Below are 56,149 nucleotides of genomic sequence, written 5' to 3' on the forward strand. Positions count from 1 at the left end.
CCTGATGGAAACCCGGCAGAACCACGTGCACGTGGTCAACGCCGGCGATGGCCGCCACGCGCATCCGACCCAGGGTCTGCTGGACATGTACACCATCCGCCACTACAAGAAGGACTTCACCAACCTGCGGGTGGCGATTGTCGGCGATATCCTGCACAGCCGCGTGGCCCGTTCGGACATCCACGCGCTGACCACGCTGGGCGTGCCGGAAGTGCGCGCCATCGGCCCGCACACGCTGCTGCCGGGCGGTCTGGAGCAGATGGGCGTGCGCACCTTCACCAACATGGATGAAGGCCTGAAGGACGTCGACGTGATCATCATGCTGCGTCTGCAGAACGAGCGCATGAGCGGCGCGCTGCTGCCGTCGGCCGGCGAATACTTCCATAGCTACGGGCTGACGCCGGAACGCCTGGCGCTGGCCAAGCCGGACGCCATCGTCATGCACCCCGGCCCGATGAACCGCGGCGTGGAAATCGATTCGGCCGTGGCCGATGGCGCGCAGGCGGTGATTCTGCCGCAGGTCACCTTTGGGATCGCAGTCCGCATGGCTGTCATGAGTATCGTCGCAGGAACGCAAGCATGAACGCATTGAATAAAACTATTCACATTAAAAATGGTCACGTCATCGATCCCGCCAACGGCATCGACGGCCTCAACGATCTTTACCTCGCCGACGGCAAAGTGCTGGCGATCGGCGCCGCGCCGGCCGGCTTCAGCGCCGATCAGACCATCGACGCCATCGGCCTGATCGTGGCGCCGGGCTTGGTCGACCTGTCGGCGCGCCTGCGCGAGCCGGGCTTTGAATACAAGGCCACGCTGGAATCGGAAATGCAGGCGGCGATGCAGGGCGGCGTCACCTCGCTGGTGTGCCCGCCGGACACCGATCCGGTGCTCGACGAGCCGGGCCTGGTGGAAATGCTGAAACACCGCGCGCACAAGCTGAACCAGGCGCATGTGCACCCGCTGGGCGCGCTGACCGTGGGCCTGAAAGGCCAGTCGCTGACCGAGATGTCGGCGCTGACCGCGTCCGGCTGCATCGGCTTCTCGCACGCCGAACAAGCGGTCGAAGACACCAACGTGCTGCTGCGCGCCATGCAGTACGCCAAGACCTTCGGCTACACCGTGTGGCTGCGTCCGCAGGACGCGCACATCGGCCGTGGCGGTGTGGCCGCTTCCGGGCCGCTGGCCTCGCGCCTCGGTTTGTCGGGCGTGCCGGTGATGTCGGAAACCATCGCCCTGCACACCATCTTTGAACTGATGCGCGCCAGTGGCGCGCGCGTCCACCTGTGCCGCATTTCGGCCGCCGCCAGCCTGGAGCTGATCCGCAAGGCCAAGCAAGAGGGCTTGCCGGTCACTTGCGACGTCGGCGCGCACCACGTGCACCTGATCGACGCCGACATCGGCTTCTTCGATTCGAACGCGCGCATGGACCCGCCATTCCGCAGCCAGCGCGACCGCGACGCGATCCGCCTCGGCCTGCTGGACGGCACCATCGACGCGCTGTGCTCGGATCACACGCCGGTCGATGACGACGAGAAGCTGCTGCCGTTCGGCGAGGCCTCGCCGGGCGCGACCGGCCTGGAACTGCTGCTGTCGCTGACGCTGAAGTGGGCCGAGGATTATGCCGCGCAACAGGACACCGGCGCCCAGCGTCCGCTGTCGCGCGCGCTGGCCCGCATCACCTCGGAAGCGGCGCGCGTGGCCGGTCTCAACGCCGGCACGCTGTCGGTGGGCGCGGTGGCGGACGTGGTGCTGTTCGACGCCGGTGCGCACTGGACGGTGGAAGCGTCGGCGCTGGCCAGCCAGGGCAAGCACACGCCGTTCCTCGGCTACAACCTGGCGGGACAAGTGACCACCACCATCGTGGCCGGCCACGTTGCTTATCAACGCTGATTCCGCTGCATGAAACTGTCGACGATATTCCGCCTGGTGCGGGTGCTGCTGCACGTGTTGAAGGGCATGGCGATCTGCGCCACGGTGTTTCCATGGATCGGCTGGGATCGGCGCAACGCGCATATCCGCCGCTGGTCCACGCGCTTGCTGGGACTGTGCAATGTGACGGTGTCGCTGGCGCCAGGCAGCGCGCCGGTGCTGGCGCGCTCCATGGTGGTGGCCAATCACGTGTCGTGGCTGGACATCTTTGTGGTGCACAGCCTGTATCCCAGCCATTTCGTGGCCAAGGCGGAGATCCGGTCGTGGCCGCTGGCTGGCTGGCTGGCGGAGAAGGCCGGCACGGTGTTCATCGCGCGCGGCAACCGGCGGGATTTGCGGCATATCTTCAAGGGGCTGGTGACCAGCCTGGAGCAGGGCGAGCGGGTGGCGTTCTTCCCGGAGGGGACCACGGCGGCGCAGGGCAAGCTGTTGCCGTTCCATGCCAATCTGTTCGAGGCGGCGATTGACGCCAAGGTGCCGGTGCAGCCGTTCGCGTTGACTTATCAGGACGCGGCGGGCGGTGCGCATCCGTCGGTGGATTTTATTGGCGAGACCAGCTTTGCCGAGAGTATCGTGCTGATTCTGAACGGACCGCCGGTCAAGGCGCAACTGGCGATTCTGCCGCCGCTGGCCACCGAAGGCGCGCACCGCCGCGAGCTGGCGGAAGCGTCGCACAAGGCGGTGGCCGCGGCGCTAGGCGTCAGCTAACCGCGCCGCTATTTCTTTCCGGGTTCCTTGAATTGCGGGCACTGCTCTTGCAGCAGTATCCGGTCCTCCAGGCAGACGGCGGATAGCTGCCCACCCCACACGCAGCCGCTGTCCAGCGCGATCAGATTCTTTTCCATCTTCAGTCCCAGCGCCGACCAGTGGCCGAACACCACCGTCTCGCGCGCGCTGCGGCGCCCCGGCACGTCAAACCACGGCATTAGTCCGGTGGACGGATCGGCGGTGCCGCTTTCCTTCATCTTGAAATCCATTACGCCATCAGCGCTGCAGAAGCGCAACCGCGTCATGGCGTTGATGATGCAGCGCAGCCGGTCGGCGCCGGCCAAATCATCCGACCATTGCGCCGGCGCGTTGCCATACATCTCGGCCAGAAACTCTTCGATGCCGTCGCCGCGCAGCATCGCCTGCACCTCGGCCGCCAGCGTCATCGCCTGCGCGCCGGTCCATTGCGGCAGCAGACCCGCATGCACCAGAATATGTTCCCCTGAACGGATCGCCAGCGGACGGCGCCGCAACCAGTCGATCAGCTCATCCCGATCAGGTGCGTGCAGGATCTCGGCCAGTGTGTCCGACTTGTGCTCGGGACGGAGGCCATACGCCACCGCCAGCAGATGCAGATCATGGTTGCCCAGCACGCTGTCGATGAGGCCGCCACTGGCCATGGCCAGCTTGCGCACATGGCGCAGCGTGGACAGTGAATCCGGTCCGCGATTGATCAGGTCGCCTGCAAACAGCATGGCGGGCTCGGCCACGCCATCGGCGGCCGCGTGTTCGCGTATGCGGTCGAGGAGGGCCAGTGCCTGCTCGTGGCAGCCCTGCAGGTCCCCGATAACATAGGTTTTCATAGGTGTTCTCGCTGGTTTCACATAAAATCATGCATATGACTAATTTGACGCTTGCTGCGGGATACTAAATGATTTTTGTTACGGGTGGTGCTGGTTTTATCGGCTCTAATTTTGTCCTGGATTGGCTGGCGCAGTCCGACGAGCCGGTTCTCAACTACGACAAGCTGACCTATGCAGGCAATCTGAACAATCTGGCGTCGCTGAAGCAGGATGCGCGTCACACCTTCGTGCGCGGCGACATCTGCGACCAGGCGCAAGTGCTGGCGCTGTTCCAGCAACACAAACCGCGCGCCGTCGTGCACTTCGCGGCCGAAAGCCACGTCGACCGTTCGATCGTCGGACCTGGCGAGTTCATCAACACCAACATCAACGGCACCTTCAGCCTGCTCGAAGCGGCGCGCGCCTACTGGTCGGCGCTGCCGGAGGACGAAAAGGCGGCGTTCCGCTTCCTGCACGTCTCGACCGACGAGGTGTACGGCACGCTCGGACCGAACGATCCACCGTTCAGCGAAACCACCGCGTTTGCGCCGAACAGCCCGTATTCGGCATCGAAAGCCGCGTCGGACCACCTGGTGCGCTCGTATTTCCACACCTACGGCCTGCCGGTGCTGACCACCAACTGCTCGAACAACTACGGTCCGTACCACTTCCCCGAGAAGCTGATCCCGCTGATCATCGCCAACGCACAGGCCGGCAAGCCGCTGCCGATCTACGGCGACGGCCAGCAGGTGCGCGACTGGCTGTACGTCACCGACCACGCGGCCGCCATCCGCCGCGTGCTGGAAGCGGGCCGCCTGGGCGAGACCTACAACGTCGGCGGTTGGAACGAGATGGCCAATCTGGATGTCGTGCATACGCTGTGCGACATGCTGGACAAACTGAAACCCAAGGCCGAGGGCAGCTACCGCGACCAGATCACCTTCGTCAAAGACCGTCCGGGCCACGACCGCCGCTACGCCATCGACGCGCGCAAGCTGGAACGTGAGCTGGGCTGGAAACCGGCCGAGACCTTCCAGTCAGGCATCGCCAAGACCGTGCAGTGGTATCTGGACCATCAGGAATGGGTGGCCGACGTGCAGTCCGGCAGCTACGCCAAGTGGGTGGAAACCAACTACTTCAATCGCGAGGGGCAGTCATGAGCCAGCGTAAAGGCATTATTCTCGCCGGCGGTTCGGGCACGCGGCTGTATCCGGTGACGATGAGCGTCTCCAAACAACTGCTGCCGATCTACGACAAGCCGATGATCTACCACCCGCTGACGGTGCTGATGCTGGCCGGCATCACCGAAATTCTGCTGATCTCGACGCCGCAGGACACGCCGCGCTTCAAAGACCTGCTGGGCGACGGCAGCCAGTGGGGCATCAGTATCAGCTATGCGGTGCAGCCGTCGCCGGACGGTCTGGCGCAGGCGTTCATCATCGGCCGCGAATTCGTCGGCGATGCGCCGTCGGCGCTGATCCTGGGCGACAACATCTACTACGGCAACGACCTCGACGCCCTGCTGCGCAGCGCCACCGAGCGCACCGACGGCGCCACCGTGTTCGCTTACCACGTGCAGGACCCGGAACGCTACGGCGTGGTCGAGTTCAACGACCAGCGCACCGCCGTGTCGATCGAAGAGAAACCGCAACAGCCGAAATCCAACTATGCCGTCACCGGCCTGTACTTCTACGACAACCAGGTATGCGACATCGCCGCCAACATCAAGCCATCGGCGCGCGGCGAGCTGGAAATCACCGACGTCAACAAGGTGTATCTGGATAAGGGCGAGCTGAACGTGGAAGTGATGGGGCGCGGCATGGCGTGGCTGGACACCGGCACCCACGAGTCGCTGCTGGAGGCCGGCCAGTTCATCGCCACCATCGAGAAGCGCCAGGGCCTGAAAGTGGCGTGCCCGGAAGAGATCGCCTACCGCAAGGGCTACATCGACGCCGCGCAGCTGCGCACGCTGGCCGAGCCGCTGAAGAAAAACAATTATGGGCAATATTTGCTGCAAATTCTGGAAGATAAAGTCGTCCAACGCTAAATGAACTTTGGGGAAATTCCCCAAGTTTGTATCGATTGGTAAGCACGCTCTGCGCGGCGGGGCGTGGCTGGTATGATGCCGGCGGTCCGCTAACAGCGGGTTGGCGCACGCTATCCTGTACAATCAGATATTGGTAGCTTGATAATAACGCGTGTTGCGATACAACGCCGATAATAAAATAATATGTTTTCCTTCCTCCTGAGCTTTATCGTTTCCGCGCTGCTGACTTTGCTGGTCATTAAAGACGTGAAATTGCATGGCCCGGCATTGGATAAGAATTTCAACGGCGTGCAAAAAGTCCACCTGCATAATGTGGCGCGGATCGGCGGCCTGCCTATTTTTGTGGCGGTCGCCCTCAGCTCGGCCATCTCCATCTGGCGCGTGCCGGTGCTCAGCGATTTGCTGCTGGCGCTGCTCGCCTGTGCCGCCGTCGCCTTCGCCGGCGGCATCGTCGAGGATTACACCGGCCGCGTCAGCCCGGCGCGCCGCCTGCTGTTGACCATGGCCGCCGCCACCTTCGGCTATTTCCTGCTCGATGCCCGTATCGACCGCCTCGACTGGGCGTTTTCCGCCTGGGCCTTGCCGTATATGTGGCTCACTCTGCCGCTGACCGTGCTGGCGGTGGCCGGCATCGCCAATGCCGTCAACATCATCGACGGCTTTAATGGCCTGGCCAGCGTGGTTTGTATCTGCATGCTGCTGTCGCTCGGTTATGTGGCGCTGCAGGTCAATGATATGTTTGTGCTGATCGCCGCGCTGATGGTGGCTGGCGCCACCGCCGGTTTCCTGATCTGGAATTATCCGGTCGGGCTGATTTTCCTCGGCGACGGCGGCGCTTATTTCATCGGCTTTATGCTGGGCGAGCTGGCTTTGCTGCTGGTGATGCGCAATCCGCAGGTATCGACCTGGTATGCCGCCTTGCTGCTGATTTATCCGGCCTTTGAAACCTTATTCTCTGTATATCGCCGCATGTTCGTGCGCGGTAAATCGCCGGCCATGCCGGACGGCATCCACCTGCATAGCCTGATTTTCCGCCGCATCGTGCAGTGGGCGGTCGGCCGCAAGGATGCGCGCGCGCTGATCCGCCGTAATTCGCTGACGTCGCCATATCTGTGGCTGTTCTCGCTGACAGCGGTGATTCCGGCCACGGTATTCTGGCGCCATACCTGGATATTAATGCTGTTTTGTTTGCTGTTTGTCTTCAGCTATATCTGGATTTATGCGCGCATCGTGCGCTTTAAATCGCCGCGCTGGATGATACGCCATAAGAAACACTGATTTTTTAAGCTTGTTGTAGACTATTCCCGCAGTGGTTTTAGCCTCAATAACATAAAGGGAATTGCAATGGATTTGACCCATATGTCTTCCGCTGAATTGCGCCAACTGCAGGTGCGCGTGCAGCAGGAATTGAAAAAACGTGAAAGCCAGGATCTGGCCAAGGCGCGTGAAGAAATCCAGGCCATCGCCAGGAGCGTTGGCCTGTCGGTGCAGGAATTGCTTGGAAGCGGCGTATCCGTGCGCGCCAAGAGCGGCCCGGTGGCGCCACGCTACCGCAATCCGGCCGACGCCAGCCAGCAATGGACCGGCCGTGGCCGCCAGCCGCAGTGGGTCAAGGAATGGGTGGACGCCGGCAAAAATCTGGACGCGCTGAAGATTTAAGCGGCGCGACACCGGCGGCACGTTTGCTCACGCTTGCGTGCCGCCGTTATCACAATTACTATATGTAAGCCTGTGCCAGCCGCTGGCTAGCCGCATTCCACTAATCCCGCGCACTGATCTCTGCACGCTCACTGGCGGCGCCGTCTTGCGCATTCAAGCACATTCCTTATGGTCACCTTATCCAAAACCATCTTCAAAGCCTACGATATTCGCGGCATCATCGATAAAACCCTGGACGCCGGCGTGGCGCACCAGATCGGCGCCGCCTTCGGCCGCGCCGCGCTGGCCAAGGGCGAGAAAAAAGTGGTCATCGGTCGCGATGGCCGCCTGTCCGGTCCCTTCCTGGCCAAGGCGCTGGCCGAAGGCCTGCAATCGGCCGGCGTCGATGTGATCGACCTGGGCGTGGTGGCCACGCCAATGGTCTACTTCGGCACCAACGTGCTGGGCGCCGCCTCGGGCATCATGGTCACCGGCAGCCACAATCCGCCGGACTACAACGGCTTCAAGATGGTGCTGGCGGGCGAGGCCATCCACGGCGAGGCGATCACCGGCCTGTACGACAGCATCCTGGCGCACGACGGACAGCCGTCGGCCACGCCGGGCGCCTACAGCACCCACGATATCCGCGCGCAGTACCTGCAACGCATCATCGGCGACGTGAAGATTGCACGCCCGATCAAGATCGCGGTGGACTGCGGCAACGGCGTGGCCGGCGCGTTCGCCGGTGACCTGTATCGCGGCATGGGCTGTGAAGTGATCGAGCTGTTCTGCGAAGTGGACGGCAACTTCCCGAACCACCATCCGGACCCGGCGCACCCGGAAAACCTGCAGGACCTGATCCGCGCGCTGCAACAGACCGACGCCGAGATCGGCCTGGCCTTCGACGGCGATGGCGACCGCCTGGGCCTGGTCACCAAGGATGGCCAGATCATCTACCCGGACCGCCAGATGATGCTGTTTGCCGGCGACGTGCTGTCGCGCAACCCCGGCGCGGAAATCCTGTACGACGTCAAGTGCACCCGCCACCTGGCGCCGTACATCGAGAACGCCGGCGGCAAGCCGCTGATGTACAAGACCGGCCACTCGCTGGTCAAGGCCAAGCTGAAGGAAACCGGTTCGCCGCTGGGCGGCGAGATGAGCGGCCACATCTTCTTCAAGGATCGCTGGTACGGCTTCGACGACGGCCTGTACGCCGGCGCGCGCATGCTGGAAATCCTGACCAGGGAAAAAGACCCGTCGGCGCTGCTGAACGCGTTGCCGCAGTCGGACAGCACCCCCGAGCTGCACCTGCATCTCAAGGAAGGCGAGAACTTCATCGTGATGGACAAGCTGCGCGCCGACGCCAAGTTCCCGGGCAACAAGCAGATCATCACCATCGACGGCCTGCGCGTGGAATATGAAGACGGTTTCGGCCTGGCGCGTTCGTCCAACACCACGCCGGTGATCGTGATGCGCTTCGAGGCGGAAACGCCGGCCGCGTTGGCACGCATCCAGGGCCAGTTCAAGAGCGTGATCCTGGCCGCCAAGCCGGACGCGGAGCTGCCTTTCTAAGCGCCTGCTGTGAAGCAAAAGCCGCTGAATATTCTGCTGGTGCGCGTGTCGTCCATGGGCGACGTGCTGCACAACATGCCGATGGTGGCCGACATCGCCCGCCATTATCCGGACGCCAATATCGACTGGGTGGTGGAGGAGGGCTTTGTCAGCCTGGTGCGGATGAACGCGCGCGTGCGCAATGTGATGCCGTTCGCGTTGCGGCGCTGGCGCAAGAGTCTCGGCAAGGCGGAGACGCGCGCCGAGATCAAGCAGTTCTTCCGCGCGCTGCGCCAGCAGGAGTACGACTTTGTGTTCGATACGCAGGGCTTGCTGAAGACCGGCATCATCATGGGCGCCGCGCGCGTGGTCAAGGGCGGCCGCAAGGTCGGCCTGGCCAATGGCAGCGAGGGCTCGGGCTATGAAGGCATCTCGCGCATCTTCCATAACCTGAGTATTCCGACCGATCCGCGCACGCACGCGGTGGCGCGCGGGCGCATCGTCGCCGGCGCGGCGCTGGGCTATGCGGTCGACACGCCGGCCGATTTCGGTCTGCCGGAAGTGCCGGACGATACGCCGCGTCCGGCGTGGATGCCGGCGTCGTATGCGGTCTACTTCCACGGCACCGCGCGCGACGCCAAGAAGTGGTCGATTGAAAACTGGATCGCGCTGGGACGCGAACTGGCGCCGATGCCTGTCCTGCTGCCCTGGGGCTCGCCGAAGGAGAAGGCGGAGGCGGAGCTGATTGCCGCCGGCCTGCCGAACGCGCGCGTGCTGCCCAAGCTGTCGATGGCCGATGCGATCATGGTGGCGCGCCGCGCGTCGCTGGTGATCGGCGTCGATACGGGACTGGTGCACATCGCCGCCGCTTTTGTGCGGCCGACGGTGGAGATTTATGCCGATTCGCCGCGCTGGAAGACCGAGGGTAACTGGTCGCCGCGCATTATCAATCTGGGCGATCAGGGCACGCCGCCATCGGTGGCGGACGTGCTGGCTGCGGCCCGGAGTCTGCTGGGCTGATTTATGCGTTTGTTTTATTCCCTGATGTGGTGGATGGCCTTGCCGCTGGTGCTCACGCGACTGTGGCTGCGTGGCCGCCGGGAGCCGGGCTATCGCCAGCATTGGTCCGAGCGGCTCGGCTTCTATGGCCGCGCCGCCACGCCGGCCGCCGGTCCGGTGCTGTGGGTGCATGCCGTTTCGGTCGGCGAAACGCGCGCCGCCGAGCCGCTGGTGGATGCGTTGCTGGCCGAGTATCCGGCCAGCCGCATCATCCTCACGCACATGACGCCGACCGGGCGCGCCACTGGCAATGCGCTATTCGCCAGGCATGGCGAGCGGCTGGTGCAATCGTATCTGCCGTATGACACCGGCAGCATGGTGTCGCGCTTCATCCGCCATTTCAAGCCGAGCGTCTGCATTCTGATGGAGACCGAAGTCTGGCCGAACCTGATCGCGGTGTGCGGCGCCAAGGGCGTGCCGGTGGTGCTGGCCAACGCCCGCCTGTCGGAACGCTCGCTGCGCAAGGCCGGCCGCTTTGGATCGCTGATGACCGACGCCGCGCGCGGCATCTCGCTGGTGGCCGCGCAGACCGAGGCCGACGCGCGGCGTATCCGCTCGTTGGGCGTGCGGCGCGTCGAAGTCACCGGCAGCATCAAGTTCGACGTGGTGGTGCCGGAAGCCGCGCTGCTGACCGGCGCCGCGCTGCGCGCCGCCATCGGCGCCCGCCCGGTGCTGCTGTGCGCCTCCACCCGCGAGGGCGAGGAAGAACTGATCCTGCAAGCGTATGTGAGCGCCCGCTCCGCGCTGCCGCCAGAGGTGCTGCTGCTGATCGTGCCGCGTCACCCGCAGCGCTTCGACGAAGTGGAAAACATGATCGCCGCGCATGGCTTGAATGTACAGCGCCGCAGCAAGCTAGCACTGAACGACAGCGTATTGGAATCCGACATACTGCTGGGCGACTCTATGGGGGAAATGTTCGCCTACTACGCCGCCTGCGACATCGCCTTCGTCGGCGGCAGCCTGATGCCGCTGGGTGGCCAAAACCTGATCGAACCGGCAGCGCTAGGGAAGCCGGTCCTCATCGGCCAACACACTTTCAACTTCGAGCTAGTAACGGAAGACGCATTGGCCGCCGGCGGCGCCCAGCGCATTGTGAACGCGGCCGACCTAATGTCCACCGCCGCCCGCCTGCTGAACGACACCAGCGCCCGTGAAACCATGGGCCTCAACGCCCAGTCCTTCGCCAACCAGCACCGAGGCGCCACCCGCCGCACGCTGGCGCTGCTGAAAGACCTAGTTTAACGCCGCAAATCGCTTGCGGTCGCTTAGCCGCCTCCTATCCCCTCGACAACCACGCCGGTCCCTCCGCAGTTAGGGCAGGCCTGGCCGTCGCCATCGTCCTCGTCAACCAGGTGTCCCGTGCCTTGGCAGACAGGACAAACATCTTCGCCAGTCCCGGGCGTGCCGGGTTGATCTTCATCACCAGGATTCATAGCAACCTTGCAAGGTAGAAAGGAGTAGCCATTCTGACACGAGAAAATCATCGGCTCGCACGCGTTACGACACAGAATGAGTTGCCTAAAGATAGTGGTACCAGGTCCGGACGCGGTTCTTCAGCAGGTTTTCGCTGGTGCCGGGTAGTAAGATAGCGCTGTGTTGATGTGGATCGACCTAGCATTTTCCTAGTCTTTGATATACTTGGCCTCCCACGCTGATAGCACTTGGAGGCACCATGAACTCCGCACCTCAACCGATAAGCCACATTGCGCTGACGGGGCTAGTTGCCGCAGGTAAGATTGAATCCTGCAGCGCAGTCGGACAGCGTGCCGGTTGGTATTTGAAGGTCAAACAAGGGCCAGCATTGTTGGCGCTTGCTTCTGAAGATGACCTGAAAATCTTCCCGACCTTATCTGCGCTGGGGGATTATCTTCGTGGATTAGGTATTACGAGTTTTCTAAGTGATACCAGTGAACTTGACCAAGACGCGCTCGATCCCGAAACGAAAGAACGATTGAATGAGGCAAAGCAGGCCGCCGAGTACGGCGCGTGGTTTCGGCAGCAAGTGCAAGAAGCTTTGAATGATCGCCGTCCAACTACTTCCCACTCCGTAGTCCAAGAAAAATTTGCAAAGCGACGGGCAGCATCATTAAAAAAATTGGCCAAGGCATGAACGATGGATGCCCGCTGGACGCGCCGTGCAGAGCGTGACAGGCAGAATTTATTCGACTACATCGAGCCGCGCAGCATTGATGGCGCAATCGCGACAGATAGGGAAATTGAGAGGGTAACGACTTTGATTGCAGACTTTCCGCACTTGGGTCACCAAGGCCGGGTCAGTGGCACGCTGGAGTTCGACATTACAAGGCAGATCATCCTCGTGTACCGGACTCGACCGAAATTGCGGGTTGTGGAGTTTCTCCGACTGATCCACACCCGCCGAGATTTTCCGTAGAGCGGATGCGTTTACCTTTGAAGTAGCGCCACTGAATCATCAGCTCAGCCCTATCTCAATTAAGCCTGAGTGCTCGTTAAGCGGGGCACATCATCGAAAGTCGGCACTCGACCTTCGCAATCATAAGTGAGGAATGAGACGGACGCCTTATTCGACAAAGATTTGACTTCGAAACCGATAACACGCTCCGTTTCTGTTTTAAGCGCAGTATGCAGGTTGAACATTTCGATGTTGGTTTCCTCGATCGTTTTCCTCAGCGCCTCAAGCATTGGGCCAACTATCGTAAGCTTTGAGAGTTCACCCCACATATAGTTTTGCAGGAAGTTGACCAAAAAGTCCCATGCGCTGTTGAGCGAAAAATAGGAACCATCCTTGCATCTCTTAATTGTGGCGATTACTTTGCTGAGGCTGCTTAACAAGTTGACGCTATCGACATGACCGCTGTCTTTGATCTGCTCAAGAATCCGAATGATCTCATCAAATAATTCGGGAAGCCGGCTTTGACTTTTATAGTGTTCAAAAATCGCATCGAAATTGATGGCATCTTCTTCACTTTGATCAAACTGCCATACATGCTTATCAAGAGCTTGCTGGGTGCTGATGAAGTTCAGCAAAAGATCTTTTGAACTCCATGCCCCAGTAACGAAATTTGAAGTCTGCGTAATTGAACTGTGAAGCCATGAAGGCACATCGTTCTGTGAAAGCATTCCCTTCAGTGAAGTAGCGTCTGATAAGGTATTCTCAGCAGCCCTTATCTTTAGAGCCGCATCCTCTCCTGCGATGGCTTTTAATAGTTCTTGCGCTGATACTTTTAAGGTCGCATGCTTTTCGTTGATTACTCTGGTAACGAGTTCGACGCTCTTGTTTAGGGGCACCAAATATCTCCGTAGAGTTGACTACTTTAGGGGAACAGTACCAGCAGTTCCTGCGAGCGTTTGCGGAGCAGGTTTTTGGCGTCTTCGTATTCGGGGTAGATCAGGCCGACGGTGTCCCAGAATTGCTGGCTGTGGTTCATTTCGAGGATGTGCGACAGTTCATGCGCCACCACGTAGTCGATCAGCGGCAGCGAGAAGTGGATCAGTTTCCAGTTCAGCCGGATCTTGCGGTCGGCCGTGCAGGAACCCCAGCGCGTGCCGGCCGACGATAAGCCGAACGAGTGGTACTGCACGCCCAGCCGTCCCGCGTACAGGTCGAGACGCTGCCCGAACAGCTCCTTGGCCTGCTGTTGATACCACGTCTTCACGCGCTCCTTCAGCAGGTTCTCGCCGGCGCCCGGCATCAATGTTATCCACAGCTCGCGCGTGTGCGGATTGTAGATGCTGCGGTTGCGCCCACCCATCAGCAAGCGCAACGTGATGTCGGCGCCCAGATACGGCAGCTGCGCGCCGTCGATCCACTCCACCGGCGGCTTTTGCAGCCGCGCCGCGCGCCGTTCGCGCCGTTCTTTCAGCTTGCTCAGTATCCAGTGCTGCTTGGTGCGGATCGCTTCGTCGATTTCGGCGATGCTGACGCGCTTGGGCGCGGTCACGCGCAAGCCGTCGTCGTCGATCATGAAGCCGATCGAGCGCCGCGTCGAGCGCCGCAATTCGTATTCGAGGATGAATTCACCCACCAGCAGCTGGCGGCGTGGCGGTTGATCGGAAGGTGGGGCGACCAGCGGCCGGGTTTTGACCGGGACTGCCGTTTCCGGCGGCGAGACGTAAGGCGAGGCGGGAGGCGGTTTTTGTGAAGGTGGAACGGACCAAACCGGTGCTGTGTACACCGGCTTGGGCCCCTCCCGACTAAACAGGTCCGGTTGATTCGGATCGGGCGACGCGGGTTTGACCGCGGTCGCCAGATCGTCTAACCAGCGCTGTAGGCGTGGGGCGAAATGACGCGCATTTCTGATTCGATCCAAGTTTCCACCTGTTGCATCATGCCGTCCGGCGTCTGGCCTTCGGGCGAAATTGGCTTGCCTATCGATACTGTAACAAGACCGGGGCGCTTGATGAAAGAGTTTTTTGGCCAGCATTCACCCGAATTGTGGGCAATCGGCACCACCAGCGCGCCGGTGTCGATGGCCAGCCGTGTGCCGCCGCTCTTGTACTTGCCCGCCTGGCCGACCGGAATCCGCGTCCCTTCCGGGAACATGATGATCCACAGGCCCTGCGCCAGCCGGCGCTTGCCGTGATTGACCACGTGCTTGAAGGCGTGCTTGCCCTGCTTGCGGTCGATCGGGATCATGCGCAGCAGCGCCATCGCCCAGCCGAAGAAGGGAATATACAGGATCTCTTTTTTAAACACGAACACCAGTGGACGCGGCATGTTCGGCAGCAGGAAGATGGTTTCCCACGCCGACTGGTGCTTCGACAACAGAATCACCTGCGCGTCCGGCAGGTTTTCCTGGCCGCGGATTTCGTAGCGAATCCCGCAGATCACCCTCAGGCACCAGATGATGAACACATTCCAGCGCGAGGTGATGTAGAAGCGCTGGCGGTAAGGCAGCGGTGCCGCCACAAAGCACACCAGCGACCAGATAACGGTCGATATCACCATGACGATGGTGAAGATCAGGGAACGCAAAAACAAGACGGGATGACCCAAGAGCAGACTCCAAATACTGTTTAACTGACGACGTGCAGCGTCGGCGGCGTGCTGGTTTTCAGCAGGTGCGTGACCATCGCCGCCAGGTCGGGGAACACCATCGTGCCGGGCGGCAGGCCGCCGGTGGCCTGGGTCTTCTCGCCTTTGCCGGTGAGCACCAGATAGGGTACGCAGCCGGTGACATAGCCGGCCTGCAGGTCGCGCAGCGAATCGCCGACCACCGGCACGCCTTTCAGGCTGATTTTATAGCGCTGCGAGATTTCGGTGAACATGCCGGGCTTGGGCTTGCGGCAGTCGCAGTTGTCGGCTGCGGCGTGTGGGCAGAAGAACACCGCGTCGATGTCCGCGCCCACTTGCTGCGCCAGGTTGTGCATCTTCTGGTGGATGGCGTTGAGGATGGTCATGTCGAAGAACTCGCGGGCGATGCCCGACTGGTTCGACGCCACCACCACCCGGTAGCCCGCCTGATTCAACTTGGCGATCGCCTCCATCGAGCCGGGGATCGGAATCCACTCGGCTGGCGATTTGATGAAGTCGGGCGAATCGTGGTTGATAACGCCGTCGCGATCGAGAATGATCAGTTTCATGGACGGCGCACCCATTTACGCCGCCAGCTTGGAGATGTCGGCCACGCGGTTCATCATCCCGTGCAGGGAGGACAGCAGCGCCAGACGGTTGTTACGCAGGGCGACATCTTCCGCCATGACCATGACGTCGTTGAAGAAGGCGTCGACTTCGTTCTTCAGCTGCGCCAGCGTTTTCAGCGTGCCGGCGAAGTCGCCCTGGTTGAAGGCGTGGTCGATTTCCGGCAGCACGCGTACCACGGCGGCGTTCAGGTTCACTTCCGCCAGGTCCTTCAGCAGCGCGACGTTGACGCCATGCTCGCCGACGGCGGCCAGCGCTTCTTCGTTCTTCTTCAGGATGTTGGTGATGCGCTTGTTGGCGGCGGCCAGCGAGCTAGACTCCGGCAGCGCGGCGAAGGCTTGCACCGCTTCCAGGCGCTGCACGATGTCGTCCAGGCGGTCCGGATTCTGGGCGACCACGGCTTCGATTTCGTTGACCGAGAAGCCGCGCTCACGCAGGATGCCGCGCAGGCGGTCGAACATGAAGCTGGCGACGTCGGCGCTCGGGTCCTTGAAGCCGGCGATGGTGGTGAACTGCTTCGCGGCGTCCGCCAGCAGGGCGCTGATCGACAACGGCAGGCGCTTTTCGATCAGCATGCGCAGCACGCCCAGCGCGTGGCGGCGCAGCGCGAACGGGTCTTTGTCGCCGGTCGGCTGCAGGCCGATGGCCCAGATCCCGACCAGGGTTTCCAGCTTGTCGGCCAGCGCGACGGCGGTGCCGGTCACGGTCGATGGCAGGGCGTCGCCGGCGAAGCGCGGCTGGTAGTGTTCCGATGCGGCCAGCGCCACGTCTTCTGGTTCGCCGTCGTTGCGGGCGTAGTAGGTGCCCATGATGCCTTGCAGCTCAGGGAATTCGCCCACCATGTCGGTCAGCAGGTCGGCTTTCGACAGGCGCGCTGCGCGTTCGGTCAGGGCCACGTCGGCGTTCAGCTTGGCGGCGATGGCGCCGGCCAATGCGGTCACGCGTTCGCTGCGTTCGGCCTGGGTGCCCAGCTTGTTGTGGTAGACCACGTTCTTCAGCAGCGGCAGGCGCGATTCCAGCGTTTTCTTCTTGTCTTGCTCGAAGAAGAACTTGGCGTCGGACAGGCGCGGACGCACCACGCGCTCGTTGCCGCCGATGATGGCGGCCGGCGTGTCGGTGGCGATGTTGGAGACGATCAGGAAGCGCGAACGCAGCTTGCCGTTGGTGTCGGTCAGCGCGAAGTATTTCTGGTTGGTTTGCATGGTCAGGATCAGGCATTCCTGCGGCACGGCCAGGAATTCGTCCTCGAATTTGCATTCGTAGACCACCGGCCATTCGACCAGCGCCGACACTTCGTCCAGCAGCGATTCGGGCATCAGCACCTTGTCGGCGCCGGCCTTGGCCAGCAGTTCGGCGCGGATCTGTTCCTTGCGCTCTTCAACCGAGGCCAGGACCTTGCCTTGCTGTTTCAGCGTGGTGGCGTAGGCGTCGGCGTTGGCGATGGTGACGGCGCGTTGGCCCGGCGCGGTCAGGAAGCGGTGGCCTTCGGTGACGTTGGAGCCGGTCAGGCCGAGCAGGGTCAGTGGCAGCACGGCGTCGCCATGCAGCGCGACCAGCGCGTGCGCGGGACGCACAAACTGCACGGTGGCGCCGTCCGGACGCTGGTAGCTCATCACCTTCGGAATCGGCAGCTTGGCGACCGCGTCTTCCAGTGCCGCTTGCAGGCCGCCTTGCAGCGCGCTGCCGGCGGCGGTGTAGGTGTAGAAGAAGCTTTCGGCCTTGCCGTCCTGCGCGCGTTCCAGATCGGCCACGGTCAGGTAAGGGAAGCCCAGCGCGGCCAGTTTCTTGGCCAGCGGCGGGGTGCCGTTACCGTTGGCGTCCAGCGCCACGGACACCGGCAGCACTTTTTCGCGGATCGATTTGTCCGGCGACACGGCGCGCACTTTGGTGATGGAGACGGCCAGGCGGCGCGGCGTGGCGTAGGCGGTGGCGACGCTGTCGGCTTCCAGAAAGTCGCGCGATTTCAGGCCGTTGACGATGCCGTCCGCGAAAGCCTTGCCCAGTTTGGCGAGCGCCTTCGGCGGCAGTTCTTCGGTCAGCAGTTCGATGAGCAGAGTTTGAGTCATATCGTTTATATCGTTTTATTCAGCGGCGGCGGTCTTCGGGGCCATCGGGAAACCGAGGCGCTCACGCGAATCGTAATAGGCTTGGGCGACCAGGCGGGACAGCGCGCGCACACGGCCGATGTAGGCGGCGCGTTCGGTCACGGAGATGGCGCCGCGCGCGTCCAGCAGGTTGAAGCTGTGCGAGGCCTTCATGATCTGCTCATAGGCCGGCAGCGTCAGTTGCGCTTCGATCAGGCGCTTGGCTTCCGATTCGTGGTTGTTAAACTGCGCGAACAGCAGCTCGGTGTTCGAGTGCTCGAAGTTGTAGGCCGATTGTTCCACTTCGTTCTGGTGGAACACGTCGCCGTACTTCAGCGTCTTCGTTTCCGGTTCGCCGGCCGCCCCATTTTCTTCCCAGGTGGTCCACACCAGGTCATACATGTTTTCCACGCCCTGCAGGTACATGGCCAGACGCTCGACGCCGTAGGTGATCTCGCCCAGCACCGGTTTGCAATCGAGGCCGCCGACTTGCTGGAAGTAGGTGAACTGCGTCACCTCCATGCCGTTCAGCCAGACTTCCCAACCCAGGCCCCAGGCGCCCAGCGTTGGCGATTCCCAGTCGTCTTCGACGAAGCGGACGTCGTTCTGCTTCAGGTCCAGGCCCAGCGCTTCCAGCGAACCCAGATACAGGTCGAGGATGTTTTCCGGCGCCGGCTTCATCACCACCTGATACTGGTAGTAGTGCTGGCCGCGGTTCGGGTTCTCGCCATAGCGGCCATCTTTCGGGCGGCGCGACGGCTGGACGTAGGCGGCGCGCCAAGGCTCGGGGCCGATCGCGCGCAGGAAGGTGCCGGTGTGGAAGGTGCCGGCGCCGACTTCCATGTCGTAGGGCTGGAGCAGGGCGCAGCCTTGCTTGTCCCAGTAGGTTTGCAAGGTCAGGATAATTTGTTGAAATGTCAGCATCTTGTAGTGTCGGTGGCGCGCCCTGGCAGAGGGCCGGCGGGCGCGCGGTTGCAGTTTCGCTAAAGCGATGATTTTAGCGGGTTAAGCGGCTTTTGGCTGATTTTTCGCGCGCTTTGCCCAAAACCAGGCCCCCAGCAGGGACAGCGCGGCCAACGCCAGGAACAGCTTGTTGCCCCAGATGATATAGGGAGTGCTGCCGCCCATGCCCTGGACCGTGGCGGCCAGCGTGCCGACGGTGTTGACCGGCAGTTGCTGTACCACTTTGCCGCCGCCGTTGATGATGGCGGTGGCGCCGGTGTTGGTCGCCCGCAGCATCGGCCGGCCGGTCTCCAGGCTGCGCATCTGCGAGATCTGCAAATGCTGCGGGATGGCGATGGTCTCGCCAAACCAGGCCAGGTTGGAGGTGTTGAGCAGCATGGTGGCCGGCTTCTGGCCCTGCGCCGGATGATTCAGCTGGGCGGCGATTTCCTCGCCAAACAAGTCTTCATAGCAGATGTTCGGCAGCACGCGCTGGTCCTTGATCGGGAACGCCGGCTGGACATCCTGGCCGCTGGTCTGGTCGCCGAGCGGGATCGACATCAGATTGACGAACCAGCGGAAGCCGTAGGGCACGAACTCGCCGAACGGCACCAGGTGATGCTTGTCGTAGCGATAGAAGCTGCCGCCCAGCTTGGCCGGGATGCCGATCACGCTGTTGTGATACACCGTTTCGCTGTCGGCGGTGAAAATGCCGAGGATCAGGTTGCTGTTGGTCCGGTTCAGATACTGGGCGATGCCGGACAGGTAATCCGGCGGCAGCGCCTGCGGCAGGGCGGCGATCGCGGTTTCCGGCGTGGCGATCAGGTCGGCCGGGGCCGCCATGATGGCTTGCTGGTACTGCCGCATGATGGCGACCACTTTGGCGCCGTTGAATTTCTCGTCCTGCGGCACGTTGCCCTGCAGCAGGCGCACCGAGATCGGCTTGCCTTCCGGGTAAGTCCACTGAATGAAGCCGAGGCCGACGCCGGCCACCGAGATGGTGACGATCAGTCCGGCCGCGCGCAGGCGGCTGCGGTGCAGCAGCAACAGCAGGGCGCCGGCGATCACCGCCGCCAGCCAGCCGAGGCCGTACATGCCAATGATCGGCGCGAAGCCGGCCAGCGGGCCGTGGTTGTGGGCGTAGCCGGCCGACAGCCACGGGAAACCGGTGAACAGCCAGCCGCGCACCCATTCGAACAGCGCCCACATGGCCGGCAACACCAGCAGGTTGGCGGCCGGCAGCGGCAGCGCCCAGCGCTGGCGCAGCCAGGCGGCGCCCGCCATCGCGGCGGCGCCGTACAGGCCCATGGCGGCGCCCAGCAGCAGCACCGCGATGGCCGCCAGTGGCGCCGGCATGGCGCCGTAGTCGTGCATCGAGACGTACAGCCAGTGCACGCCGGCGACCGTCCAGCCGGTAACGAAGGCCCAGCCGATCAGCGCCGCGGCCTTGACGCCGCTGCTGCGCAGCACCTGGTAGAACAGCGTGGCCAGGCCGAGGATTTCGATCGGCCACCAGCCGAACGGCTCGAACGCGAACACGCACAGCGCGCCGGCGAGACCGGTGATGATCATCCGGCCTTGGGTCGAGCGTTGCGGCTTGGGGGGATCGTTGGGGTTGGCGCGGCGAAAGCGCATTATGCGGCGTCGTGGTGGACCGGCGCGGGCGGCAGCTTTTCGACCGTCAGCACGTGGATCTGGCGGGCGTCGGCGCGCAGCACCTCAAAGCGCAGGCCCTCGAAGTCGAAGGTGTCGCCCTTGTGCGGCATGCGGCCCAGGTGCTTGGCGACCAGGCCGCCGATGGTGTCGACGTCGTCGTCCGGCAGCGCGGTGTCCAGCTCGTCGTTGAACTGTTCGATCTCGGTCAGCGCCTTGACGCGCCAGCGCGGGCCGTGCTGGCCTTCGCGGATGGAGAGGATGTTGTCCTCTTCCTCGTCGAAATCGTATTCGTCCTCGATATCGCCGACGATCTGTTCCAGCACGTCCTCGATGGTGATCAGGCCGGCGACGCCGCTGTATTCATCGACGACGATGGCCATGTGATTGTGATTGGCGCGGAAATCGCGCAGCAGCACGTTCAGGCGTTTCGATTCCGGGATGAAGATGGCCGGGCGCAGCATGTCGCGCACGTCGAAGCTTTCTTCGGCGTAGTAGCGCAGCAGGTCCTTGGCCAGCAGGATGCCGATCACCTTGTCGCGTTCGCCCTCGATGGCGGGGAAGCGCGAGTGGGCGGTTTGCAGCACCAGCGGCATCCATTCCTCGATCGGCTTGGAGATGTCGATGACGTCCATCTGCGAGCGCGGGATCATGATGTCGCGGGCGGACAGATCGGACACCTGGAACACGCCTTCGATCATCGACAGGGCGTCGGCGTCGATCAGGTTGCGTCCGTGGGCGTCGTGCAGAACTTCGAGGAGCTCCGATCGGTTCTCGGGCTCGGGGGAGATCAGGGCGGTCAGCCGTTCAAACAGCGACCTGTGAGGTTTAGCGTCAGTCTTGACGCTACTAGAGTGCTCTTGCATAGGAGGCGTGAGCCGGTTGTTGCGAAGGGGTATAGGATACACCAAATGGGAAGTCAGGACCGCTTTTGTCAAAAAGACAGCCCTATCATACCTCAATCGGCGTAAGGATCGGCGTAGCCGAGTTGCGCCAGGATTTCGGTTTCGATGCCTTCCATCTCGGCGGCTTCCTCGTCGTCCATGTGGTCGTAGCCCTGGGCGTGCAGCACGCCGTGGACGATCAGATGAGCGGTGTGTTCCTCCACCGTTTTCTTTTGCTCGGCCGCCTCCTGCTCCAGCACGTCGGTGCAGAGGATGATGTCGGCCTGGGTCGGCGCGTCTTCCGGCAATTCTTCCTCGCCTTCGTTGTAGGCGAAGGTCAGCACATTGGTGGCGTAGTCCTTGCCGCGGTATTCGCGGTTCAGCGCCTGGCCTTCCCCGGCGTCGACGAAACGGATGGTCAGCTCGGCCGGGGCGAACAGCGCGGCTTGTACCCACTTGCGGATGTTGGGACGGGTAATGCTTTCCTGCAGACGCGGGTCGGCGTACTGCACCGTCAGCGTCAGTTTATTTTTTGCGGACATTTTTAAGCGCCGTGGCTTTGAGAAGGGGAGCGATTTCCGCTTCGTGGTTATGGGCGGTTTCGTAGGCGTCGACGATGCGCGCCACCAGCGGGTGACGCACCACGTCTTCGCTGTTGAAGTGGCTGAAGGCGATGCCGCGCACTTCCTTGAGCACCTGGATGGCGTCCACCAGGCCGCTCTTCTGGCTCTTGTGCAGGTCGACCTGGGTGACGTCGCCGGTCACCACCGCCTTGCTGCCGAAGCCGATGCGGGTCAGGAACATCTTCATCTGCTCGACCGTGGTGTTCTGCGCCTCGTCGAGAATAACGAAGGCGTGGTTCAGGGTGCGGCCGCGCATATACGCCAGCGGGGCGATTTCAATCACCTGCTTTTCAAACATTTTCTGCGTGCGGTCGAAGCCCAGCAGGTCGTACAGCGCGTCGTACAGCGGACGCAGGTAGGGATCGACCTTCTGCGACAGATCGCCCGGCAGGAAGCCGAGGCGCTCGCCGGCTTCCACCGCCGGACGGGTCAGGATGATGCGCTTGACGGCATCGCGCTCGAGCGCATCGACCGCGCAGGCCACCGCCAGATAGGTCTTGCCGGTGCCGGCCGGGCCGACGCCGAAGCTGATGTCGTGTTCCAGAATGTTGCGCAGGTAGCGGATCTGGTGTGGCGTGCGGCCGCGCAGGTCGGCGCGGCGAGTCTTCAGCACCGGGCTGTTGATGTCGATCTCGATGGCCGGCACCGGCGCCACCTGGCGCGGACTGGCGGCGCGCGCGGTGGCGGGCGAGGCTGTGGCGGACGCCTCAGGCGTCTCCGGCGCCAGCGCGGCGGCGTTGCCCGCGTGCATGCTGGCGCGCTGTTCGACCAGCGCCAGTTGCACCTCCTCGATCGGCACGATCTTGTTGGCGATGGCGTAGAAGTGATCGAGGATCGCGACCGCGCGCTCGGCGTTGTGGCCGCTGACGATGAATTTCTCGCCGCGACGGAAAATGGTGACGTCCAGCGCCGAGGAAATCTGGCGCAGGTTTTCGTCGAGCGGGCCGCACAGATGGGCCAGGCGCGCGTTATCGAGCGGCTCCGGGACGAAGTAGTGCGGCTGGACTGGAGTTTTGGTTTTCAATGGATGCTTTGTCGAGAGAGGGGCCGCGGTGGCGGCACAGGCGGTAGTTTATCGTATTTGCCGCAAGGGGAACTTGATTTTGCTTGCCTTCGCGTCACAGCGGCGCCGACGCCGAACTTGCTTTATGTAACAATTGCCTACAAGTTCTTGCGTGCGACACCCTCTGGGCCCATGTGATGAAATAACATTGTTGCTAAGGTTTCTAGCCACTGATTGATGTCAAACAATCTTAGCGCGGTGTGCACTGGTATCTTGCTTGAAAGGCAATCACGCCGATGCAGAACTATGTTGAAAGTTTCTAAGTTTTGCTTAAGTTCGAACCAGCACTATTTGATCACCCCAACCAACGAGGAAATTTATCATGGCACATCATGCTCTCGCATCCCAGGAAAGCTACAACCCTAACCACCTGCTGGATATCTTGCTCGGCAAGATGCAGCTGAAAAACGACGCCGCGCTGTCGCGCCTGCTGGAAGTCGCGCCGCCGGTGATCAGCAAAATCCGTCACCACCGTCTGCCGGTCGGCGCCTCGCTGCTGATCCGCATGCACGAAGTGACCGGCATGAGCATCCGCGACCTGCGCGACCTGATGGGCGACCGCCGCACCAAGTACCGCCTGTCCGACGCGCAAGGCCGTCCGAAACCAGAAGATCGTCCAACCGCCGACAAGGTCCAGGCCGGAAGCGCGGCGCACCATTGATGCGCGCGTTGCGCGCCATCCCGCCGGTTCGAGCCTGAGCCCGTTCCGGCGGGAGCCTCGCTTCAGCTCAGCAGCACCATCGAGATTTCTTCATACTGCAACTCCGTCTCGCGGAAGATCTGCAGATACACTTCCTCATCGAGGCCCAGCGCGGTCCAGGCCACGGTGGACACGGGCGGCACCAGGTCGTCCTCGACCTGCGCCAGATCGAGCGCGTGCACGATGGCGTCGGCCACATGAATGATGGTCGCCAGAAAACCCGCGCCCGGCGCCTCCGGCGTGTGGTGGCCGCCGATGGCCAGCCGCATCGTGTCGGAAAAATTCCAGTGTTCGGCCAGCGCCATGCCGGCGTCGACATGGGTCACGCCCAGCACCGTGCGCTCGGCGTCCAGCAGGTAGCCGTCGTGTTGCTCGCGGTAATGAATGGCTTCCGAATATTGGTTCGGGAAGCATGACACCAGCACCAGCCGGCCTATGTCGTGCAGCAAGCCGGCCGTGAACGCGTAATCCTGATTAAACCGCATCTGCCGCGCCAGCACCTTGGCGCAGGCCGCCGTGGCGATCGAATGGCGCCAGAAGGCCTTGTGGTCGAAACCGGGGCAATGGCCCTCGGCGAAACAGCCGGTCACGGCGGCGGCGGTGATCAGGTTGCGCGTGGTCTGGAAGCCCAGGTAGGTGATCGCCTGCTGAATGGTGGTCACCTTGACTTGCAAGCCGTACAGCGAGGAGTTGGCCAGCCGCAGTGTCTTGGCCGTCAGCGCCTGGTCGTGGCTGACCTTCTTGGCCAGCACGGTGATGTCGACGTCTTCCTGGTCGATGCTGTTCAACAGTTCCATCACCACCGCCGGCAGCGACGGCAGATCGTCCAGCGTGCGCACCACGTCGTCGTAGCTCAGCGTATTACTCATGTTCCGGCGTCTCCTCTACACCCAGGCGGAAGTCGGTGACGAAGCGGCGCAGGGTGGCGGTGGCCCAGTCGCTGTCGCTGTCGGCGTCGTTCTTGCGGAACAGATGGGCGATGCGTTCCTCGTGGTGCCGCAGCGTGGCCGCCGCCATGGCCGGCGTCACCTCGTCCTTCAGGACCGGCAGCACCTCGATGCCGTGGCGCGGCATCAGCGCCAGCATGGCCTCGGTCAGCACCGTGCCCTGCGGCAGCAGCACATGGCCTTGCACATCGAGCAGCTCGTCCGACAGGACCATGCCCGGGCGCACCTCCGCCAGTGTCAATTGGTGATAATTGCCAGTCATGACGTCTCCCTCGTTGCTTCTGCACTATATTTTCTGATCTTACCATTGTCTTGCCAAGATGCAGCCCATACCGTACATTGGGACGTTGCCTTCAAATACGTGTTGTCGGGAGATTGCTAGATGTTTGGGATTCAAGGCCGCTTGACGTTGCTTTTTGTGGTCATCGTGACGCTGGTGCTGGGCATCTCCGGCACCTATGCCCAGTACAGCCTCGGCCATGAACTGGAGATCAGCAGCCAGCGTTTGCGCCAGGGCGTGCTGACGCGTTTGCAGACCAGCTTGCCGTCGGCGCTGTGGGACCTGGACAAGGCCAAGGTCGACAACATCGTCGCCGCCGAGATGATGCCGCCCGAGTTGGTGTCGATCCGCGTCTACGACACCTCGGTCGGCCTGTTCTCCGGCAAGCTGCGCAACGAGAACGGCAGCGTCACCTCGATCGAGAACGACGCCGCCGTCGGTGGCTCGGCGGTGGTGGCCGACCTGGCCTACCGCGATTCCGGCGCGGCCGGGGCGGCGCTCAAGCCGGTCATCGTCGGTCGCGTGGTGGTCAATTTCAGCCGCGCCCAAATCGACGCCACGCTGGCGGCCGAGGTGCGGCGCAAGGTCATCGAGGTGCTGCTGCTGGACCTGATTCTGGTGGCGGCGCTGGCGCTGTCGCTGCGCATCGTGTTCGATCCGCTGAAGCGGCTGCGCGACGGCCTGTTCGACCTGGCCACGCGCGGCAGCGACGAGGTGGAGGAACTGCCGGACAACCGCCAGGACGAACTGGGCGAGGTGATCCGCGGCTTCAACGCCATCCAGCGCAAGATCAAATCCAACATCCTGCGCATCCGCGAGGCCGAGGACGAGGCGCGCCAGTCGGCCGCCGCCACCGCCAAGGCGATGGATGATTTGCGCCGCACGCAGGAGTCGCTGCTGCAGGCCGAGCGGCTGGCCTCTCTGGGCGGGCTGGTGGCCGGCGTCGCGCACGAGATCAACACGCCGGTCGGCATCGCGCTGACCAGCGCCTCGGTGCTGCTGGAGGCCACCGAGAAAGTGCAGGCGTCGGTCGAGGGCGGCAACATCAAGAAATCCGACATCACCCGCTATCTGGAAACGGCGTCGGAAAGCACGCGCCTGATCATGAACAACGCCTACCGGGCGGCGCACCTGATCCACAGCTTCAAACAGATCGCGGTCGACCAGGTAAGCGAGGCGCGCCGTCGCTTCGAGCTGCGCGACTACATCAACGAGGTGGTGTCCAGCCTGCAGCCCAAGCTGAAGAAGACCCAGATCGAGGTCAGCATTGTCTGCCCGCCGGACATCATGCTCGACAGCTATCCCGGCGCGCTGGCGCAGGTCATCACCAACCTGACGCTCAACTGCGTCGAGCACGCGTTCGAGCCGGACGCCGAGGGCCGCATCGTCATCGGCGTGACGCAACAGGGCGACTGGATCGAAATGAAGGTCACCGACAACGGCAAGGGCATCGCGCCGGACATGCTGGACAAGGTGTTCGACCCGTTCGTCACCACGCGGCGCGGCCAGGGCGGCACCGGCCTCGGCCTGAATATCGTGTTCAACCTGATGGCCAAGCAGTTCGGCGGCAGCGTTACCGTCTGCAGCGTGCTGGGCCAGGGCGCCAGCTTCGTGTTGCGCATGCCGTGTGTGACGCCGGTGGACGAGACGGCGCTGCACGCGGATAGCCGTTTGCCCGCCTAACGACTAAAATGTCCGCATCGACAGGGAGCACGGCGCTCCGTCAACTCTTGATTATGATTTATGCGCGTTCAACCGACGAAATTCAATTACAAAGGCCTGCTGCCGCTGGCGGCGGCGGTGCTGCTGGCCGCGTGCGCCAGTGGCGGCGGCCAGCCGGCATCGGCGCCGGCGGCGGACTTGCTGGGACCGACCAATCCGCAGGTGCTACTGCTGGGCGAGGTGCATGACAACGTCCAGGGCCACAAGCTGCGCTACGAACTGCTGCGCCAGCGGGTGGAGGCCGGCTGGCGCCCGGCCATCGTCATGGAACAGTTCGACCGCGAGAACCAGGACCTGCTGGACAAGGCGCAGAAAAACTGCCTGGACGCGCAGTGCGTGATTCAGGTGGCCGGCGGTGCGCGCTGGGAATGGCAATTGTATTATCCTGTGATTCAGCTGGCGCTGACCTACCATCTGCCGCTGGTGGCCGGCAACCTGTCGCGCGCCGACGCCTCGCGCGTGGTGCGCGATGGCGTGAAGTCGAGCTTCGATCCGCGGAGCGTCAAGGATTACCGGCTGGAGCAGCCCTTGCCCGAGGTGGTGCGTGCCGGGCAGCAGCAGGAAATCGAGGTCGGCCACTGTAATATGCTGCCGGAGATGATGATCGGTGGCTTGGTCAACGCCCAGGTGGCGCGCGATATCTGGATGGCCAAGATCGTGCGCGATCAGCAGCCCAAGGATGTGGTGCTCATCGCCGGCAACGGCCATGTGCGCAAGGACATCGGCGTGGGCTACTGGCTGCACCAGGTGACGCCGGCGCTGACGGTGCGCAGCGTCGGGTTTGTCGAGAGCGCCGACAACGGCGGCCGCTACGACAGCATCCAGCGTCTGGCGCCGCAGCAACGCGACGACCCGTGCAAACAACTGAAGAAAGGGAAATGAAGATCCCAATGAAAACCAGCTACATTCCCGAGGCGCCGCAGCGCGCCGACATCGATGGCCAGGCCGGCCCCGTGCTGCTGGAATTCGGCACCAACGGCTGCCCCCACTGCATGGCCGCGCAAGCGCCGTTGCAGCAAGCGTTCGCCGGCAGCGAGGGCGTGACCCATTACAAGGTCGAGGACGGCCCCGGCCGGCCACTGGGCCGCTCGTTCCGTGTCAAACTGTGGCCGACTTTTATCTTCCTGCTGGACGGCGAGGAAAAGGCGCGCGTGGTCAGGCCGCTACGCGCCGACGATTTATCGGTGGGCTTTGCGCAAATAGACCCCTGACTAAGCTTGGCAATCCTGCAAGGGGCTGTGTATGATGGCCCGCACACCCCACTGCAGGAGCGCCCAGCATGAGTCAGCATAAGACCAATTCGGCCGGCACCGTATTGTTTGCCAGCCTGATCGGCACCACCATCGAGTTCTTCGATTTCTACATCTATGCCACCGCCGCGGTGCTGGTGTTCCCCAAGCTGTTCTTCCCGGCCAGCGATCCCGCCGCCGCGACGCTGCAATCGCTGGCGACGTTCGCCATCGCCTTCTTCGCGCGGCCGGTCGGCTCGGCCGTGTTCGGCCACTTCGGCGACCGCGTCGGCCGCAAGGCGACGCTGGTGGCGGCGCTGCTGACCATGGGCATCTCCACCATCGTCATCGGCCTGCTGCCGACCTACGCCAGCATCGGCACGCTGGCGCCGGCGCTGCTGGCGCTGTGCCGCTTCGGCCAGGGGCTGGGCCTGGGCGGCGAGTGGGGCGGCGCGGTGCTGCTGGCCACCGAGAACGCGCCACCGGGCAAGCGCGCCTGGTACGGCATGTTCCCGCAGTTGGGCGCGCCGATCGGCTTCTTCCTGTCGGGCGGCATCTTCCTGCTGCTGAGCGAGACGCTGAGCGACGCCGAGTTCTTCAGCTACGGCTGGCGCATTCCCTTCCTGGCCAGCTCGCTGCTGGTGATCGTCGGCCTGTACATCCGTCTGAAAATCCATGAGACGCCGGATTTCCAGAAGGTGCTGGACAAGAACGAGCGCGTCAAGGTGCCGGTGCTGGCGGTGTGGCGGCAGCACCGCGGGCCGCTGGTGCTGGGCACGCTGATCGCGCTGGCCACCTTCGTGCTGTTCTACCTGATGACGGTGTTCGCGCTGAGCTGGGGCACCACCGCGCTGCACTTCTCGCGCCAGCACTTCCTGATCCTGCAACTGATCGCGGTGGTGTTCTTCGCGCTGACGATTCCGTTCTCGGCGATCTGGGCCGACCGCAAGGGCCGCCGCGGCACGCTGCTCTGGGTCTCGGCCGCCATCACCGTGTTCGGCCTGGCGCTGGGGCCGCTGTTCGGCTCCGGCAGCAGCGTGCAGGTGACGGTGTTCCTGTCGCTGGGCCTGGGGCTGATGGGGCTGACCTATGGCCCGCTGGGCACGATGTTGTCCGAACTGTTCCCGGCCGAGGTGCGCTACACCGGCGCCTCGCTGACCTTCAACCTGGCTGGCATCCTGGGCGCGTCGCTGGCGCCGTATGCGGCCACCTGGCTGGCGACCCATTATGGCTTGCAGTACGTCGGCTACTATCTGTCGGCCGCCGCGCTGATCAGCCTGATCGCCTTGCTGAGGACCAAAGCCGATTGAGTTGTCATACAACATTCTGCTTGCCTAACGTATTCTATGGTTGTACGATGACATACGACTAAGCATGATCTCGTGGAGACCGAGAGATCATCACCATAAACACCACAATAAGTGATGCCATGAACCTGAGCGAGCCTGTAAATGCGCAAGCGGTGGGACGATCCGTCGGTAAATACCGCTGGACCATCTGCGCCCTGTTGTTTTTTGCCACCACCGTCAACTACCTGGACCGCCAGGTATTGAGCCTGCTGGCGCCTTCCTTATCGGCGGAGTTCGGCTGGAGTAATACCGACTACGCCAACATCGCCGCCGCCTTCCAGTTTGTGTACGCCGTGTCGATGCTGTTCGCCGGCCGCGTGGTCGACAAGATCGGCACCAAGGCCGCCTACGTGGTGGCGATCGTCATCTGGTCGTTGGGCGCGCTGCTGCACGCCTTCTCGGTGCCGATGGGCGAGATGGCGGTGTCCTTCCTGGCCATCTTTGGCGTGATGGCGGTGCCGTCGATTGTCGGCTTCATGATTTCCCGCGCGGTGCTGGCGGTGGGCGAGGCCGGCAACTTCCCGGCCGCGATCAAGGCCACCGCCGAATACTTCCCGAAAAAGGAACGCGCCTTCGCCACCGGCATCTTCAATTCCGGCGCCAACGTCGGCGCCATCCTGGCGCCGATCACCGTGCCGCTGCTGGCGGCCGCCTGGGGCTGGCAGGCCGCCTTCGTCGTCATCGGCGCGATCGGCTTCCTGTGGATGGGTTTCTGGCTGTGGCTGTACGACAAGCCGGAACAGCAGAAGCGCCTGTCGGCCGCCGAACTGAGCTACATCCGCAGCGACTCGGCCGCGCCTGTGGCACCGAGCGCGGCGGCGCCGGCCAACAAGGTCTCCTGGTTCCAGCTGCTGAAGTATCGTCAGACCTGGGCCTTCGCCATCGGCAAATTCATGACCGACGGCGTGTGGTGGTTCTTCCTGTTCTGGCTGCCAACCTATCTGTCGGCGCAGTACGGCATGAAGGGCGAAGCCATCGTGTTGCCATTGGCCGTGCTGTACAGCATGACGATGATCGGTTCGATCGGTGGCGGCTGGTTCCCGAGCTACTTCATGGCGCGCGGCTATGCGCCGTATGATGGCCGCATGAAAGCCATGTTGGTGATCGCCTTCTTCCCGCTGGTGGTGCTGCTGGCGCAGCCGCTGGGGGCGATCAGCTACTGGGTGCCGGTGCTGCTGATCGGTATCGGCGCCTCGGCGCACCAGGCCTGGTCGGCGAATATCTTCACCACCGTGTCCGACATGTTCCCGCAAAAATCGGTGGCCTCGGTGGTCGGCATCGGTGGCATGGCCGGCGGCCTCGGCGGCGTCGCGCTGACCAAGCTCGGTGGCTGGGTGTTCGACTACTACAAGACCATCAACGATATCCACACCGGCTACATGATCATGTTCGGCATCTGCGCCGTGGCCTATCTGGCGGCGTGGTCGGTGATGAAGGCGCTGGTTCCGCGCCACAAGGAAATCACCGACCTGTGATGCGCTGGCCCCTCCTGGCCGCGTCGCTCGCGGCCTGCGCCTCCGCACTGGCTGCTCCCGGCATCCAGGTGGAGGCGTATGGCGTCACGCAGGCCGGCCAGAAGGTCGACAAGGTGACGCTGGAGAATGCGCGCGGCATGAAGCTGGCGTATATCGACTACGGCGCCACGCTGATCCAGGCCGAGGTGGCCGACGCGGCGGGCCAGCGCCGCAACGTCATTCTCAGCCTGCCGGACCTCGCCGCGTTTGAACGCACGCGCGGCCGCTATGGCGCCATCATCGGCCGCTATGCCGGCCGCATCGCCAACGCGCGCTACACGCTGGATGGCAAGACCGTGCAGCTGGTCGCCAACAGCAAGGGCATGGCCATCCACGGCGACCCGCTGCCCTACGACAAGCGCGTATGGCGGCGCGCCGATTTCAGCGACCAGGAATCGATCGGCTCCGTCTACCGCCTGCATAGCCCGGACGGCGACCAGAACTTCCCCGGCGCGATGGACATCAGCGTCACCTATCGCCTGCTGCGCGACAGCGACGAATTCCGCATCGAATATCAGGCCACGACCAGCGCGCCGACGGTGCACAACCTGACCAATCACCTGTACCTCAATCTGGCCGGCGCGGCGGCCAACACGCTGGAAGGCCATCAGTTCCAGATCGCCGCCGACCGCTATCTGGAAACCGACGCGGTGCGCATTCCCTCCGGTGCGCTGCTCGATGTGACGGGCACGCCGTTCGACTTCCGCAGCGCGGCCAGCGTGCACGCGCGGTTGCCGTCGGTCCCCGGCGGCTACGACCATAGCCTGGTGTTTGCCAAGCCGGTGGGCGAGTACGCGCGGGTGGCGGTGATCACCGGTGGCGGGCGTCGCATGGAAGTCAGCACCAGCGAGCCGTCGGTGCAGCTGTACACCGTCAACGGCTTCAATGGCACGGAGATCGGCAGCGAGGGCGTGGGCTACCAGCGCTACGGCGCGTTCGCGTTTGAAACCCAGCATCTGCCGGATAGCCCCAACCACGCCGCCTTCCCCAGCACGGTCTTGTATCCTGGCCAGGTATTCCGTTCCCGGACCAGCTTCCGCTTCAGCGCCGACTGAGGCATGATGCCGCCATGATAAGATTGTCGCTTTGGCGCGCCATGCGCCAAGCATTCCGACCGTCTTGACATGAAAAAAAATGTAGCCACCATCCGTGACGTTGCCGCCGCCGCCGGCGTCTCAACGGCGACCGTCTCCAAGTTTGTCAACGGTGCGCAGCGCTTCTCGCCAGCGGTGGAAGCGACCATCACGGCAGTGATTGCGAAGCTGGGCTACCGCTCCAATCCACTGGCCGCCTCCATGATCACCGGCCGCACCAAGAGCATTGGCCTGTCGGTGCTGGACATCGGCAATCCGCACTTCGCCAGCATCGTCAAGGGCGCCAACCGCGTGGCGCAGGCGCACGGCTACACGCTGCTGCTGGTGGACACGGAGGAAAACCCCGACCGCGAGCGCCAGTCGCTGGAAGCGCTGAGCCGCCGCGTGGACGGCATGCTCGTCTTCTCGCGCATGGCGGAGCAGGACATGGACTGGATGACGGAGCTGGGCAAGCCGCTGGTGTTCTTCGGCCGCCTGGCGCGGCTGCCGATTCCATGGGTGATCAGCGACGACCACCAGGGCGCCGGTCTGCTGGCGCACCATCTGCTAGTGCAGGGACATACGCGCATTGCTTACCTGAGTTTTCCACGCTCGCGGCGCGATGAGGAGCGCATCGGCGGCATCCGTGAATGCCTGGCCGCGCATGGGCTGGAACTGAGCATCCACCAAGGCGGGGCGCCGACGGCGGCGGAAGGGGAGCGCATGTGCTCCGCGATCATGCGCGGCGCGGCGCATCCGGATGCGCTGATCTGCTACAACGACCTGATGGCGTTGGGCTTCATGAAGGCGGCGCAGGCACTGGGCTTCACGCTGCCGCGGGACTTGTCGGTGGCCAGCTTCGATAATATTGAATACGGTTTATACACTTCGCCGGCGCTGACCACGGTCGATCTGCAAAGTGAACGCATGGGGACCGACGCGATGGAGAAACTGATCGATACGCTGGCCGGTAAAGCGCCGCCCAACACCACCACGATCGCGCCGCGACTGATCGTGCGCGGCTCGACCATCGAGCGCCATTAACGCTGGGCGGTTTGCTTAATCGATGATGCTGGAAATGCGTGTGGGCGAGATCGGCAGGCGCACCGCGTCCGGCCGCCAGCCGTATAGCACTTCGGTGGCGCCGCCGCAGATGCGTCCCTGGCATGGCCCCATGCCGCAGCGCGTCTGCAGCTTGGCGCTGCGCCACGAAGTCTGCGTGCGCAGGTCGCCGTGGCAGACGTCTTCGCAACGGCAGACGATGGTATCGTCGCTGGCCAGCGTGCGCAACTCCGGACGCAGCGCAAATGAACGCCCCAGCCGCTCGGCGAATTTACGCCAACGCGTGCGCGCTGCAAACACGCCGCGCGCCTGTTCCTTGAGACCACTGGCGGACAGCCCGGCAATGTGCCCCTCGGCCAACGCCAGATCGACACCACCCACGCCCGTGCCTTCGCCGGCGCAGTAGACGCCGGGCACCGAGGTCTGTTGCCATTCATCGACCTGCACCACCGTCTGCGTATCGCGCGCGACGGTGGCGCAGCCCAGCGCCTGCGCCAGTTCCACGTTGGGCAGCAAGCCGTAGCCGCACGCCAGATAGTCGCACTGCAGGATGTCCAGTTCCTGCTCAAAGCCGCGCTTTACCTGCACCGATTGCAGCGCGCGCTCGCCCTGTGCCGAATGCACGTAGCTGTTGCGCCAGTAAGGCACACCGCGCAGCTGCGCATTCAGTTGCAGCGCTTGCGCGATCTTCGACGGCGTCGCCAGCAGGCCCAGGCCGAAGCGCAGCAGCGCCGGCGTGGCGGCCTGCTCGATGATGGCGACAATGTGCGCGCCCTTGCCCTTCAGCGTGGCGGCGGCGGCCAGCAGCAGCGGGCCGCTGCCCGCCACCACCACGCGCTTGCCTTCCAGCGGATAACCGCCCTTGGACAGCGCTTGCAGGCCGCCGGCGCCGGTCACGCCGGGCAACGTCCAGCCGGGGAAGGGCAGCAGGCGCTCGCGCGCGCCGGTGGCGATGATCAACTGTTTGTATTGCAGCGTGTTCGATGTGCTGGGCGTCTGCACCAGCAGGTGCTGCGGCTGCGGCGCGTACATCACGCGCGTCTGCGGCAGGAATTCGACGTTCTCGAAGCCGCGCAGTTCTCCCAGCAGTTGCGGCGCGCGCGGATCCGACTGCGTGTCGGGCGCGCCGCGCCAGATCTGACCGCCCGGATAAGGATTGTCGTCGATGATGCCGACGTGCGCGCCCTGCGCCGCCGCCGCATGCGCCGCCGCCAAGCCGGCCGGACCGGCGCCCACCACCACAATGTCGAAGTACTTCATATCGTTCCCTCGATTGCGGTGACGACGCGCATGCCGTCGGCGCATAGAGTCTGGCACGACAACTGGTGCGGAACGCCATCGATGCTGACGCGGCACTCCTGGCAAACGCCCATGCCGCACAAGGGCGCGCGCATGGCGCCGCCGACCGAGCGGCGGGTGACGAGGTGGCCGGCCATGGCGATGGCCGCGGCCACGGTGACGCCGGGTGCCACGCTAATACGGTTGGCGTTGATGCTGATGGTGATCTGGTCAGGCATGGAAGCGTCCCGGTAGATACGGCGCAAGCGGGATGCGCGTTTTTTGATTCTGGATCTGGGCGGCCAGCAGTTGCGCCGTCGCCAGCGAGGTGGTGATGCCCAGACCTTCGTGGCCGGTGGCCAGCCACAACCCGCGCCGCGTGGCGCCAGGGCCGATCAGCGGCAGGCCGTCCGGCGTGGCGGCGCGGAAGCCGGTCCAGGTACGCAGCACGTTCAGATCCGCCAGACGTGGCGTGAATGTGGCGGCGTGCTGCAGCATGCGTTGCAACATGGCCGGCTCCACCGCCGGATCGACGGTGTCGAACTGGCGCGAGGAGCCGATCAGAATTTGTCCGGTAGGCCGCGGCTGCAGATTGAACGCCACCGAGTCGCCACTAGCGGCGTGCGCGCTCTTGATGTAGCCCAGCTCCACCAACTGGTGCTTGACGAAACCGGGATAGCGGTCGGTGATGGCCAGGTGGCCTTTCTTCGGTTGCAGCGGCAGCTCGGGCAGCAGGGCGCCGGAACGGACACCGGCGGCCAGCACGATGTGCTGCGCTTGATGGCGCGTGCCGTCACTCAGCACCACGCCGTGATCTTCAATCGCCGTGACCGTGGCGCGTTTGGTGACGGCGCCGCGCCGTATGGCGCGGTCCAGCAGAATGCGCGCGGTCTTGGGCGGATATACCAGACCGTCGCCCTTGACCAGCAAGCCACCGGCCAGGCCGGCGCGCAATTGCGGCTCGCGCGCATACAACGTGGCGGGCGTCAGCATCTCGCACTGCACGCCATGGCCGGCCAGCGTGTGCGCCTTGGCCAGCGCCGCCTCCATTTCCTCTTCATCGGCGGCCACCCAGATGGTGCCGCAGCCGCTGTATTCGTGACGCTGCGGACGATCGCCCACCAGATCCTTCCACAGCGCGACCGAGTAGGCCGACAGCGCCAGTTCGGCCGGGTTGTCGTCCATGACCACCAGGTGGCCCATGCCGGCCGCCGTGGCGCCGCCGCCGGCGATGTCCTGCTCGACGATCGCCACGCGCATCCCGCGCTCGCTGAGCACGTCCGCACACGCGGCGCCGACGATGCCGGCGCCAATGACGATCACTTCGGCATTATTCACCGTATGCCCCAGACGAAGGGATCGGTCGGATCGAGGATCAGCTGCGCCTGCGCATTGACCCAGGCCTTGCCGCGAATGCTCGGCAGCAGCTGGCCGTCGCGCACGCGGTACGAACCTTCGAACACGCTGCCGATGACGCTTTCCTGCTTCCAGGTCGCGCCTTCGGCCAGCTTGCCATCGGCCGCCAGGCAGGCCAGCTTGGCGCTGGTGCCGGTGCCACAGGGCGAGCGGTCGTAGGCTTTGCCGGGGCATAGCACGAAGCTCTGGCTGTCGGCGCCGGTGCGCGAATCGGCAAACAGTTCGATATGATCGATCACCGCGCCGTTGTCGCCGGTGATGCCCTGCTCGGCCAGCGCCTGCGCCACCGCCACCGTGTAGCTGGTCAGCGCCTCCACATTGCGCACGCCCAGTTCCAGACCGTGATTCGCCACCAGGAAGAACCAGTTGCCGCCGTAGGCGATATCGCCAGTCACCGGGCCGATGCCCTGCACCTCGACGGTGACGGCGGCGCGGCTGCGGTAGGAGGCGACGTTGTCCACGGTGACGCTGCCGTCTTCGTGCAGTTCCGCCTCCACCACGCCCACCGGCGTGTCGATGCGGTGGCGACCCGGCCCGATGCGGCCCATGAAGGCCAGCGAAGCCACCAGGCCGATGGTGCCGTGGCCGCACATGCCCAGATAGCCGACGTTGTTAAAGAAGATCACGCCCGCCACGCAATCCGGCGCGTGCGGCTCGCACAGCAGGGCGCCCACCAATACGTCCGAGCCGCGCGGCTCGCAGACTACGGCGGAGCGGAAGTGGTCATGGTCGGCGCGCAGCCGTGTCACGCGCTCGCTGAGTGGACCGGCGCCGAGGTCAGGACCGCCTTCGGTGACCAGACGGGTAGGTTCGCCGCCGGTATGAGAATCGATGATGGAGATGTTTTTCATGCTATAAATCTTAGGCCGGGCGCCCCGCGCTGTCTTGCACGGGCTACGCACAATGGGTGACGAAATCTGCACAGTAGTGCACAATGAACCGTATGCATACCGAATCCGACAACAATCACGCCGCGCGCCGTGGCATGGGCGCAAATATTGCCGATCCCTTTTTCGCGGAGGGCCTGTTCGACGCGCTGCCGGACGTCGTGTTCTTCGTCAAGGATGTCGAGGGGCGCTATGTAGTGGTCAATCAGACGCTGGTCCAGCGTTGCGGCCAGCGGCACAAATCGGCGCTGATCGGGCGCACGCCGGCCGAAGTGTTCGCCCATCCCTTCGGCCAGACCTATCAGGCGCAGGACTTGCAGGTGCTGGCCGGCGAGGCGGAGATTGAAGACCAGCTGGAGCTGCACCTGTATCCCAACCGCGATCCCGGCTGGTGCCTGACGCGCAAGCACGCGCTGCGCGATGCGCAGGGTCGCATCGTCGGCCTGACCGGCATCTCGCGCGACCTGGCGATGGCGGACAAGAAGAACCCTGCCTACCGCAAGGTGGCGGCGGCGGTGCATGTGATCCATGAGCAGTATGGCCAGCCCTTGCAGTTGCCGGAGCTGGCGCGCATCGCGAATATGTCGGTGGCGCAGATCGAACGCTACTTCCTGCGCATCTTCCACCTGACGCCGCGCCAGATGATCATCCAGACGCGCGTGGACGCCGCCTCGCGCATGCTGAACGGCGCCGCCAGTGTGGCGGAAATCGCCCAGGCCTGCGGCTACGGCGATCACTCGGCATTCACACGGCAGTTCAAGGCGACCACCGGCTTGACGCCGACGCAGTATCGGCAACTGCGACCGTCACGTGACTGTGCTTAGGATTGCGCAAGCTCAAAAAATGCTTTAAACCGTCGTGACATCATCCCAGACTTGCGTGGCTCGTCATTGCCGCGTGGCGAACGGGAGATACTGTGGAGAGCGATGAGGACTTCTTCAGCTTCATGACACTGGCCAAGGAACTGGTGACCGACAACCGCCCGCTGCGGCTGCGGCTCGACCTGGCCGGCGGCGCCAACGACGACATGCTGCTGCCGCAACGCGTCTACGGCGCCGAGACGATCTGCGGCGGTATTGAATACCGCGTGCTGTGCGTGTCCGGCAACGCCCAGCTACCGCTGAAGCAACTGATCGCCGTGTCGGCGGTGCTGGAACTCGTTACCGACCAGGGAGACTTGCGCAGCGTGTGCGGCATCGTCACCGAAGCCAGCTCGGGCGACAGCGACGGCGGCCTGGCCAGCTATCAGTTGGTGCTGCGCGACGCGCTGGCGATCCTGGAAAAGCGCAGCAACACGCGCGTGTTCCGCAACATGGACGAAATCGAAATCGTCCAGCGCATCCTCAACGAATGGCGGCACAAAAGCCCGGTGCTCGGCATCTGCTTCAAGCACGAGACCGACGACGCCTTCCACGTGCGCACTTACCCCAAGCGCGAATTCACCATGCAGCACAACGAATCGGAGGCCGCCTTCATCCGCCGCCTGCTGAAGCGGCGCGGCATCGGCTGGTACATTCGCGCCGACGGCGATGCCCACACGCTGGTGCTGTTCAACAACGCCGACAGTCTGCGCCGGAACGCCGCCGGCACCATCCGCTATCACCGCGACAGCGGGACGGAGGAACGCGACACCATCACCGCCTGGAGCGCCGTGCGCAGCCTGCAGCCCGGAACGGTAACGCGCCACAGCTGGGACTACATGAACCCGCAGGGCAGGGACTTCATGCTGGTGGACGCCCGCAGCGGCATCAACCAGGGCGTGAACGGCAACGAGTTGGCCGCCACGCTGGACGACTACCAGATCCTGCCGCCGCACGCCGGCGACGACCACGAAGACTTGTTCCGCTTCGGACAGTTGCGCATGAGCCGGCACGACTACGAATCGAAATGCTTCCATGGCGAAGGCAGCGTGCGCGACCTGTGCGCCGGCGAATACTTCACGCTGGCCGAGCACCCGGAGGTGGACCAGCACCCACCGGAGGAGCGCGACTTCGTCGTCACCGCTTTGCAGGTAATGGCGCAGAACAACCTGCCCAAGGCGCTGGCCGCGCGCGTGGATGGCCTGTTCGCCCGCAGCCGCTGGATGCATGGCGCCGCCGAACAGCAGATGCAGCGCGAGGTGGCGGACAAGGTGGCCCGCGGCCCCAGGCTTCCACTGGTATTGAGTAATGATCAAATCGCTTTATTAGGGCGCGCAATGAAGACAGATCAAATTCTTGCAAATTTGCGCAAAATGCGACCAGGAAAACACGCTGACTATTCAACAGCGACGGCATTCGAGTATGCCCATCGTGCGCGGGAAATGTGGATCGCTGCGGGGCACGTTGAAGACACCGAGTTGGTGCTATTGGTTCGCGCCGTTTTTGATACTGATGGTCGTCTGTTACATCACGTAGCGCTAGATAACGTGCTGGCACAGACAGATCCCGTTTTGCGCCGCAAGGACCTGCATCGCATAGCAAGCACCTTGTTGGCAGAGCGCTGAACCATGAAAAAATATTTGATCCTGTCGATACTCTCCGCAGTATTCGGAACCGCGCTGTGGTTTGGATACGCAGAGATTTCATCCCGATCCCGCAACGATGATTTTTCTCCAGTGTCGATCACCGGTGTACAGCATCTTGGACGTGGCTACATGATTTCGGAGTTCTATGTCGATAAATACGGAGGAGACACCGTTGGGAGAGAGGGCGGTGGTGGTTCGATACTTTGCTGCGCAATGCTGCCAGTAAAATGGCGACCTGGGCTCACTGTTGAAATCAGATGGGGAGTCGAAGATTGGACCCACGCGAACGATGCTGAGATCGCAAAGGGAAACTATGAAAGCGTTAGTGATGCAAGGTTGTATATAGCCAAGGTACCAGTAGAAAAGTATGACGAACCATATGATTTAATTGTCCACTTCTTTCCACGCGGAAGAGTACGGGTGGTAGGCGACAAGACCACTCACGGCGGCACGGTAATCGCTGCCCAACCAGCCCTGAAAGCGCTTGGGAAAGCGGTCGCGGTGGATGGCGACTTAACGATGTGCCCTCAATGCAAAGGCAACTTCCCGATACAGGTCGCCTCCAGCGACAGGCACCATCACGGCAAAGCCCTTGCTTACGATGGCGACAAGGCTGCTTGCGGAGCCAAGCTGATCTCCTCAATCTGACCTCATCGCCATCCACACAAGCAAGCGTCAGTTTTCCTTCACCAGCTGGTTGCCGACGTAGGCGCGGAAGTGCTTGATGCGGCCGGTGACACCCTCCGGTCCCTGCCGCGGCGTGTAGCGCAGGCCGGCCACCACGTCGTCCTTGCCAAGGTCGATGATCAGGCGGTGCGGGTGTTTCGCGCCCGGCGCCATGGCGGCCTTGCCGCTGTAGGCGGTGTGCCAGAAGTCCGAGGCCTGGCCGTTGATGGCGTTGAGCGCGCCGCCGTCCTCCTTGGTGAACTCCTCGCTGCTGACGTAGGCGATGGTCCAGTTGGACTGGTTCAGCGGCTTGCCGTCGGCGCCCAGCAGCGCCAATTCGGCGACGGCGGCGTACTGCTTGCCGTCAAAGGCGTCCACCGATTCAAGGCAGAACTGGCGGCCTGTCAGGGGCTGCGCAAACTTCACGTCCTGCACGGCGGAGCCTTGGGCGAATTCGCCTTCATACGCCGGCTGAACGCCGTCCAGCGCCGGTTTCACTTTGCTCGGTGGTCGTGGCAGGTCCAACTCCGGACGCAGCTTGTCGAGGATCGGCGTTTTCAGACCTTCGATGCGCGCGCTGCGCGGGCCGGTCAGGTCCAGCACCACCACTTCGTTGTGCCCTTGCTTGATCCATGGGCCGGGCAGGTACATGGTCTGCGTCGGGCCGATGCTCCAGTAGCGCCCCAGGCAGCGGCCATTGACCCAGACGATGCCCTGGCCCCAGCCGCTCATGTCGAGGAAGGTGTCGCCGTTGCGCGTGACGTCGAAGCTGCCGCGCCAGAAGGCGGCGCCTTGTGCGCGGCCGGTCTTCCAGGTCAGCGGTGGCAGCACGGCGTCGGCGTCGAAGTCGATGGCGCGGATTTCCCAGTTCTCCAGCGGTTGACCGTTGAAGCGCACCGGCCCATGCAGGCCTTTGCGGTCGTGGATCTCGACGCCGAAGTTGACGCGGGCGATGGTGTACAGCAGGATCTCCAGCGTCGCCGGCTTGCTGCGCGCCGGCAGGTCGATACTGAAGCGGCGGTGGCGCGTGTCCATCGTGCCGACCTCCTTGCCATCGATGCTGACCCACGCCAGGTCGCGTACCTTGGCCGCCTCCAGCTTGCCGGCGGGGCCGGCGGGCAGCGTCACACGATAGGAGACGATGCCGCGGCTGATGTCGTACTGCTCGATCGGTTGCGGCGACACCGCGCGGATCACGTTCGCCGGCAGCGCGGCGGCCACCGTGCAGGATTCCTTCAGCGCGAATGGTTTGATGGCGATGAGCGGGTTGGCCGCCGGCGCCGGTGGCAGTTTTTCGCCGGGCTGCAGGAAGGGTTTGATGCCTTCGCGGTAGGCCTGGAACTTCTCGCCGACCCATCCGGCTTCGCTGATCGGGGCGTCGTAGTCGTAGCTGCTGGTGTCGGGACGGAAGGGGCGGTCGCAGCCGCCCCACAGGCCGAAGCTGGTGCCGCCGTGCGCCATGTACAGGCTGAAAGAACCGTTCATCTTCAGCATGGTCTGGATGTCGGCGACGGCGCCGGCGGCCGAGCCGCGACGGTGTGGCGCGCCCCAGGTGTCGAACCAGCCGGAGTAGTATTCGCCGCACATGCGCGGGCCTTTCTGCACCTGGTCCAGCGCCTTGAAGCCGGTCAGCGGATCGCTGCCGAAGTTGGCCACGTTGAACAAGCCGTCGATGTGGCTCTTGACCACGGCGTTGGTCGGGTTGCACTGGAAGAGCGGCACGTCGAAACCGGCGTCCTGCAGCATCGCTTTCATGTCGCGCATGTAGTCCAGGTCTTCGCCGAAGAAGCCGTATTCATTCTCGACCTGCACCATCAGGATCGGGCCGCCGTGGGTGATCTGCAGCGGGCCAAGCACGCGGCCGACTTCCTTCATGTAGCGGCGTGCTGGTTGCACGAAGTTGGCATCGCGCGTGCGCAGGAAGGCGTCGCCCGGTTTCTTCAGCAGCCACCATGGCAAGCCGCCCATTTCCCACTCGGCGCAGGCATAAGGACCCGGACGCAGGATGACCCACAAGCCTTCCTGCTGCGCGAGCTTGCAGAACTCCGCCGCGTCGCGCTGGCCCTGCCAGTCGAAGCGGCCTTCGCGCCATTCATGGTAGTTCCAGAACAGGTAGGCGCAGACGGTGTTCAGGCCCATCGCCTTGATGGCCTTCAGGCGGTGCTGCCAGTATTCACGCGGCACGCGGGCGAAGTGCATTTCGCCACAGCGGACCTGCAGGCGCTGGCCATCGAGCATAAAGTCGGTGTCGGAGATGGTGAAGCGCGTCGCGGCTTGTGCGGACATTGGCAGCAGCATGCTGCCGATGGTGGTCGCCGCGGCCGCGGCGCCTGCGCCGCGCAATACGCGGCGGCGGTTTTTGGATTGGATCGTCATTAGTAGTTTACGGGATAGTCTTTAGGGAAGCGGGCGCCGGAGAAGGCTTTCTTTTGTGTCCAGTCTTGCGCTGGCGCGGTCCAGTAGCTGTCAGTGGGCGGCAGGCCCAGAGGCAGCAGGCTGGCGGATGCGATGTACATGCTGCCGTTGTTGGAGTACCAGTCACCCAACTCCGGCTGATGGCCGACGAAGCCGATGGTCAGGTAGCCGTCCTTGGTGAAGTTGGACGGCGCCGACCAGATGATGCTGTGCACCGCTTGCAGCGCGGCGCGGATCTGACCTTCGGGCAGGCTTTGCGGCAGTTGTTTGCGCAGCGCCAGCAGCGCCAGTGGCTGGAAGGCGGCGGTTCGGTAGGTGAGCGAACGGCCGATGGGCGGGAAGCTGCCGTCGGTGGATATGAAGCGCTCCAGGTGTTCGCCGTAGCGCTGCATGCGCTTGATGGCTTGCGCGCGCAGCTCTTCCGGCTTGCCGTTCCAGAACGCGCCTTTTTTCGCCTCCAGCACGTCAAGGATTTCGACCAGCATCGGGTGCATGACGAAGGCGTTGTAGTAGTCGAAGTGGAAGGCTTCGCCGTCCTTGATCCAGCCATCGCCGACGTACCATTCGTTGATTTTGCGGATGGCGACGTTCATGCGCAGCGGGTCGAATTCCTCACCGATCGACATCAGCCAGGCTTCGTTCATGGCGGAGAACAGCATCCAGTTGATGTACGGCGGTTCGATCCGGCGCAGCGCCTTGATTTCGGCGATGATGCGCTGCTTGGTCCTGGCGTCCAGCGGCTCCCACAGCGCCTTCGGCGCGCGCATCAGCGCGTTGGTGAAGTAGGCGGAATCGACCAGCGTCTGGCCCGGGCCTTTCCACAGCAGGTAATCCGGATTGGATGGGTCTACCGAGTTGGTGTAGCTTTGCAGTGCCAGCTGGTGCAGGCGCTTGCGCGTGCGGCCTTCCGCCGTGCCGTCGTCCGGCAGCGCGAGCCAGGGGGCGACGCCGGCGATCAGACGGCCGAAGCATTCCAGATAGGCCACGCCTTTGTCGCGTCCATCCCAGGTGGGACTGACTTCGAGGTTGAAGTTTTTCTTCAGCGTGCCGGCGGCCATATTGGTCAGTACCGGTTCTGTCATTTTCTGTGCCAGCGCCGCCAGCTGGGCGCGGGCTGCCGCGCCGCTGGCGTCGGCGGCGGTTGCAGGCGTCGCGGTTGCCGCAATGGCCGCGCCCTGTGTCGCCGCCATGCCGCCGGCGGCGGTGGCGGCGAGGGTGTGGATAAAGTGTCGTCGTTCCATTCAGTCTCCGTTGTTATTGTCGCAGCAGGCGCACCATCTCGGAGGATGCCAGCAGGTAGGCGCCGACGCCAAATGGCGTGGTCGAATTCTGGTCCACCACCTGGCCCGGAATCGCCCGCTCGCCGATCGGCTGCACGTAGCCGATTTTGCCGTCCGGCTGTAGCGCCGTCTTGCTCAGATAATGCCAGCCTTTGCGCACCACCGGCAGATACGCGTCGCGCTCCAGCAGGCCGTTATTGATGCCCCACAGGTAGCCGTAGACGAAGAAGGCGGTGCCGCTGGTTTCCGGGCCCGGCGCGTGCTCGGCGTCGAGCAGGCTGCGGGTCCAGTAGCCGTCTGCGGTCTGCGCTTGCTTCAGCGCCTGCGCCATGCCCTGGTACTTGGCGATGTATTCGTTGCGGTGCGGGTCGTCCTTCGGCAGCTCCTGCAGCACTTTCGCCAGCCCGGCGAACACCCAGCCATCGCCGCGTGACCAGAAGTCCTTCTTGCCATTGACGCTCTTGTGTTTCGGGTAGACGTAGCGCGCATCGCGGTAGTACAGCTTTTCGTCGCTGTCGTACATGATGCTGTTGGCGTATTCGAAGTACTCGTGCAGCTTGTCGAGATACTGGCGATTGCCGGTGATACCGTACATCTTGGTCATTACCGGCATCACCATGTACAAGCCGTCCGACCACCACCAGTAATCCTTGTTCGGCGTGCTCATCTGGTATTCCATCACCTCACGCGCGCGGGCGATTTTCTTCGGATCGGGATCGAGCTGGTACAGGTCCGCATAGGTCTGGAAGCAGATCTGCCAGTCGCCGAACAGCACATGCTCGTCGGTCTCGCCGTACCGATACTTCCATTCAGCCTTGTTGTTGGACTTGGCGCCTTGCCACTGGTTGTGGATCGCCCAGTCCTCCGAATATTTACGCCACACCGGGTTGCCGGTGATCTTGTAGGCCTCCATATTCCCGGTGTGGTAGGCGGCGATATCCCAGAACGACCATTGCTGCGGCTTCTCGCGCTGCTGCCAGTAGTTATTGACCTTGTTGATTATGCCGACCACCTCCTGCTCGGAGGTGTCGACCGCCGGCGGCGCCGAGGCGCAGCCGGCCAATACGGTCACGCTGGCCGCCATCAGCGTGACGGCGTAGAGTCGTTTCATCATGGCTTACAGTTTCCCCCGGATGCCGAATTTGATCGTCCGGCCATCATACTTCGCATAGTCCATCCGCGTCTTCTTGCCGTTGCCGTATTGGCCGCTGGCGTCCTCGAAGTAATCGTAGGCCAGCGTGTTGCTCAGGTTAAGCGCATCGATGCGGAACTCCAGGTTGTCGTTGAACTGGTAGCTGATGTTGGCATCGAGGTAGCCGCGGCCGGCGCGCCAGCGGATCAGGTCATCGCCGTTGTTGCGCGGGTTATCGCCGTGCAGCGACTTGCCCTTGTAGTTGTAGGACATGCGCGCCGCCCACTTGCCCTGCTCGTAGTAGACCGTGCCGCTGTAGGCGTACTTCGGCACCGAGTTGACCTCGATCTCCTTGCCCGCGTTGGTGATCCACTTGGCGCTGTTGAACGGATTGATGTGGGTGTAGCTGGCCAGCGCGCCCATGCCGTTGAAGGGCGCCGGCAGGAAGCTGAAGGCCTGCTGGTAAGCCAGTTCGTAGCCCTTGAGCTTTTGTTCGCCGGCGTTGGTGTAGGTGCGCAGCGTCATCGGCAGGTTGGGATCGACGCGGCCGTTCGCGTCCTGGAACAGCGGGCCGAGGGCCGTATCCGGCAGGCCGAGGGAGCCGAAGCTGACCACGCGCGTGTTGGCGACGGTGGCGTCGGTCAGCGTTTTGTGGAAAACGCCGGCCGACAGCAGGCTGCCCGGCTGGAAGTACCATTCCAGGCTGGTGTCCAGATTCTTCGACTGCTGCGGACGCAGGTTGGGATTGCCCGAGGTGGCGCTGGTGTCGAACTGGTTCGGGATCACCGTCTGCGCGGCGATGATCGACAGCGAGGCGCGGGTGATGGTTTTGCCCCACGAGGCGCGCCACATCAGTTGATCCGTGACGTCCAGCGCGGCGCTCAGCGCCGGCAGCACGTTGCTGTACGAGCCCTGTTCGTGATTCGGCGAGTAAGTCAGGCTGGCACCTTGCTGCTTGAAGTTGTCGATCTTGGTGTCGGTCTTCGAGTAACGCACGCCGGCGTTGATGCGCAGTTCGCGGCCGGCGATTTCGCCCTTGAAGTCCGACTGCACATAGGCGGTCTTCACGTCTTCCTGCGCTTCAAAGCTCTGATTGGGCTGGAAGGTCGATTGCGGGTTGTACACCTCCGGATCGAACTGCGAATAGAAGTAGCCGCTGTTCCAGGTGGCCCAGCTGTGCGGCCAGCCGGCGCCAAAGTCCAGATGGTCGATCGGCAGTTGCGAGGTCATCGCGTTACGCAGGCCGGCCGCGCCGATGCTGTTCAGCTTTGCGGTGGCCAGCGCGGTGCCGTTGCGCTTGTTGACGCCCTTGAGGGTGGAGACGAACGTCAGGCCGGACTTCAGGTGGCCGGTCCAGCCGCCGGCCAGGTCGTAGTCGTAATCGGCGGCGACGCGCGCCTGCTTGCCCTTGTCGGTTTCCTTGGTCTTGCCGCTGCTGATGGTGAAGCCGCTCCAGCTGTTTGGATCGGTGTAGCTGGTCGGTGACGAGATCGACGGATAGACGTGATCGTCGCCGTAGTCGATGGTCGAGGTGGCGCCGTAGATGTAGCCCGACAGCGTGCCGCCGGCGCTGGTGGCGGTGCTTTGATTGAGGCTGGCCTGGCCGCTCAGCGTCAGCTTGGGACTGGCCTTCCAGCTGGCGTTCAGGGCGCCGTAGCCGAATTTGGTCTCGTCCTCGTTGTAGCTGGCGCCGCCGTTGTAGGTGGTGTTGCCGAAGGTGCCGGTCAGCAGATTGGTGCTGGGGTCGATCTTGACGTTCAGCGGAATCAGGCCGTTGTTGCCGGCGGCGCCGACCGGGGCGTTGCGGTTGGTGGTGGCCGTGCTGCGGATCAGGATGCCGAACAGCTGTTCCGTGCGGGTGTTCTTCAGCTTCGAATACATGGTGTCGAGGCTGACGTTGAGGGTCGGCGTCTTCCACTGGACCGACGACACCAGACCATCGCGCGTGCGCTCGTTTTCCGAGCCGTAGAAGCGGTAGATGCGCGGCAGGAAGGCGTTGGCCACCTGGTCGCGCGTGTAGCCGCCCAGATTGGCCAACGGGCTGTTGAAGTCCAGCGACAGCCCGAAGTTGCCCTTGACCGGATTGGCGCTGCCGTTGGCCGAGCTGTTGTAGCCGCCCGTCGCCTCAAAGCCGGAACGGGTGTTGACGTTGCCCGAGTGCGAGGCGCCGATCAGGAAGCCGAGCTTGTCCCAGGTGTTCGAGTACAGCACGAAGCCGTTCGGGTCGTTATGCTTGGAGGCGGTGTTGTAGGTGTCGGTCAGGCCATAGCGGATGGTGCGCTTCGGATTGTCGAACGGACGTGGGGTCTGCAGATCGACCACGCCGCCGAGGCCGCCTTCGCTCAGCTCGGCCAGCGGCGATTTGTAGAAGTCGACGCGGCCGAACAGCTCGGAGGCGAAGACGTCGTAGTTAAAGCCGCGCGCGGCCGAGCCGATGGTCGAGGTCGACGTGGTGTTGACCGGCGCGCCGTTGAGGGTGGTGACCACGTATTCGGTCGGCAGGCCGCGCACCGAGATGCGCTGGCCTTCGCCGGAGGCTTCGTCGCGGTTCAGGATCACGCCGGGCACGCGCTGCAGCGATTCGGCGATATTCGCCTCCGGGAACTTGCCGATGTCCTCGGCGACGATGGAGTCGCGCACGCCGATCGCTTGCTGTTTCAGGTTCAGCGCTTTTTGCAGGCTGGAGCGGAAACCGGTGACGACCACGGTGTTGGTGCTGGCGTCGTCGGCCGCAGGCGCGGGCGACTCGCTGGGGCTGTTGGCGGGGGCCGCCGGACTGCTCTGGGCCAGGCCGGCGGGGGCATACATGGCCGCCAAGGCGAGCGGAATCAGTGTCTCCAATATTTTCTTTTTCATATTTTCCTCAGTGGTGTCGTTCTGGGAGCGCAGGATGTCTGATGACCTGTCAACAACAAGACTAATCACTTCGGGTTTTTGCGGCAACTTGGGCGCCAAACGGTTTATTGCGCCGCATCATCGCTGGATAATGACGCGCGCCGCCTATGGGTAAGGCGTTTTTGTCTATGTGAACAAATTGAATACAAACAACATTGGGGCGATTTGGCGGGAGTGGTATGTCCACTTCGTATAGGCGAATGCAAATTTTCTATACGATTTGTGGAAAAAATCCGACGAGCGGTCTCAAACCAGCGGTGGCGGCCGGACGTTGATCACGCGGGTGGTGGTGATGCTTTCCAGTTCATCGGGAATACGGACGTTACGCATCTTCCTCGTCGCGAATCTCTCTTACAAGATCATTCGGGATTGGCCCAAAGCTGAGCAGAAAGTCGCGATATGTGTTGATGGCCGCGATGCGACGGGCGCGTTCTTCGTAGTAGCCGGGGGTTTTGATCATCTCCTGGACGATCATCGCGAAGTCCTCGTCGGACATCGTTTCCTGCACGGGTTCGGATGGGCGGTCGTTCATGCGGCACCTCCTGTCAGGCAGTGTAGTTTGTGCCGCTTGCGGATGGTCAGTTTGATTTGTCGCAGGTGTGCAAAACGGCCGTTTTTCACGGATGTCGATATGCGTCGGTTGCTGATGTGTTTGCTGTGGCGAGCACTACCATGTGGACTTCGCCGTGCCTTGCGAATACCGCTGAAACGGAAAAAGCCGTAAATCATTTATCATGATTTACGGCTTCCGGAATCTTGGTGGTGATAGGTGGACTTGAACCACCGACCCTAGCATTATGAATGCTATGCTCTAACCAACTGAGCTATATCACCTGCAACGCGAAGCATTATCGGGGATGGAGGTCTGACTGTCAAGGCGGACCTCCAACTTTTTTGAAAAAAGTGACGTCTGTCGCGTGATGGACGTCGGAACATTGGTATATTTGTATTTCCGAATGGGGGCAACATGACTACCAACATCTTTGTGAATCTGCCGGTGCGGGACCTGCAGAAATCCATCCAGTTCTTCGCCCATCTGGGTTACAGCTTCAACCAGCATTACACCGACGACTCGGCCACCTGCATGATCGTGGCCGAGAATATTTTCGTCATGCTGCTGACCGAAACCCGCTTCAAGGAGTTTACGCCCAAGCCGATTAGCGACGCGCACCAATCAACCGAGGTGCTGGTGTGTCTGCAGGTGGAGTCGCGCGAGGCGGTGACGGCGCTGGTCAACAAGGCCATCGAGGCCGGCGGCAGCGCCTACAAGGAGCCGCAGGATCACGGCTTCATGTACGGCCATGGCTACCAGGATCTGGACGGCCACTTGTGGGAGCTGGTGTACATGAGCGGCGAGCCGCCCAAGAGCTGAGGTTGGCTTAGCCCAGCCGTTCGGCGATCCGCGCCAGCATGATGGGCGCGGGATCGGGGCCCAGGCAGTCGATGACCACGCGCTCCGGCATGGAGCGCAGCCACGTCAGCTGCCGCTTGGCCAGCTGGCGCGTGGCGATGATGCCGGTCTCGCGCATGGTCGGGTAATCAATGGTGCCATCGAGGTATTCCCACGCCTGGCGATAGCCGACGCAGCGGATCGATGGCAGGCCCAGATGCAGGTCGCCGCGCCGGCGCAGCGCTTCCACCTCGGTGATCAGGTTGCCGTCCGGGCCTTCCTCCAGCATCAAATCGAAACGGCGCGCGATACGCTGGTGCAGTACGGCGCGGTCCGACGGTTCCAGCGCAAACGACAGCAGCTCGAACGGCAGCTCGGTCTTGTCGCGCAAGGCCAGCAGCTCGGACATCGGCTTGCCGCTCAGCGTGTAGATTTCCAGCGCGCGCTGGATGCGTTGCGCGTCGGCCGGCGCCAGGCGGGCGGCGGTGTCGGGATCGACGGCGGCCAGGCGCGCGTGCATCGCCGGCCAGCCGAGGCGCGCGGCTTCCTCATCGAGCGCGGCGCGCACGGCGGGATCGGCGCCGGGCAGGTCGTCCAGCCCATCGGCCAGGCCTTTGAAGTACAGCATGGTGCCGCCGACCAGCAACGGCAGCTTGCCGCGCGCGCTGATCTCGTCCACCAGCCGCAGGGTGTCCTTGCGAAACTGCGCCACCGAGTACGCATCCAGCGGGTCGATGATGTCGATCAGGTGATGCGGCACGGCGGCCAGTTCTTCCCTGGTCGGCTTGGCGGTGCCGATGTCCATGCCGCGATACACCAGCGCCGAATCGACCGAGATGATTTCCGACGGGATGCGTGCCGCGATCGCCAGCGCGCAGGCGGTTTTGCCCGACGCCGTCGGGCCCATGATGGCGACGGCCAGTGGTTTGCCGCTCATGATTATTGACCGCGCAGGAAGAGCTTATCGAGGGCGCCGATTTCGACCTGCACCCAGGTCGGCCGACCGTGGTTGCACTGGTCGGCGCGTTCGGTGATTTCCATCTGGCGCAGCAGGGCGTTCATCTCCTGCACCGACAGGATGCGGTTGGCGCGCACGGCGGTGTGGCAGGCGAGGGTGCCGAGCAGTTCGTTCTGACGCTCGATCAGCACCCGCGAGCCGCCGAATTCGCGCACATCGCGCAGCACGTCGCGCGCCAGCGTTTGGGCGTCGGCGTTTTTCAGCAGCACCGGCACCGAACGCACGGCCAGCGTGGTCGGCGACAGGACGGCGATGTCGAAGCCCAGCATTTTGAGCGTGTCCTGGTGTTCCTCGGCGGTGCCCACTTCCACCGCGTCCGCGTAGAAGGTGATCGGAATCAGCAGCGGCTGCACCTGCATTTCTTCGCCGGCCACGCGGCTATCCAGCGCGTTCTTCAACTGTTCGTAGAGGATGCGCTCGTGCGCGGCGTGCATATCGACCAGCACCAGGCCCTTGGCGTTCTGCGCCAGGATGTAGATGCCGTGCAGCTGCGCCAGCGCGAAGCCGAGCGGGAATTCTTCCTGCGCCAGCGCGGCGGCGGAGACGGTGAAGGAGCTGGTTTGCGGCAGCGCCATGTCGGCCGCCGAGCGGTCGCTGGCAGGGCGCTCCGAGGCGCTGAACATGGCGCCGTATTTTTCGGTGCTCTGCGCCACGCCGCCGTTGGCGCCGAAGCGCGGGCCGGCGTAGCCGCCAGCGCCGCTCCCGCCACCAGCCTTGCCGGCGCCGGCGCTGTCCGCGCTGAAGGGCGATGGCGAGAAGGTCGGCGCGTAGTCCGGCGCCAGCAACGGGCCGAACGAAGTCTGTTCGCCGCGCCATGCGGGCGCGATGCCGAGACTTTCGGCCGCCGGCAGCGGCGACGGCACGCTGCCGTGGGCCGTGGCGGAAGTCTGCGCCAGCGCGCGCTGCACCGCGTGGAACACGCACTGGTGTACCGCGCGGCCATCACGGAAGCGCACTTCGATTTTTGAAGGGTGGACGTTGACGTCCACCAGTGACGGGTCCATGTCCAGCGACAGCACATACGACGGGAAACGGTCGCCATGCAGCACGTCCTGATACGCCGCTTTGACGGCGTGCACCAGCACCTTGTCGCGCACGAAGCGCCCGTTCACGTAAAAGAACTGACCATCGGCGCGCGCCTTGGACGCGGTGGGCAAACCGACATAGCCGTGCAGGCGCAGAGGGCCGATGGTCTCGTCCACCGGCAGCCGCGCCTCGGCAAAACCGTCGCCCAGAATCTGCGCGCTGCGACGGGCGATTTCGCTGGTGTTCCAGTGTTCGACCGTGCGGCCGTTGTGCGTCAGCGAGAACGACACGTCCGGCCGCGCCAGCGCGATGCGGCGCACCACTTCCGCGCAATGGCCATACTCGGTCTGCTCGGACTTGAGGAACTTGCGCCGCGCCGGCGTGTTGTAGTACAGGTCCTTGACGTCGATGGTGGTGCCCAGCGCGCCGGAGGACGGCGTCGGCGTGGCGTTGTGCGAGCCTTCGATCTCCCACGCATGCGCCGCGTCGGCGGTGCGCGAGGTGATGGTCACCTGCGCCACCGAGGCGATCGACGCCAGCGCCTCGCCGCGGAAGCCCAGCGTGCCGACGTTTTCCAGATCATCCAGCGAGGCGATCTTGGAGGTGGCGTGGCGCGCCAGCGCGAGCTTCATCTGATCATGCGCAATGCCGCGCCCATTGTCGGTGATGCAGATGCGTTTGACGCCACCTTCCTCCAGCCGCACGGTGATCTGCGTGGAACCGGCGTCCAGCGCGTTCTCCAGCAGCTCCTTGACCACGGCCGACGGCCGTTCCACCACCTCGCCGGCGGCGATCTGGGAAATCAGCTGGTCAGGCAGGGCCTGGATGGGACGTGGCGGGCGGAGGTCGGGGGCATTCATCGCGAGATTATAACTTGCCGCGCTCGCGCACCGGCATGGTGGCGTTGCACAGTTCCAGATAGTTGGCGGCGTATTTGTTCCACGGGCCGCCGCGGTTGCGCTGCGCCTCCAGCACCTGCTGGTAGATCGGCGCGTCGCTGCGCATCACCTCCAGGTGGCTGCGTTCCGCCTCCGGCACATCGGCCTCCAGCCGCACCGAGACGATCGGCATGCGCGCCTCGTTCGGTCCGTAAAAGCCCAGCGCCTCGCTGCCGCGTGGCAGAACGGTCAGCAGCGGCATGCCGGCGATGACGCGGCCGACCACCGTGATATTGCGGTCCAGGTGACGCGGCGCGTGGCCGGTCACCGCATACAGCTCGGCGCCGGTGCCGCTGTCGGTGTCGTTGTCGCGGCCCACGCCCACCGCGCCGTAGCAGTGCGCCAGCCAGGTGGTGCCGGCTTTCGGATCGCGGCCGACCGGGAAGCCGTTCGAGTGGCCGATCTGCGGCGCGTAGCCGTCCGCATCCTTTTGCGGCACGAAGTGTTTGTCATTCGACATCGGCACGCTGAATTCGCCCGCCACCTTGGCCTTGGCCGAGCCGAGCGACTTGGGTTTGGTCTCGGCGTTCGGATCGCCCCACTGCGCCACATAGTTGTCCTGCGAGCGGTTGATCGACAGGCCGTCGAAGTAATGCTCCTTGACCAGCGTTTTGATGTTGGCGATGTTCTGCGGCGCGAAGTCCGGCGCCAGCTCGATCACCACGCGGCCGGTCGGCAGGTCCATGTACAGCGTGTTGGCCGGATCGGTCGGGCGCCAGTCCGTCGGCTTGGAGGTTTTGACGATGTCGCCGGCGCTCGGGCGCGGCGGCAAGTCGGCGGCGTGCGCCAAGGCGGACGCCAGTTGCAGGCCAAAAGCCAACGCGGGCAGGGATAAAACACGGAAAGTGCGGGACAAAGCCATCCAAATCTCCTCGGTTGATCAAACCCGCTTGCTGCCGGGCATGCGCCGATTGTAAACTGGATAGTAATCGACGGGAAAGCGCCGCGCCGCGGCCCACGGTGCGATGGCGTGGTGTATGATTCTGGCGCTTACTTTAAGAGAAGAATATGGATTTTATGCAATTCTTCGACATGCTCCTCCATGTCGACAAAACGTTGGAAGTGCTGATTGACCAATACGGAACGCTGATTTATGTTGTTCTGTTTGCCATCATCTTCGCTGAGACCGGCTTGGTTGTCCTGTTCTTTTTCCCCGGCGACACGCTGCTGTTCATCGCCGGCGCGCTGTGCGCGGTAGGCCAGATGAATCTGCCCTTGCTGATGCTGCTGCTGACCACGGCGGCGATCACCGGCAACACCTGCAATTACTGGATCGGCGAGAAGGTCGGGCAGCGCATGTTCACCAATGACTACCGCTGGCTGAATAAAGCCGCGCTGACCAGAACCCATGAATTTTTTGAAAAGCACGGTGGCAAGACCATCGTGATCGCGCGTTTCATTCCGTTGGTGCGCACGTTCGCGCCGTTTGTGGCCGGCGTGTCGGACATGACCTTCGCCCGCTTCCAGCTGTACAACTTCACCGGCGCGATCCTGTGGGTGTGCTCGCTGACCGCCGCCGGTTACTTCTTTGGTAACATCCCGATCGTCCGCGATCACCTGACCGAAATCGTGCTGTTCGGCATTGGTCTGGTGATTGTGCCGATGGTTTTTGGCGGGTTGTACAAGCTGACGCGCCGCCTGCAAAGCCGCTGAAACCCGCGTGCCGTCATGCCGCGCGTCCGTCGCGGCATGACGGGGGGCCACTTCTTCCCTCCTTTCCCCTCAAGTTTTTCCCAAAAGCATCCGTTAACCAAGGTGTAATTGTCACCTCTGGAAAGCCCATGCGTACCCTCCTGACCCTGCTGGCCTGTTGCTGCGTTGTTTCCGCGGCCGTCGGCGCTGACAAAGATCCGCTGATTTCGCCGTCGACGAAAACGGCGCTCCTAGGCGGCGCGGCTGGCGCGGCTTCGGCTTCCGGTTCTGCCTCGGCCAGCGCCCCCGCGCGCAAACTGAGCAAGCGCGAAGAGGAAGCCCAGGCGGAGGCCGATTTGTCGGTGCGCATCCAGGAGCGGTTGGCCGCCATGCGCGCCAATCAGCAGGCGCGCGCCGCCGCCGCGGCCAAGGCCAAAAAGGTGGCGGCCGCCAAGGCGGCAGCGGTGGCGGCGGTGCCCAAGGTGTACAGCAATGTGTGGTCGTATGAGGGCGAGGCCGGTCCGGCCAACTGGGGCAAGATCAATCCCGCCTGGGCCAGGTGCGGCAGCGGCAACCGTCAGTCGCCGATCGATATCCGCGATGGCATGAAGGTGGATCTGGAGCAGATCACGTTTGATTATCATCCGTCGTCGTTCAATGTGACGGATAACGGCCATACGGTGCAGGTCATGGTCGGCAACGGCAATTTCATCACGGTGGGTAACCGCACCTATGAGCTGGTGCAGTTCCACTTTCATCGTCCGTCCGAGGAGCGTATCAACGGCAAGGGCTTCGAGATGGTGATGCACCTGGTGCACAAGGACGGCGAGGGGCGCATTGCGATACTGGCCCTGCTGCTGGAGCGCGGCAAGCCGCAGCCGGTGATTCAGACCGTGTGGAACAATCTGCCGCTGGAGAGGTTTGATACCGCCGTGCCGTCGTCCACGCTCGATCCGATGGATCTGATTCCGGCGCGCCGCGATTACTTCACCTTCATGGGCTCCATGACCACGCCGCCGTGCGAGGAGAATGTTCTGTGGCTGGTGATGAAGGAGCCGGTGCAGGCGTCGCCGGCGCAGATGGCGCTGTTCAGCCGTCTGTATCCATTGAACGCCCGTCCCACGCAGCCGAGCAACGGTCGGATTATCAAAGAATCGCAGTAATTACGCGATGATGCGGTGCTTGCCGGTCCAGGTGGCGCCGGCTTCCAGCGGCTGCTGGTAAATGCGCGCCGGCTCGATGCAGACGAAGCGCAGGTACTCGTCATCGGCCAGGTCGACCATCGCGGCTGCGTCTTCCTTCCCCGGATTCCATACCACCCATTGCTGGAAGCCTTGCTGCTCAAGGCGCAGCGTGGCGTCGGCCGTGTTCAGCGTCACGCTCGGCGTGGCTTCGACCATGCGGTCGTGCTTCTCGGTGAAGTGCAGCAGCGGCGTATCCTGCACGCGCGTCTGGTTGTGATGGTCGAGGAACTGCTGGTTCCGCAGGCCGTCGATGCTGGTCGCGTCCAGGCGGCCGACATCGTAGTAGGTGTGCAGCGCCACGCCGAACGGGTAGGCTTGTTTGCCCGGATTGTGCGCGCTGTATGCCATTTCCAGCGCGTTGTCGCGCAGCGTGAAGCACAGCGTCAGCGCAAAGTCGTGCGGCCAGGCTTGCGCGTGTTCGGCGGCGATGTCGCCCGGCGCCAGGCTGAATTCGAGGAAGGCGTCGCCGCTCTCACCACCCTGGCCCGTCAGGCGCCAGTTGCTGACGCGCGCGAAGCCGTGACGCAGGCCGGGACCGCGCACATTAAACTGCGGGAAGATGACCGGCACGCCGCCGCGAATCGCCTTGCTGCCGTCCAGCGGCGTTTGCGCGCTGACGAACAGGCGCTCCTTGCCATCGGCGGTTTTCCACGACAGCAAGTGGGCGCCAAACAGCGACACCGTCGCTTGCGCGCCATCGTCGGCGGTGATGTGTACTGCCGGCAGCGCGCCGTATTCGGTCATGTGAATGACAGCCATGTCTCTCTCTTTTTTAAATCAGCCGGTTTTTCGCCAGCGGGGGATTTTTCGCGAAGTAGCGGCGGATGCCGGTGACGATGGCGTCGGCCAGCTTGTTCTGGTAGTCCTCATCGCGCAGCTTGGCCTCTTCCTCGGGGTTGGAGATGAAGGCCGTCTCGATCAGGATCGATGGAATGTCGGGCGCCTTCAGCACCGCGAAGCCGGCCTGCTCGACCGACCCTTTGTGCAGTCGGTTGATGCCGCCGATCTCGCCCAGCACCGCGCGGCCCAGCTTCATGCTGTCGTTGATCTGCGCGGTGGTCGACAGGTCGAGCAGCACGCTGGCCAGTTGCCGGTCGTGGTTCTTCAGATTGACGCCGCCAATGGCGTCGGCCGAGTTTTCCTTGTCCGCCAGCCAGCGCGCGGCCGAGGAGGTCGCGCCTTTTTCGGACAGCACGAACACCGACGAACCGCGCGCGGTCGGCTGCACGAAGGCGTCGGCGTGGATGGAGACGAACAGGTCGGCCTGCACCTTGCGGGCTTTTTCAACGCGGGTGCCCAGCGGTACAAAGTAGTCGCCGTCGCGGGTCAGCATCACGCGGATGTTGGGCAGGTCTTCCAGCTTGTTCTTCAGGCGCTTGGCGATGGCCAGCACGATGTCCTTTTCGCGGCTGCCGTTGCGGCCCGAGGCGCCGGGGTCTTCGCCGCCGTGGCCGGGGTCCAGCGCGATGGTCAGCATGCGCACCATCTTGCCCTGCTTGTCGACCTTTTCCGCCGCCCTGGTCTGGGCTTCGGCGATTTTGACCTGCGCCTTCAGTTCCTCGCGCGGCTCGGCCTTCAGGTCCGGCTTGAGTTCGGACAGCTGCTCTTTTGGCGTTTGCACGCCCGCCATATCGGCCGGCGGATCGGTCCATTCGCCTTTCTCGATCATGGCGGCGATGGGATCGACCTCCTTGACCGGGTACAGGTCGAAGATCAGGCGATGCTTGTAGTTGCCGGCCGGCGGCAGCGTGAACACCTGCGGCTTGACTTCGGATTTCAGGTCGAACACCAGGCGCACCACGTTGGGCCGGTTCTGGCCCACGCGCACCTGCTTGATGTACGGGTCGTTGGACTGGATCTTGGCGACCAGGCTTTTGAGCGTTGGGTTCAGGTCCAGGCCTTCG

The 56,149-nt window shown here is 63.4% G+C and carries 53 protein-coding genes and 1 tRNA gene (2 of these 54 only partly in view); 26 read left to right on the plus strand and 28 right to left on the minus strand.

Annotated elements, in window-relative coordinates:
- The 3 genes in view from GTP44_RS14525 to GTP44_RS14535 are tightly spaced (at most 9 nt apart) and all read left to right on the plus strand, a layout consistent with a single transcriptional unit that may run on beyond the window.
- Positions 1-583 carry the 3' portion of an aspartate carbamoyltransferase catalytic subunit gene (locus GTP44_RS14525; protein WP_160992129.1) on the plus strand. It extends 383 nt beyond the left edge of the window, so only the last 583 of its 966 coding nucleotides appear in the window; its start codon lies off the left edge, out of view; its stop codon occupies positions 581-583.
- Positions 580-1,893, plus strand: a complete 1,314-nt coding sequence (locus GTP44_RS14530; RefSeq protein ID WP_161019982.1) for a dihydroorotase — start codon at positions 580-582, stop codon at positions 1,891-1,893. Before GTP44_RS14525 ends, GTP44_RS14530 begins: the two co-directional genes overlap by 4 nt.
- 9 nt (positions 1,894-1,902) lie before the next feature.
- Positions 1,903-2,640 (plus strand): lysophospholipid acyltransferase family protein, encoded by a 738-nt coding sequence (locus tag GTP44_RS14535; protein WP_161019983.1) that lies wholly within the window; start codon positions 1,903-1,905, stop codon positions 2,638-2,640.
- Positions 2,641-2,648: 8 nt separating this feature from the next.
- Here the strand turns inward: GTP44_RS14535 and GTP44_RS14540 are convergent, their stop codons facing one another.
- Entirely contained in the window at positions 2,649-3,503 is an 855-nt protein-coding gene (locus GTP44_RS14540) for a symmetrical bis(5'-nucleosyl)-tetraphosphatase (protein WP_161019984.1), read from the minus strand.
- A 68-nt stretch (positions 3,504-3,571) separates the two neighbouring features.
- Between GTP44_RS14540 and rfbB the strand changes: the two genes are divergently transcribed.
- From rfbB to GTP44_RS14585, 9 genes are all read left to right on the plus strand, one after another.
- On the plus strand, positions 3,572-4,642 hold the full coding sequence (gene rfbB / locus GTP44_RS14545; protein ID WP_161019985.1) for a dTDP-glucose 4,6-dehydratase: 1,071 nt from the start codon (positions 3,572-3,574) through the stop codon (positions 4,640-4,642).
- Positions 4,639-5,529, plus strand: coding sequence for a glucose-1-phosphate thymidylyltransferase RfbA (rfbA, locus tag GTP44_RS14550; RefSeq protein WP_160992134.1), 891 nt, complete (start codon positions 4,639-4,641; stop codon positions 5,527-5,529). Before rfbB ends, rfbA begins: the two co-directional genes overlap by 4 nt.
- Positions 5,530-5,712: 183 nt before the next feature.
- The gene (locus GTP44_RS14555) at positions 5,713-6,807 is read left to right on the plus strand and encodes an MraY family glycosyltransferase (protein WP_161019986.1); all 1,095 of its coding nucleotides are present in this window, start codon (positions 5,713-5,715) and stop codon (positions 6,805-6,807) included.
- An 81-nt stretch (positions 6,808-6,888) separates the two neighbouring features.
- The gene (locus GTP44_RS14560) at positions 6,889-7,188 is read left to right on the plus strand and encodes an H-NS histone family protein (RefSeq protein WP_308494356.1); all 300 of its coding nucleotides are present in this window, start codon (positions 6,889-6,891) and stop codon (positions 7,186-7,188) included.
- Positions 7,189-7,356: 168 nt separating this feature from the next.
- Positions 7,357-8,739, plus strand: coding sequence for a phosphomannomutase/phosphoglucomutase (locus GTP44_RS14565; RefSeq protein ID WP_161019988.1), 1,383 nt, complete (start codon positions 7,357-7,359; stop codon positions 8,737-8,739).
- A gap of 9 nt (positions 8,740-8,748) precedes the next feature.
- Entirely contained in the window at positions 8,749-9,738 is a 990-nt protein-coding gene (gene waaC / locus GTP44_RS14570) for a lipopolysaccharide heptosyltransferase I (RefSeq protein ID WP_371867223.1), read from the plus strand.
- Positions 9,739-9,741: 3 nt separating this feature from the next.
- Positions 9,742-11,019: a lipid IV(A) 3-deoxy-D-manno-octulosonic acid transferase gene (waaA, locus tag GTP44_RS14575; RefSeq protein WP_161019989.1), complete on the plus strand. Its 1,278-nt coding sequence runs from the start codon at positions 9,742-9,744 to the stop codon at positions 11,017-11,019.
- 430 nt (positions 11,020-11,449) lie between these two features.
- Entirely contained in the window at positions 11,450-11,887 is a 438-nt protein-coding gene (locus tag GTP44_RS14580) for a hypothetical protein (protein WP_161019990.1), read from the plus strand.
- Between the two features lie 3 nt (positions 11,888-11,890).
- Positions 11,891-12,169: a type II toxin-antitoxin system RelE/ParE family toxin gene (locus GTP44_RS14585; protein ID WP_161019991.1), complete on the plus strand. Its 279-nt coding sequence runs from the start codon at positions 11,891-11,893 to the stop codon at positions 12,167-12,169.
- A gap of 59 nt (positions 12,170-12,228) precedes the next feature.
- Here GTP44_RS14585 and GTP44_RS14590 read toward each other — a convergent pair whose 3' ends face one another.
- From GTP44_RS14590 to GTP44_RS14635, 10 genes are all read right to left on the minus strand, one after another.
- Positions 12,229-13,044, minus strand: coding sequence for a hypothetical protein (locus GTP44_RS14590; RefSeq protein ID WP_161019992.1), 816 nt, complete (start codon positions 13,042-13,044; stop codon positions 12,229-12,231).
- Between the two features lie 26 nt (positions 13,045-13,070).
- Positions 13,071-13,958, minus strand: a complete 888-nt coding sequence (locus GTP44_RS14595; RefSeq protein WP_229256921.1) for a M48 family metallopeptidase — start codon at positions 13,956-13,958, stop codon at positions 13,071-13,073.
- Positions 13,959-14,011: 53 nt separating this feature from the next.
- The gene (locus tag GTP44_RS14600) at positions 14,012-14,704 is read right to left on the minus strand and encodes a lysophospholipid acyltransferase family protein (RefSeq protein WP_371867226.1); all 693 of its coding nucleotides are present in this window, start codon (positions 14,702-14,704) and stop codon (positions 14,012-14,014) included.
- A 68-nt stretch (positions 14,705-14,772) separates the two neighbouring features.
- On the minus strand, positions 14,773-15,339 hold the full coding sequence (gene gmhB, locus GTP44_RS14605) for a D-glycero-beta-D-manno-heptose 1,7-bisphosphate 7-phosphatase (RefSeq protein ID WP_161019994.1): 567 nt from the start codon (positions 15,337-15,339) through the stop codon (positions 14,773-14,775).
- A 15-nt stretch (positions 15,340-15,354) separates the two neighbouring features.
- Positions 15,355-17,463: a glycine--tRNA ligase subunit beta gene (glyS, locus tag GTP44_RS14610; RefSeq protein WP_161019995.1), complete on the minus strand. Its 2,109-nt coding sequence runs from the start codon at positions 17,461-17,463 to the stop codon at positions 15,355-15,357.
- A 15-nt stretch (positions 17,464-17,478) separates the two neighbouring features.
- Positions 17,479-18,405, minus strand: a complete 927-nt coding sequence (gene glyQ, locus GTP44_RS14615; RefSeq protein ID WP_161019996.1) for a glycine--tRNA ligase subunit alpha — start codon at positions 18,403-18,405, stop codon at positions 17,479-17,481.
- A gap of 81 nt (positions 18,406-18,486) precedes the next feature.
- Positions 18,487-20,058 carry an apolipoprotein N-acyltransferase gene (lnt, locus tag GTP44_RS14620; protein WP_161019997.1) on the minus strand — a complete coding sequence of 524 codons (1,572 nt, stop codon included), beginning with the start codon at positions 20,056-20,058 and terminating at the stop codon, positions 18,487-18,489.
- Positions 20,058-20,942 carry a CorC family transporter gene (locus GTP44_RS14625; protein WP_160992143.1) on the minus strand — a complete coding sequence of 295 codons (885 nt, stop codon included), beginning with the start codon at positions 20,940-20,942 and terminating at the stop codon, positions 20,058-20,060. The genes lnt and GTP44_RS14625 overlap by 1 nt, the downstream gene beginning before the upstream one ends.
- Positions 20,943-21,034: 92 nt before the next feature.
- On the minus strand, positions 21,035-21,502 hold the full coding sequence (gene ybeY / locus GTP44_RS14630; protein WP_161019998.1) for an rRNA maturation RNase YbeY: 468 nt from the start codon (positions 21,500-21,502) through the stop codon (positions 21,035-21,037).
- Positions 21,486-22,607: a PhoH family protein gene (locus GTP44_RS14635; RefSeq protein ID WP_161019999.1), complete on the minus strand. Its 1,122-nt coding sequence runs from the start codon at positions 22,605-22,607 to the stop codon at positions 21,486-21,488. Before GTP44_RS14635 ends, ybeY begins: the two co-directional genes overlap by 17 nt.
- 361 nt (positions 22,608-22,968) lie before the next feature.
- Here GTP44_RS14635 and GTP44_RS14640 point away from each other — a divergent pair, with 361 nt between their 5' ends.
- A complete protein-coding gene (locus GTP44_RS14640; RefSeq protein ID WP_160992146.1) occupies positions 22,969-23,307 on the plus strand; it encodes a hypothetical protein in 339 nt (112 codons plus the stop codon).
- 62 nt (positions 23,308-23,369) lie between these two features.
- Here GTP44_RS14640 and GTP44_RS14645 read toward each other — a convergent pair whose 3' ends face one another.
- Both GTP44_RS14645 and GTP44_RS14650 read right to left on the minus strand, forming a co-directional pair.
- Complete coding sequence (locus tag GTP44_RS14645; protein ID WP_161020000.1) at positions 23,370-24,215, minus strand: HDOD domain-containing protein; 846 nt, start codon at positions 24,213-24,215, stop codon at positions 23,370-23,372.
- Positions 24,208-24,555: a hypothetical protein gene (locus GTP44_RS14650; protein ID WP_161020001.1), complete on the minus strand. Its 348-nt coding sequence runs from the start codon at positions 24,553-24,555 to the stop codon at positions 24,208-24,210. The genes GTP44_RS14645 and GTP44_RS14650 overlap by 8 nt, the downstream gene beginning before the upstream one ends.
- 120 nt (positions 24,556-24,675) lie before the next feature.
- On the opposite strand from GTP44_RS14650, the gene GTP44_RS14655 reads away from it, so the two are divergent.
- From GTP44_RS14655 to GTP44_RS14685, 7 genes are all read left to right on the plus strand, one after another.
- Positions 24,676-26,256, plus strand: a complete 1,581-nt coding sequence (locus GTP44_RS14655; protein WP_161020002.1) for a sensor histidine kinase — start codon at positions 24,676-24,678, stop codon at positions 26,254-26,256.
- A 60-nt stretch (positions 26,257-26,316) separates the two neighbouring features.
- The gene (locus GTP44_RS14660) at positions 26,317-27,177 is read left to right on the plus strand and encodes a ChaN family lipoprotein (RefSeq protein ID WP_160992150.1); all 861 of its coding nucleotides are present in this window, start codon (positions 26,317-26,319) and stop codon (positions 27,175-27,177) included.
- A gap of 8 nt (positions 27,178-27,185) precedes the next feature.
- Positions 27,186-27,506, plus strand: coding sequence for a thioredoxin family protein (locus GTP44_RS14665; RefSeq protein WP_160992187.1), 321 nt, complete (start codon positions 27,186-27,188; stop codon positions 27,504-27,506).
- A 68-nt stretch (positions 27,507-27,574) separates the two neighbouring features.
- Complete coding sequence (locus tag GTP44_RS14670; RefSeq protein WP_161020003.1) at positions 27,575-28,834, plus strand: MFS transporter; 1,260 nt, start codon at positions 27,575-27,577, stop codon at positions 28,832-28,834.
- Positions 28,835-28,953: 119 nt separating this feature from the next.
- Positions 28,954-30,348 (plus strand): MFS transporter, encoded by a 1,395-nt coding sequence (locus GTP44_RS14675; protein WP_161020004.1) that lies wholly within the window; start codon positions 28,954-28,956, stop codon positions 30,346-30,348.
- Complete coding sequence (locus GTP44_RS14680) at positions 30,348-31,442, plus strand: aldose epimerase family protein (RefSeq protein ID WP_161020005.1); 1,095 nt, start codon at positions 30,348-30,350, stop codon at positions 31,440-31,442. Before GTP44_RS14675 ends, GTP44_RS14680 begins: the two co-directional genes overlap by 1 nt.
- Before the next feature lie 69 nt (positions 31,443-31,511).
- Positions 31,512-32,504 (plus strand): LacI family DNA-binding transcriptional regulator, encoded by a 993-nt coding sequence (locus tag GTP44_RS14685; protein ID WP_161020006.1) that lies wholly within the window; start codon positions 31,512-31,514, stop codon positions 32,502-32,504.
- 15 nt (positions 32,505-32,519) lie between these two features.
- Here GTP44_RS14685 and GTP44_RS14690 read toward each other — a convergent pair whose 3' ends face one another.
- The 4 genes from GTP44_RS14690 to GTP44_RS14705 are packed head-to-tail and all read right to left on the minus strand — an operon-like array spanning position 32,520 to position 36,067.
- Positions 32,520-33,782 (minus strand): FAD-dependent oxidoreductase, encoded by a 1,263-nt coding sequence (locus GTP44_RS14690; protein WP_161020007.1) that lies wholly within the window; start codon positions 33,780-33,782, stop codon positions 32,520-32,522.
- On the minus strand, positions 33,779-34,039 hold the full coding sequence (locus GTP44_RS14695; protein ID WP_160992156.1) for a (2Fe-2S)-binding protein: 261 nt from the start codon (positions 34,037-34,039) through the stop codon (positions 33,779-33,781). Before GTP44_RS14695 ends, GTP44_RS14690 begins: the two co-directional genes overlap by 4 nt.
- The gene (locus GTP44_RS14700; RefSeq protein WP_161020008.1) at positions 34,032-35,138 is read right to left on the minus strand and encodes an NAD(P)/FAD-dependent oxidoreductase; all 1,107 of its coding nucleotides are present in this window, start codon (positions 35,136-35,138) and stop codon (positions 34,032-34,034) included. Before GTP44_RS14700 ends, GTP44_RS14695 begins: the two co-directional genes overlap by 8 nt.
- The gene (locus GTP44_RS14705; RefSeq protein WP_161020009.1) at positions 35,135-36,067 is read right to left on the minus strand and encodes a 4-hydroxyproline epimerase; all 933 of its coding nucleotides are present in this window, start codon (positions 36,065-36,067) and stop codon (positions 35,135-35,137) included. Before GTP44_RS14705 ends, GTP44_RS14700 begins: the two co-directional genes overlap by 4 nt.
- An 83-nt stretch (positions 36,068-36,150) precedes the next feature.
- On the opposite strand from GTP44_RS14705, the gene GTP44_RS14710 reads away from it, so the two are divergent.
- The 3 genes from GTP44_RS14710 to GTP44_RS14720 all read left to right on the plus strand — a co-directional run bounded on the left by GTP44_RS14710 (position 36,151) and on the right by GTP44_RS14720 (position 39,257).
- On the plus strand, positions 36,151-36,927 hold the full coding sequence (locus GTP44_RS14710) for an AraC family transcriptional regulator (protein ID WP_160992159.1): 777 nt from the start codon (positions 36,151-36,153) through the stop codon (positions 36,925-36,927).
- Positions 36,928-37,019: 92 nt separating this feature from the next.
- Positions 37,020-38,588, plus strand: coding sequence for a type VI secretion system Vgr family protein (locus tag GTP44_RS14715; protein WP_371867225.1), 1,569 nt, complete (start codon positions 37,020-37,022; stop codon positions 38,586-38,588).
- Positions 38,589-38,591: 3 nt separating this feature from the next.
- The gene (locus GTP44_RS14720; protein ID WP_229256917.1) at positions 38,592-39,257 is read left to right on the plus strand and encodes a DUF3304 domain-containing protein; all 666 of its coding nucleotides are present in this window, start codon (positions 38,592-38,594) and stop codon (positions 39,255-39,257) included.
- A gap of 27 nt (positions 39,258-39,284) precedes the next feature.
- Here GTP44_RS14720 and GTP44_RS14725 read toward each other — a convergent pair whose 3' ends face one another.
- From GTP44_RS14725 to GTP44_RS14750, 6 genes are all read right to left on the minus strand, one after another.
- On the minus strand, positions 39,285-41,651 hold the full coding sequence (locus tag GTP44_RS14725) for a beta-galactosidase (protein ID WP_161020010.1): 2,367 nt from the start codon (positions 41,649-41,651) through the stop codon (positions 39,285-39,287).
- Positions 41,651-42,931, minus strand: a complete 1,281-nt coding sequence (locus GTP44_RS14730) for a DUF2264 domain-containing protein (RefSeq protein ID WP_161020011.1) — start codon at positions 42,929-42,931, stop codon at positions 41,651-41,653. Before GTP44_RS14730 ends, GTP44_RS14725 begins: the two co-directional genes overlap by 1 nt.
- A 13-nt stretch (positions 42,932-42,944) precedes the next feature.
- Complete coding sequence (locus GTP44_RS14735) at positions 42,945-44,084, minus strand: glycoside hydrolase family 88/105 protein (protein ID WP_229256918.1); 1,140 nt, start codon at positions 44,082-44,084, stop codon at positions 42,945-42,947.
- Positions 44,085-44,087: 3 nt separating this feature from the next.
- Positions 44,088-46,958 carry a TonB-dependent receptor gene (locus GTP44_RS14740; protein WP_161020012.1) on the minus strand — a complete coding sequence of 957 codons (2,871 nt, stop codon included), beginning with the start codon at positions 46,956-46,958 and terminating at the stop codon, positions 44,088-44,090.
- 361 nt (positions 46,959-47,319) lie between these two features.
- On the minus strand, positions 47,320-47,529 hold the full coding sequence (locus tag GTP44_RS14745) for a hypothetical protein (protein ID WP_161020013.1): 210 nt from the start codon (positions 47,527-47,529) through the stop codon (positions 47,320-47,322).
- Between the two features lie 225 nt (positions 47,530-47,754).
- Positions 47,755-47,831: transfer RNA gene (locus tag GTP44_RS14750), tRNA-Met, on the minus strand.
- Between the two features lie 133 nt (positions 47,832-47,964).
- Here GTP44_RS14750 and GTP44_RS14755 point away from each other — a divergent pair.
- Positions 47,965-48,369, plus strand: a complete 405-nt coding sequence (locus GTP44_RS14755) for a VOC family protein (protein WP_161020014.1) — start codon at positions 47,965-47,967, stop codon at positions 48,367-48,369.
- Between the two features lie 7 nt (positions 48,370-48,376).
- Here the strand turns inward: GTP44_RS14755 and miaA are convergent, their stop codons facing one another.
- Genes miaA through GTP44_RS14770 form a run of 3 tightly spaced genes read right to left on the minus strand, consistent with a single transcriptional unit; the run spans position 48,377 to position 52,231 of the window.
- The gene (gene miaA / locus GTP44_RS14760; RefSeq protein ID WP_161020015.1) at positions 48,377-49,324 is read right to left on the minus strand and encodes a tRNA (adenosine(37)-N6)-dimethylallyltransferase MiaA; all 948 of its coding nucleotides are present in this window, start codon (positions 49,322-49,324) and stop codon (positions 48,377-48,379) included.
- Between the two features lie 2 nt (positions 49,325-49,326).
- On the minus strand, positions 49,327-51,291 hold the full coding sequence (mutL, locus tag GTP44_RS14765) for a DNA mismatch repair endonuclease MutL (RefSeq protein WP_160992170.1): 1,965 nt from the start codon (positions 51,289-51,291) through the stop codon (positions 49,327-49,329).
- 7 nt (positions 51,292-51,298) lie between these two features.
- Positions 51,299-52,231, minus strand: a complete 933-nt coding sequence (locus tag GTP44_RS14770; protein ID WP_160992171.1) for a peptidylprolyl isomerase — start codon at positions 52,229-52,231, stop codon at positions 51,299-51,301.
- Positions 52,232-52,377: 146 nt separating this feature from the next.
- Between GTP44_RS14770 and GTP44_RS14775 the strand changes: the two genes are divergently transcribed.
- Complete coding sequence (locus tag GTP44_RS14775; RefSeq protein WP_161020016.1) at positions 52,378-53,022, plus strand: VTT domain-containing protein; 645 nt, start codon at positions 52,378-52,380, stop codon at positions 53,020-53,022.
- Positions 53,023-53,150: 128 nt separating this feature from the next.
- Positions 53,151-54,164 carry a carbonic anhydrase gene (locus tag GTP44_RS14780; RefSeq protein WP_161020017.1) on the plus strand — a complete coding sequence of 338 codons (1,014 nt, stop codon included), beginning with the start codon at positions 53,151-53,153 and terminating at the stop codon, positions 54,162-54,164.
- On the opposite strand, the gene GTP44_RS14785 is transcribed toward GTP44_RS14780, so the two are convergent.
- Positions 54,165-55,004: a D-hexose-6-phosphate mutarotase gene (locus GTP44_RS14785; protein ID WP_161020018.1), complete on the minus strand. Its 840-nt coding sequence runs from the start codon at positions 55,002-55,004 to the stop codon at positions 54,165-54,167.
- Positions 55,005-55,017: 13 nt separating this feature from the next.
- A protein-coding gene (locus tag GTP44_RS14790) for an N-acetylmuramoyl-L-alanine amidase (protein ID WP_161020019.1) crosses the window boundary here: on the minus strand, positions 55,018-56,149 show its 3' portion. It continues 233 nt past the right edge of the window; 1,132 of the gene's 1,365 nt are visible here — the last part of the coding sequence; its start codon lies off the right edge, out of view; the stop codon is at positions 55,018-55,020.

This window comes from Duganella lactea (genome assembly GCF_009857505.1).
Taxonomy (GTDB): domain Bacteria; phylum Pseudomonadota; class Gammaproteobacteria; order Burkholderiales; family Burkholderiaceae_D; genus Rugamonas; species Rugamonas lactea.

Coding starts and splice junctions, on each gene's coding strand:
- GTP44_RS14530 (WP_161019982.1), top strand. CDS start 580: ATGAACGCATTGAATAAAACTATTCACATTAAAAATGGTCACGTCATC.
- GTP44_RS14535 (WP_161019983.1), top strand. CDS start 1,903: ATGAAACTGTCGACGATATTCCGCCTGGTGCGGGTGCTGCTGCACGTG.
- GTP44_RS14540 (WP_161019984.1), bottom strand. CDS start 3,503: ATGAAAACCTATGTTATCGGGGACCTGCAGGGCTGCCACGAGCAGGCA.
- rfbB (WP_161019985.1), top strand. CDS start 3,572: ATGATTTTTGTTACGGGTGGTGCTGGTTTTATCGGCTCTAATTTTGTC.
- rfbA (WP_160992134.1), top strand. CDS start 4,639: ATGAGCCAGCGTAAAGGCATTATTCTCGCCGGCGGTTCGGGCACGCGG.
- GTP44_RS14555 (WP_161019986.1), top strand. CDS start 5,713: ATGTTTTCCTTCCTCCTGAGCTTTATCGTTTCCGCGCTGCTGACTTTG.
- GTP44_RS14560 (WP_308494356.1), top strand. CDS start 6,889: ATGTCTTCCGCTGAATTGCGCCAACTGCAGGTGCGCGTGCAGCAGGAA.
- GTP44_RS14565 (WP_161019988.1), top strand. CDS start 7,357: ATGGTCACCTTATCCAAAACCATCTTCAAAGCCTACGATATTCGCGGC.
- waaA (WP_161019989.1), top strand. CDS start 9,742: ATGCGTTTGTTTTATTCCCTGATGTGGTGGATGGCCTTGCCGCTGGTG.
- GTP44_RS14580 (WP_161019990.1), top strand. CDS start 11,450: ATGAACTCCGCACCTCAACCGATAAGCCACATTGCGCTGACGGGGCTA.
- GTP44_RS14585 (WP_161019991.1), top strand. CDS start 11,891: ATGGATGCCCGCTGGACGCGCCGTGCAGAGCGTGACAGGCAGAATTTA.
- GTP44_RS14600 (WP_371867226.1), bottom strand. CDS start 14,704: ATGGTGATATCGACCGTTATCTGGTCGCTGGTGTGCTTTGTGGCGGCA.
- gmhB (WP_161019994.1), bottom strand. CDS start 15,339: ATGAAACTGATCATTCTCGATCGCGACGGCGTTATCAACCACGATTCG.
- glyS (WP_161019995.1), bottom strand. CDS start 17,463: ATGACTCAAACTCTGCTCATCGAACTGCTGACCGAAGAACTGCCGCCG.
- glyQ (WP_161019996.1), bottom strand. CDS start 18,405: ATGCTGACATTTCAACAAATTATCCTGACCTTGCAAACCTACTGGGAC.
- lnt (WP_161019997.1), bottom strand. CDS start 20,058: ATGCGCTTTCGCCGCGCCAACCCCAACGATCCCCCCAAGCCGCAACGC.
- GTP44_RS14625 (WP_160992143.1), bottom strand. CDS start 20,942: ATGCAAGAGCACTCTAGTAGCGTCAAGACTGACGCTAAACCTCACAGG.
- ybeY (WP_161019998.1), bottom strand. CDS start 21,502: ATGTCCGCAAAAAATAAACTGACGCTGACGGTGCAGTACGCCGACCCG.
- GTP44_RS14640 (WP_160992146.1), top strand. CDS start 22,969: ATGGCACATCATGCTCTCGCATCCCAGGAAAGCTACAACCCTAACCAC.
- GTP44_RS14645 (WP_161020000.1), bottom strand. CDS start 24,215: ATGAGTAATACGCTGAGCTACGACGACGTGGTGCGCACGCTGGACGAT.
- GTP44_RS14650 (WP_161020001.1), bottom strand. CDS start 24,555: ATGACTGGCAATTATCACCAATTGACACTGGCGGAGGTGCGCCCGGGC.
- GTP44_RS14655 (WP_161020002.1), top strand. CDS start 24,676: ATGTTTGGGATTCAAGGCCGCTTGACGTTGCTTTTTGTGGTCATCGTG.
- GTP44_RS14660 (WP_160992150.1), top strand. CDS start 26,317: ATGCGCGTTCAACCGACGAAATTCAATTACAAAGGCCTGCTGCCGCTG.
- GTP44_RS14665 (WP_160992187.1), top strand. CDS start 27,186: ATGAAAACCAGCTACATTCCCGAGGCGCCGCAGCGCGCCGACATCGAT.
- GTP44_RS14670 (WP_161020003.1), top strand. CDS start 27,575: ATGAGTCAGCATAAGACCAATTCGGCCGGCACCGTATTGTTTGCCAGC.
- GTP44_RS14675 (WP_161020004.1), top strand. CDS start 28,954: ATGAACCTGAGCGAGCCTGTAAATGCGCAAGCGGTGGGACGATCCGTC.
- GTP44_RS14680 (WP_161020005.1), top strand. CDS start 30,348: ATGCGCTGGCCCCTCCTGGCCGCGTCGCTCGCGGCCTGCGCCTCCGCA.
- GTP44_RS14685 (WP_161020006.1), top strand. CDS start 31,512: ATGAAAAAAAATGTAGCCACCATCCGTGACGTTGCCGCCGCCGCCGGC.
- GTP44_RS14690 (WP_161020007.1), bottom strand. CDS start 33,782: ATGAAGTACTTCGACATTGTGGTGGTGGGCGCCGGTCCGGCCGGCTTG.
- GTP44_RS14695 (WP_160992156.1), bottom strand. CDS start 34,039: ATGCCTGACCAGATCACCATCAGCATCAACGCCAACCGTATTAGCGTG.
- GTP44_RS14705 (WP_161020009.1), bottom strand. CDS start 36,067: ATGAAAAACATCTCCATCATCGATTCTCATACCGGCGGCGAACCTACC.
- GTP44_RS14710 (WP_160992159.1), top strand. CDS start 36,151: ATGAACCGTATGCATACCGAATCCGACAACAATCACGCCGCGCGCCGT.
- GTP44_RS14720 (WP_229256917.1), top strand. CDS start 38,592: ATGAAAAAATATTTGATCCTGTCGATACTCTCCGCAGTATTCGGAACC.
- GTP44_RS14725 (WP_161020010.1), bottom strand. CDS start 41,651: ATGACGATCCAATCCAAAAACCGCCGCCGCGTATTGCGCGGCGCAGGC.
- GTP44_RS14730 (WP_161020011.1), bottom strand. CDS start 42,931: ATGGAACGACGACACTTTATCCACACCCTCGCCGCCACCGCCGCCGGC.
- GTP44_RS14735 (WP_229256918.1), bottom strand. CDS start 44,084: ATGATGAAACGACTCTACGCCGTCACGCTGATGGCGGCCAGCGTGACC.
- GTP44_RS14740 (WP_161020012.1), bottom strand. CDS start 46,958: ATGAAAAAGAAAATATTGGAGACACTGATTCCGCTCGCCTTGGCGGCC.
- GTP44_RS14745 (WP_161020013.1), bottom strand. CDS start 47,529: ATGAACGACCGCCCATCCGAACCCGTGCAGGAAACGATGTCCGACGAG.
- GTP44_RS14755 (WP_161020014.1), top strand. CDS start 47,965: ATGACTACCAACATCTTTGTGAATCTGCCGGTGCGGGACCTGCAGAAA.
- miaA (WP_161020015.1), bottom strand. CDS start 49,324: ATGAGCGGCAAACCACTGGCCGTCGCCATCATGGGCCCGACGGCGTCG.
- mutL (WP_160992170.1), bottom strand. CDS start 51,291: ATGAATGCCCCCGACCTCCGCCCGCCACGTCCCATCCAGGCCCTGCCT.
- GTP44_RS14770 (WP_160992171.1), bottom strand. CDS start 52,231: ATGGCTTTGTCCCGCACTTTCCGTGTTTTATCCCTGCCCGCGTTGGCT.
- GTP44_RS14775 (WP_161020016.1), top strand. CDS start 52,378: ATGGATTTTATGCAATTCTTCGACATGCTCCTCCATGTCGACAAAACG.
- GTP44_RS14780 (WP_161020017.1), top strand. CDS start 53,151: ATGCGTACCCTCCTGACCCTGCTGGCCTGTTGCTGCGTTGTTTCCGCG.
- GTP44_RS14785 (WP_161020018.1), bottom strand. CDS start 55,004: ATGGCTGTCATTCACATGACCGAATACGGCGCGCTGCCGGCAGTACAC.